This window comes from Phycisphaerales bacterium (assembly GCA_035627955.1).
Lineage (GTDB): Bacteria > Planctomycetota > Phycisphaerae > Phycisphaerales > UBA1924 > JAEYTB01.
In genome coordinates, this window is sequence record DASPKU010000007.1 from 283,864 (window position 1) to 341,534 (window position 57,671).

The window sequence follows — 57,671 nt, forward strand, 5'->3', positions numbered from 1 at the left end:
CGCGGGCGGCACATTCGCCGGCGTCGGCACCCAGTGCGCCGGCCCCAACCAGAACCAGTGCCCCCTGGGCGCCTGCTGCCTCCAGGACGGCGCCTGCGCCACCGGCTTCACCCAGCAGACCTGCTCCGCACAGGGCGGCACCTTCCGCGGCACTGGCTCCAACTGTGACCAGCCCTGCCCCGCCCCCACCGGCGCCTGCTGCATGCCCAACGGCTTCTGCTTCCAGACGCAGCAGTCCAGCTGTTCGGGCGCGGGCGGCACCTTCTACGGCGCCGGCGTGCAGTGCCACAACGGCAATGCCTGCCCAACCGGCGCCTGCTGCCTCCCCGACGGCCAGTGCGTGAACGGCGTCTCCGCCGCCTCCTGTGCCAACCAGGGCGGCAACTACCAGGGCAATGGCACCAGCTGCGGCACCACCAACTGCCCCCAGCCCAACGGCGCCTGCTGCGCCCCCAATGGCTTCTGCTTCGTCACCTCCAACGCCACCTGCGCCGGCGCGGGCGGCTCCTGGAGCGGCCCCAACACCACCTGCGTAGACAACAACGGCAACTCGCAGCCCGACGCCTGCGAGCAGACCTCCAACTGCGGCCCGCAGGACTTCAACGGCGACGGCGACTCGGGCACCGACCAGGACATCGAGGCCTTCTTCGCCTGCCTGGGCGGAACCTGCTGCGATACCTGCTACGCGGGCGGCGCCGACTTCAACGGCGACGGCGACACCGGCACCGACCAGGATATCGAAGCCTTCTTCCGCGTCCTGGGCGGCAACCCCTGCTAGACCGCCGCAAGCAGGAACCGCGACCGTCAGGGAGCGATACGGCCGCGCTCGGCGGCCGTGCTCGGCGAAGGGCCCCGGAACCACCCGCTCCCAGGGGCGTACAGGCGTTCTTCCCGGGGAACTCTCCCCTGATGTGGTACGTTGTTCAGCACGTCCGTTCACGTTCCCGTCCTGCAAGCAAGGGGTATTGAGAATGGGGTTCGATTCCGTCCGCCGTGCCTTCACGCGCCCGCTGTGGTCCCCCGTCGTGGCCCTCGCCATCGCCGGCCTGCCGCTGGCCCTGCCCACGCAGGAAGCCGCCGCCCAGGTCGCCCCCACCCCCGAGCAGGCCGGCCTGCCCTTCTTTGACTACCGCCTCGACGCCGACGAGCTCCCCACCGCCCGCGTCCTCGAATCCCTCAAGCAGGCCCGCGGCAACAACCTCGCCGCCGACGCCCGCGCCGCCGAGGTCCTCCGCCTCGAGGGCTTCATCCCCCTCCTCACCATCGACAACGACACCGTCTACGGCACCCCCAAGTACATCCGCTCCACCGCCACCTTCCTCACCGGCGAGTCAAAGCTCTCCGGCCCAGAGGTCGCCGCCAAGTTCGTCGCCGACCACCCCGCGCTCTTTGAGATCTCGCGCGACGAACTCGCCAAGGCCCGCGTCTCCCGCGACTACCGCACCCAGCACAACGGCGTCCGCCACCTCACCTTCACTCAGCAGATCAACGGCGTCGACCTCTTCCAGGCCGAGCTCCGCGCCAACGTCATGCCCGACGGCCGCCTGATCAACATCGGCTCCACCATGCTCCCGCGCCCCGCCGCGGACTTCGCGGTGAAGGCCCCCACCCTCACCGACGCCCAGGCCATCGACGCCGCCGCCCGCCACGCCGGCGTCCCCCTCACCACACCCTGCACGCCGCGCACCGACGCCCAGGGGCCCAACCAGAAGCGCCTCTGGAACAACTCCCCCGACCTACGCCCCGACGAGCCCGTCACCACCGAGCTGCTCTACTTCGCCGCCACGCGTGACGACATCCGCACGGCGTGGAAGGTGGTGATCCCGGTCAAGGGCATCGGCCACACCTACGACGTCATTGTCGATGCCAACACCGGCGAGCTGCTGTGGCGGCACGACTGGCTCTGCTTCGCGACCACCCAGCCCATCACCTTCCGCATCTACACCAGCGACTCGCCCGCCCCCGGCTCACCCGGCACGCCCACGCCCGACGGCTTCCAGTTCCCCTTCGTGGAGAGCCAGCTCGTCACCGTCACCCCCGCGATGATGCAGACCTACTCCCCCAACGGCTGGATCAACGACGGGGGGATGGAGACCATCGGCAACAACGCCGCCGCGCACCTGGACCGCGACGGCTCGCCCAACGTCGCCGACTCGCCCCGTCCCAACGGCGGCCCCGGCCGCGTCTTTGACTTCACCTACGACGTCAACCTGGAGCCCACCTCCAGTGTCACGCAGCAGCACGCGGCCGTGACGCAGCTCTTCTACTGGGCCAACTGGTACCACGACCAGCTCTACGCCCTGGGCTTTGACGAGGCTGCGGGCAACTTCCAGACCATCAACTTCAGCGGGATGGGCGTGGGCAACGACGCCGTCATCTGCGACGCCCAGGACGGCAGCGGCACCAACAACGCCAACTTCAGCAACACCCCCACCGACGGCGGCACCGGCCGCTGCCAGATGTACATCTTCACCGGCCCCACCCCCGACCGCGACGGCGACCTCGACGGCGACATCGTCTTCCACGAGCTCACCCACGGCACGTCCATCCGCCTGCACGGCGGCCTCACCGGCACCCAGCCGCAGAGCATGGGCGAGGGCTGGGGCGACTTCCTGGGCCTCTCCCTCAACTCCCACCCCACCGACGACGTCGACGCCGTCTACGCCATGGGCGCGTACGCCACCCGCCAGTTCTTCAGCGCCAGCTACGAGACCAACTACTACTACGGCATCCGCCGCTACCCCTACAGCACCAGCTTTCAGAAGAACCCGCTCACCTACATCCACATCAACAGCGTGGCCACGCTCCCCTCCGACGTCCCTCGCAACACAGGCATTCCCAACACGCCCAACCAGGTCCACAACGCCGGCGAGGTGTGGTGCAACGCCCTCGTCGAAGGCCGCGCCGCGATGATCCGCCACCACGGCTTCGCCGGCAATCAGCGCATGCTCCTCAACGTCGTTGACGGCATGAAGAACGGCGCCGCCAACCCCAACTTCCTCCAGGCACGCGACGCCGTTATCCAGTCCAACATGGTCAACCATGGCGGGGCCGACCGCTCCCGCCTGTGGCAGGCCTTCGCCCGCCGCGGCATGGGCGTCTCCGCTCAGTCGCCCAACGGCGCTTCCACCACCGGCATCGTTCAGGCGTTCGACACCCCCCAGTTCGTCACCTTCAGCTTCCCCGCCGGTGACCCGCCCACGCAGCTGCAGCCGGGCATCCCCACCACCGTCCGCATCGACATGGCGCCCACCGACCTCGAGCTCACCCCCAACACCCAGGTCATGCGCATCTCTGTCAACGCGGCCCCCTACCAGGCCCTGCCCATGACCCTCGTCTCCGGCAACACCTTCGAGGGCGTCATCCCCGGGCAGCCTTGCGGCGCCAACGTCGCCTTCTACTTCGAGACCGGCACCAGCGCCGGCGACCGCACCTACCCCACCAACGCCCCCGCCACCCGCTTCAACGCCGCGGTCTTCAGCCAGGAGAACACGCTGCTCTCCGAGGGCTTCGAGGCCGGCACCGCCGGCTGGACCAGCACCATGGTCCGCACCCCCGGCACCACCCAGCCCCTCACCGGCCAGTGGGAGCGCACCACCGCCCCGATTGCCACCGCCGCCGCGCCCGGAGCGGCCCACGCCGGAACCGCCCTGTGGGTCACGCAGAACGGGCTCGCGGGCGGGGCGGTCGGCGCCGCCGACGTCGACGCGGGCACCACCACGCTCACCAGCCCCGTGATGGACTTCTCCACCGCCGCCGACGCCATCGTCTCGTACTGGCGCTGGTTCAGCAACAACCAGGGCGTCGTCGATGACGCCATGACCGTCGAAGTCTCCAACAACGGCGGCACGAACTGGGTCGTGGCCGAGACCCTCAGCGGCAACCGCGCCGCCGGCTGGAACCAGGCCTCCTGGACGCTCGGCTCCGTCGGCCTCGCGCCCACCTCTCAGGTCCGCCTCCGCTTCATCGTCCCCGACACGGGCTCCGCGTCGGTTGTCGAGGCCGCGCTCGACGACATCCTCATCACCTCCCGCACCTGCAACAGCACCGGCGGCTGCGGCCCGCAGGACTTCAACGGCGACGGCGACAGCGGCACCGACCAGGACATCGAGGCCTTCTTCGCCTGCCTGGGCGGCTCCTGCTGCCCCGCCTGCTGGCCCGGCGGCGCCGACTTCAACGGCGACGGCGACACCGGTACCGACCAGGACATCGAAGCCTTCTTCCGCGTCCTGGGCGGCAACCCCTGCTGACTCTCGGGTGGAGCACTCGCTCCGCGAGTGCTGACGGCCGCGCCTCGCGGCCCTACCCAAATCCCTAGCCCCACCAAAGACCCGCCCCACGGCGGGTCTTTTCACTCCCCCACCATCTCCACCACCGCACGCTCGAACCGGCGCGCGAACCCGGGCCCATCCATCAGCGGCGAACGCTCCACCATACCCCGCAGCCCGCCCCGGAGCGTCCGCAGCCGCGCGCCATCCCCCGCCAGCCCCGCCGCGATGTCGACGAACTCCGCCTCGCTCCGCGCCACCAGCTCTGGCAACCCCACGTTCGTCAGCAGCGACACGCCCACCCGCGAGGCGTGCCGGTCACCCGCGAGCGTCACCACCGGCACCCCCATCCACAGCGCTTCGCACGTGGTCGTCGTGCCGTGGTAGGGGTATGTGTCGAGCGCGATGTCCACCTGCCCGTACACCGCCAGGTGCCCGGCCGTCTCCTGCACCGGGCCCAGGAACTCCACCCGCGCGCCCTCCACACCCTGCGCCTCGAACCGTCCGCGCACGTGCTCGCGCATGGCCGGCTCGTCGAACCCGTGGCTCTTGAGCAGCAGCCTCGCCCCCGGCACCCGCTTGAGCACGCCGCTCCACAGCCGCACCGTCGAGTCGCTGATCTTCTTCACCGTGTTGAACGACCCGAACGTCACCGTTCCCCTCGAGACGCACGCCCCCTCGCCCACCGCGGGCGAACCCGTCGGCGGGCTGAAGCACAGGAAGCAGGGGTCCAGCCGCACCAGTTTCTCGGTCGCCATCCACTCGCTGCCCACCGGATCGGTGAGCGAGTCCACCAGCCGGAACTGCATCCCGGCGATGCCCGTTGTGTTCGGGTACCCCAGGTACGACGCGTGCTTCACCGCGACCCGCCGGTGCACCACCGGCAGGATGCCGCCCTTGGTGTGCCCCGCCAGTTCGATCAGCAGGTCCAGCCCATCAGCACGGATGGCGGCGACCACCCCGTCCAGCGAGCTCGCCGGCACGTCGCGCCAGTGCTCGGGCAAGCCCCGCAGCACGCCGGTCATCGCGTCCCCGCTCTTCTGCGTGCTGTACGCGAACAGCTCGATCTTGGACCGGTCCACGTGCTCCAGCAGCGCCCGCGCGAAGAACGCCACGGAGTGCTCCCGCAGGTCCGGCGAAAGCACCCCCACCCGCACCCGCCGCCCGCCCCTCGCTCCCGCCGCCGGCCCGCCCGCCACTCCGCCGCTTGGCGCCGGGTAGTGCCGCGTCAGCACCTTCCCGTACCGCCGGTGCGCCTCCAGAACCTGCTCGGCGCTCAGCGTGTCCACATAGTTGGACAGGAACGCCGCCGTCCCCAGCAGCCGCAGGTCCGTGGGGAGGCGCATGATCGCGCCCTCCAGCAGCCCCACCGCCTCCGCGTTCTGCCCGGTGGCGTGCAGGGCCAGCGCAAGGTTGTACAGCAGCTCCACGTTCCCCGGGAACTTCGCCAGCGCCTCCCGCCCCCGCCGCACCGCCTCCATGAAGCGCCCGAAGTGCGTCGCGATCTCCCCCTCCAATGAGCACAGCTCGGCCCACTGCGGCGCGAGCCCCTTCGCCCCGTCCACCACCGCCAGCGCCTCCTCCACCGTCCCCTTGTACATCAGCGTGCGCGCCAGGTTCGCCCGCATGGGCGCCGAGTCCGGCCGCAGCGACACCGCCCGCCGCGCCTCCGCCACCGCCTGCTCGAACGCACCCTCTCCCAGCAGCAGGTACGCGTGCAGGCTCGCCACGTCCGCATCCTGCGCATGCCCCTGCGCCAACGCCGCGCACGCCCGCAGCGCACCCGCTCGATCCCCCGCTTGCAGCAGCGCCCTCACCGGCCCGGTCAGCACATCACTCACGGCTCTCTCTCCGCCACATCGAACACCACCGCCCGGTGCTGCCCCTCTTGAAGGTCAAGCACGTCATACTTCCGCGCCCGCAGATCCGGCCCTACGAACGCCTGGTCGATCGCCACCACCGGCCACTCCCGCGGGTACGTCGCCGAGATCCCCCGCCCCGCCTGATCAAACGCGTTCGCCATGCTCCCCACGATCTCACTGAGCGACGCCGAGCCCCGCGGCGTATTGAAGTCCCCCACGATCACGTCCGGCGAAGGGAACCCGTGCTCCAGCGACACCGGCCGGTCCATCCCGTCCCCCGCCCGCTCGAACGCCGGCCCCTCGAACTCCGCCAGCCGCTTGGCGCCCTGCCGCATCACTACCCACCGCGACAGGTTGAAGTCGCTCGGCAGGTCCAGCGCCCACACCACCGTCGTCCGCCCCAGCGCCCCGCGCGTGTCCAGCTCCACGAACACCGCCTGCCCCTCGTCCTGCACCACGTACCCCCCGCCCCGCCAGATGAACGCCCGCGCCTTCGCCCCCTGGATCCCCAGCCCCGTTCCCGCCCACCGCAACACCGGGTACCGCGACACCACCGTGAACCGCTCATACCGCACGGCGTACGTCGCCCCGCCCTCCACGCTCATCGCGCCCCGCACCGCTCCCCAGTTCACCGTCCCCGGCGCGTTCGCCACCACCAGCACCGCCGGCCCCACCGCGCCGACGTGGTCCGCCAGGTACTCCGTCTGCGAGGGGTTCCAGTACATGAACCGCACCGCCGCACCGCCCGGATTCGTTCCGACGCGCGGCAGGTACCGCTGCACGTGGTACTCCGCCACGCACACCCACGCGAGGACGCCCACCCACAACCCCCACGCCAGCCTCCGCGCCCGCGCCGCCGGTGGGCGCGACCCCAGCGAGTCCGCTCCTGCCAAGCCCCGCGCCTTCCGCGCCAGCCCCGAAGACACCAGCAGCAGCACCGCCGCACCCATCAGCACCGCCGGCGACGGCACCCAGAACAGGTACTGCGACCACTCCAGCTCATCGCTCCACCACCGCCCAAAGCACCACGCCCCCAGCACCAGCAAGGCGCCAAGAGTCATCATCCACGACAGCGTCCGCACGATCGGGTGGCCCACGCCCCGAGTTTATGGGGCTCCCCGGTGGCCCCGGTCTCCCGACCGGGGTTCTTTCTCATCACGCACCGATCCTCAAAGGTTGATCCGCCCCCACTCTGAGCGAACATTCACCACAGCATGACCACGCCCCCTCCATCACCCCTCGCCGCCAGCCGCATCCTCGTCACCGGCGGCGCCGGTTTCATGGGCCGATTCGTCAAGCAGGCCCTCCTCGCCCGCGGCGTGCCCGAGTCCCACATCTTCATCCCACGCCGCAAGGACTTTGACCTCACCGAGAAGATGGACGTCGCCCGCCTCTTCCGCGCCGCCTTCGCCCCCCACAAGGTCGACGTCGTCCTCCACCTCGCCGCGGAGGTCGGCGGCATCGGCGCCAACCGCGCCAACCCCGGGCGCTACTTCTACGCCAACATGGCCATGGCCCTGCACCTCATCGAGCAGGCCCGCATCGACGGCCTCGCTGACCGCGCCGGCAAGTTCGTGCAGGTCGGCACCATCTGCTCCTACCCCAAGTTCACGCCCGTTCCCTTCAACGAAGCAGAACTCTGGAACGGCTACCCCGAGGAGACCAACGCCCCCTACGGCGTCGCCAAGAAGGCCGCGTGGCAGATGCTCGACGCCTACCGCATGCAGTACGGCCTCCGCTCCGCCTACGTCCTCCCCGTCAACCTCTACGGCCCCCACGACAACTTCGACCTCGAGTCTTCCCACGTCATCCCCGCCCTCGTCCGCAAGTGCGTCGAGGCCCAGCGCCGCGGCGACAAGCAAATCGTCTGCTGGGGCACCGGCTCCGCCAGCCGCGAGTTCCTCTATGTGCAGGACGCGGCCGAGGGTGTTGTCCGCGCCGCCGAGGTCATGAACGACCCCACGCCCATCAACCTCGGCGCCAGCTTCGAGATCACCATCAAGGACCTCGTCGAGCTCATCGTGAAGCTCACGGGTTTCAAGGGCGACATCGTCTGGGACTCCACCAAGCCCGACGGCCAGCCCCGCCGCTGCCTCGACACTACCCGCGCCCAGCAGCTCCTCAACTGGAAGGCCCGCACCCCTTTCGACGACGGCCTCCGCGCCACCATCGAGTGGTACCGCTCCCACAGCGCGGGTGCCTGACCGCCACGAAGACCGCCCGCCCCGGGGTCCGGAAACAGCGCCGCGTCAGCAAAAGCCATGGGCAAATCCGGACCCGTCGGTACACTGCCGCCCATGCTGCTGCCCCGCCGACACTGGACGCCGCGTTACGTCGCCAACCGCTTCAACTGGGAGCTGTGGCAGCGCCGCAACCCAACGCTGCCCTGGCTCGTGCCGGGAGCCGTCGAGTTCCTGCACCAGTACCTCCGCGACTCCGACCTCATGGTCGAGTTCGGCTCCGGCCGCAGCACCGCCTGGTTCGCCCGCCACTGTGGGCACGTCATCAGCATCGAACACCACGCCGGCTGGCACGCCACCGTCTTGCAGCGCCTCAAGGACGCCGGTCACACCAACGTCGACTACCTCCTCATCGACGAGCCCGAGGACCACAGCGGCGACATCCGCATCGGCGCCCTCCGCAACAACGAGCGCTACGTCCGCGCCGCCGAGCCGGTGCTCAAGGGCCGCAAGCTCGACGTCGTGCTCATCGACGGGATGATCCGCGACCAGTGCGCCCACTGGGCCCTCGATCACCTCAAGCCCGGCGGCCTCTTCATCCTCGACAACGCCAACGTCTACCTGCCCAGCAAGTCCCGCACCCCCGGCTCCGTCGGCGCCCAGCCCCTCACGCCACTCTGGCAGCAGTGGCTCGACCGCACCGCCCACTGGCGGCGCGTCTGGTACTCCTCGGGCGTCACAGAGACCATGCTCGCCTTCGCAGCCGCCTGATTCAATCCACCCACCGGCGCGCCGACCCGTTCCAGTACACCACGTTCCGCTGCTCCTCGTGCACCTCCCCCTGGTCCCAGTACAGCGGCAGGCCGGGGTTCATCTCGTACCGCCGCAGCCCCACCGCGGGCTTGAGCTTCGCCAGGTCCAGCCCCGTGGGCGGCGGGTCCATGTAGTACACCGCCAGGTACGTGTACGCCGAGAATGGCTCGTGCTCGGGCACGCTCGCGCCCGTTTTGTCCGCCGGGCACCGCCACGCCCGTCCCGGAAGCTCGAACTCCCGCACCGGCTTCTCCGGCATCACTACCGGCAGCCGGCGGTAGCCATCCGCGTACACCCGCGCGCTCAGCTGGATCTCCCGCAGCTGCGCCAGGCACCGCAGCGACCGCGCCGTCACCCGCGACCGCCCGATCGAGGCGAGCATCAGCCCCACCAGCACGCTGATGATCAGCAGCACCACCAGCAGCTCGACAAGCGTGAAGCCCGCCCGCGATCGGCCGCCTACCCATCCCGACGTACTCGACACAACAACGGCCCCGCAGGGCCCAACGTGGCGTGGGTCACACATCCGCCAGCTCCAGTTGACCCACATGCCCGCGCTTCCGCGCGGCCGCCGCTCACCAGAACAATGACCCATCCGCCCCGCTGTCTTGCAGCAAACGTTCGCTCGCTGCCCCCAAGGGTTCCCTCATTCGATGCGCGACATCACTCCCGGTTCCGCTCACTCCCAGCCCCGCCGCTCCGCCCCGCCATGCCAATACACGACATTCCGGTCCTTCTCGTGGTTCTCGTCCCGGTCCCAGAACAGCGGCAGCTTGGGGTTGTTCTCGTACTTCCGCAGCCCGTTCCTGGGCTTCAGCAGGTGCAGCACCATCCCGCTCGCCGGCGGGTCCATGTACAGCGGCGCCAGGTACGTGAAGGACGAGTACGACACGGTGCTCATCGGTGTGTTCGCAGCCTGCCTGTCCTCCGGGCACCGCCAGCTCGTCGCTTTCAGGTCGTACACCGGGATCGACAGGTGCATCACGTTCACCGGCAGCGTGCGGTGCTCGTCCGCGTAGATCCGCGTCGTCAGCTGCAAGTTCCGCAGCTTGGCCAGGCAGCTCACCGACCGCGCCGCCAGCCGCGACTTGGCCAGCCCCGGCGAGATCAGCGAGACCAGCACGCCGATCACTGCCACGCTCACCAGCAGCTCGATCAACGTAAACCCGCGCAACGCGCGCACCGCCACCACCCTGCCCCGCCCGGGGCGCTTGAGCTCATCCATGGCTATGTGTCTCCGGGGGGGCCGTGTTCCAGCCCCGCTTCGCCGCCGCCCCCCGCGTCCGCATCTGAACGCTCAAGGGGCCTGTCGATCGGCGGCTCCCACTCTCCATGCGTCGTCGCGCCTCAAGGCTCCCAGAATCCCGGATTAGCGCTCTCGCGCCCGTCCTCGCACCTCCCCCGTCCACCCGGGCCCCACCACACTCGGGGCGCGGGGCCGTCCCCGCCTCACCAGTCCTTCCGCCTCGCGCTCCCGTTCCAGTACACCACGTTCCGCGCCTGGTCGTGCCAGCCCTCAAAGTTCCAGAACAGCGGCAGGTTGGGGTTGTTCTCGTACTTCCGCAGCGCCACGTGCGGCTTGAGCTGCACCAGCGCATACGGATAGCCCGGCGGGTCCATGTAGATCGGCGCCAGGTACGTGTACGACGAGTACGGCACATTCCCCGGAGCCGCGGCCTTGCGTACCCGGTCCGCCGGGCAGTGCCACACATTCTCCGGCATCTCCAGGTCCTTCAGCACATCGTCCTGGTCCGCGACCGGGAACGTGCGGTACTCATCCGCGTACACCCGCATCGCCACGTGCAGGTTGTGCAGCCGCGACAGGCACACGCTCGCCCGCGCCGCCTCCCGTGACCTGCTCAGCCCCGGCAGCAGGATCGCGATCAGCATCGCGATCACCGCGACCACCACCAGGATCTCGATCAGCGTAAAGCCCGGGAACGCCCTCCTGACGCCCGCCGGGCACCGGCCACGGTTCGTCTCCATGGGTGCCTCGGTGCCAGGTTGTTTGGTGCAGTTTCCGTCGCACACCCCTGGCGATGCACACAAGGCAGCCCACCCCTGAACGGCTGCTGGTGGAAGCCCTGAACTTGATCCAACCGGCTTCTCTCATGAGGTCGGGTCGACCCCGCCTGACGCCCTCAGGAGCCGGTTTCCTCCCCGAACATCCGCTCAGAATCCCCTTGACAGCCGGTCCATTTTGTGGTTGATTGATCGTTCAACCAATGGCCCAAACCCCCCAGCCATCCACCGCCAGCACGACCCCACCCACCCACGGCGAGCCCCTCCCCACCCGCACCCGCATCCTCGAGGCCGCCCGAAGGCTCTTCCACGAGCAGGGTTACGCCGCCACCGGCATCGCCACCATCCTCCGCGAGGCCGACGTCAACTCCGGCTCCCTCTACCACTACTTCCCCTCCAAGGAAGCCCTCCTCGCCGGCGTGCTCGAGCACTACGTCGAGCTCCTCCGCCCCGTCGTCATCGGCCCCGCCGAAGAGCGCGAGCAGGACGCCATCGAACGCGTCTTCAACCTCCTCGCCTGGTACCGCCACGGCCTCGAGCTCACCCGCTGCACCATGGGCTGCCCCGTCGGCAACCTCGCCCTTGAGGTCGCCGACTCCCACCCCGAGGTCCGCCCCCTCATCGACCTCAACTTCCGCAACTGGGTCTCCGCCGTGGAGTCCTGGCTCGCGGCCGCGGGCGACCGCCTTCCCGCTGCCTGCAACCGCCGCCAGCTCGCGCAGCTCGTCCTCACCGTCATGGAGGGCGGCATCATGCAGTCCCGCGCCGCCTCCACCCTCGAGCCTTACGACGCCTCGGTCGCCCAGCTCCGCACTTATTTCGACCTGCTGCAGGAAGAAGCCCGCAAGGCCGCGCCCCAAACCCACCCGCACTGACCCTCACCACAAGGAGAGCACCATGCCCCGCACCGCCCTCATCGTCCTCGCCGCCGCGCTCACCGCCTCTGCCGCCTTCGCACAGGAGAATGCCGCCCGTCCTGACCCCTCGAAGGCCGCGGCATCGATCACCGTCAACACCGCGCCCATCGTGCACGAGATCGAGCTCAACGCCCCCATCGAGAAGGTGTGGGAAGTCTTCACCACCCCCGAGGGCTGGAAGCTCTGGGGCGTCGCCAAGGCCGAGATCGACCTCCGCGTCGGCGGCCTCATCCGCACGCACTACAGCCCCAAGGGCGAGCTCGTCGACGACGGCGCCATCCACAATCAGATCATCGCGTACGAGCCCGGGCGCGTCTTCGCCTGGCGCATCGCCAAGCCGCCCAAGAACCTGCCCTACCAGAACGCGGTGAAGGACGTCTGGTCCGTCGCCACCCTCACCGACCTGGGCGATGGCCGCACGCGCCTGCGCCTGGCCATGTGCGGCTACACCGCCGACAACGAGTCGCAGAAGATGCGCGCCTTCTTCGACCAGGGCAACGCGTGGTCGCTCAAGAAGATGAAGGACAACCTCGAGAAGTCGCTTGCCACCACGCCCGCCGCGAACGCCGCCGTGCCAGCAGCGACACCAGCAAAGCAGGCCACCCCCGCCAACCCCCTCGACCCCATCATTCTCGAAACCACCGTCAAGGCCACGCCCCGCGAAGTCTGGGAGTGCTGGACAACCAGCAAGGGCATGGAGTCCTTCCTCACCAGGGCCAACATCGACCTCCGCATTGGCGGCCCCTTCGAGATCTACTTCGGCGGCGACGACGTCCCAGCCGGCCAGCGCGGCAGCGAAGGCTGCACCATCCTCAGCTACGAGCCCGAGAAAATGCTCAGCTTCACCTGGAACGCCCCGCCCAAGTTCGGCGACCTCCGCGCCCGGCACACCTGGGTCGTCCTCATCATCGAGCCCCACGGCCCGCACGGCTCCAAAGTCACCCTCAAGCACTACGGCTTCGCCGAGCAGAACGCCGCCACCTCCGGGCACGACGCCGACTGGAAGTCCCTCCGCGAGTACTTCGCCAACGCCTGGCCCACCGTCCTCACCGCCCTGCGCCAGAAGTACGAGCCAAAGTGATTCTCCCCGGGTACCCCGCCGCTCCGCGGCGGCGCCTTCATCTCACCGCACGTTAGATTCCGGCAGCCGCGCGTCGCTCGAGCCCCCGGCCCGGCACCCCGTGCTAACCACACTGCGGTAGCACCGATCTCCACGCCTCGGGTGACCGCTGATCGAGCACCGCGACCTCGATCCGCTGGTCACTCGGTACATCGCACGGTGGCACTGAGTTATCAACTTCCAGAAGTTCCCCTGTTGCGCTCATGTCCAGTATCTGCCCGACGGGCCCTGTCGAGACAATCGTCCAGAATCTCGGATACCGGGCCGGAGCGCCCTCAGATTCGCGGGGGAGCTCTACTTCGAATAAGGAGTGCGAGTTGAGGTAAACCCCGCCCCCGTGCCCATCATGAAGGATGATGGCATCGGCATCGCAGTCGATGGATTGAGCGGGTGTGATCCGGACCGCCTCGATCTCTATAACGAGGTGCTTCGACGCCGAGGCCTCCTGCGCTACGTTTTCCTCGAGCTGCTCCTTCTGCATCGCCCGGTCGACCACCCATCCGAACGCGAAGACGAGAAGCACCGCGCCAACAAGTACGCTGGCGCACGAGCCCACAGCTGAGACCGTGGTGTCGCGCCGGATGAGGTTGAATGCGACCACAACGAGCACGAAACCGACGATCGCGCACGCCAGCGTTCGCCAGATCGGCGGGGCAGTACTCCGGAACACCGCCTGCCGCGCGTCATGGGTCCATGCGCGGTCTTGCGCTGACGACCCGTACTCATCAATGCGCATGGGGGCATGCCGCTCAAGCGTATCACAACGACCGACTGAGGCCCTCGCCTCTACCGCGACGCCGCCCGCTCCATCACCTCCGCAAGAAACGCGTTCACCTCCGCCGCGTGCGTCACATTGACCAGGTGCCCGCCCCCCTCCACCACTCGGTCCGGCGTCACCCGCCCAACCGGGATCACGCGGTCGCGCGAGCCGTGCACCTCCCACACCGGCACCCCCAGCCGCTCCACATTGATCCCGGGCCACCGCGCCATCGCGCCGTAGCTCCACAGCGCAAAGCGGGCATCGACGCGCCGCGCCAGCTCCGCCACCACCCGCTTTCCCTCGGCGTTCAGCGGCCCCAGCAGCCACCGCCCGCTCTGGATCAGCGGCACCCGGATCGGCTGCAGCACCCGCGCTGGCGCGTACGGCGCCAGCCACGCCAGCCCCCGCAGCACCGGCCGGACCCCCCGCGCCGTGCGCGAGGCCGCGATCAGCACAACGCCGCGCACCTCCATCCGCGCCCGCAGGTGCTGCACCATCTCCAGAGCCACGTGCCCGCCAAAAGAGATGCCGCCGATCACCACCGGCCCTGCGCCGCCCACCGTCGCGGCCATGCGCCCCGCGTACTCCGCCAGCGTCTCGCCCCGCACGTGCGGAATCCACTCAACGACCTCAAGCTCCGGAAACGCCCCCCGCTGCGGCGCGTACATGAACCCACGCGCACCCAGCCCCGGCAGCATCACCAGCCGCACCTGATCCATCCCGAAAGTAGACCCTACCGACGCGAACTCACGCTCATGCAGAATGGCTTGCGGCCAAACCCACGATGCTGGTACCCTCCCCCCCGCCGGCGGGGTGGCGCAAGGCGCTAGGGAGTTCTCCGATGAGTCCTTTGCGGCCGCTCTGGATCGCTGTCGTCGCGCTCGTGTTCTGCCTGCTGTCGGCCCCCGCCCTCGCGCAGCCCAAGTACACCGACACCCGCGACATCCCCAACACACCCGCGTACGCCCGCGCCCAGGAGTTCGCCCTCATCGCGACCGCCGGGGACGAGGCCAGGTTCAAGGCCTTCGTCGAGAAGCAGTTCGCGCCCGACTTCCGCGAGGCCTTCCCCATGGACCGGCACCTCGCGTTCTTCCGCGCCATCATGGAGCAGACCAGCGGCGCCCTCGAGGTCTACGGCGCCCGCAGCTACGAGCCCGCCCGCCCCAGCACCGCCGCGGTGCTCATCGTCCGCAACGCCCTCGCCGAGTCCTGGCACGCCGTGGCCCTCGAGGTCGAGGACGAGGCCCCCCACCGCATCACCACCCTCAACTTCCAGCGGGCCCGCCCGCCCTCGGACCTCCCCAAGCTCGAGCAGCTCAGCCCCTCGCAGCTGGGCGAGAAGCTCGGCGCCTACGCCGACAAGCTCGCCGCCCGTGATGCCTTCAGCGGCACCGTCCTGCTCGCAAAGGACGGCAAGGTGCTCGTGGAGCGCGCCGTGGGCGTCGCCAACCGCGACTTCAACGCCCCCGTCACCATCGACACCAAGTTCAATCTCGGCTCCATGAACAAGATGTTCACCGCCGTCAGCGTGATGCAGCTGGTGGAGAAGGGCAAGCTCTCCCTCGACGACACCCTCGCCAAGCACCTCGACGACACCTGGTGCTCGCAGGAGGTGCTCGACAAGGTCCAGATCAAGCACCTGCTCACCCACACCTCGGGCCTGGGCAGCTACTTCAACGAAACCTTCGACAAGTCCTCCCGCGCCCGCTTCCGCAAGGTGGCCGACTTCAAGCCGCTCACCCGCGACGAGACCCTCCAGTTCGAGCCCGGCACGCAGTGGAAGTACAGCAACACCGGCATGCTCCTCGCCGGCGCCGTGATCGAGAAGGTGAGCGGCATGGACTACTTCGAGTACGTCCGCAAGAACATCACCGGCCCCGCCGGCATGACCGCCACTGAGTGCTACGACCTGGACAAGTCCAACCACAACCTCGCCGTGGGCTACGTGCGCACCCGCACCCCCGAGGGCAAGGTCGAGTACATCAACAACCTCTACACCCACGTCATCCGCGGCGGCCCCGCCGGCGGCGGCTACTCCACCGCCCCCGACCTGCTCCGCTTCGACCAGGCCATGCGCTCCGGCAAGCTCGTCTCCGAGGCCTCCCTCAAGCAGCTCTGGACCGCCCACCCCGAGATCGCGTCCAAGAACTACGGCTATGGCTTCTTCGTCGAGAACTCGCCCGCGGGCCGCGTCGTCGGCCACTCCGGCGGCTTCACCGGCGTCTCCGCCGACCTCACCATGTACCTCGACGAGGGCTACACCGTCATCGTCATGGCCAACCTCGGCTCCTCCGCCGAGATGATCAAGCAGCGCGCCAGAGAACTCATCGCCCAGGGCCGGTGAGGCGAGCGTTCTCTAATTAACTCAAGTGCACGAAGGCACGACCGCCACCGCGGCCGTGCCTTTTTTACATCCCCAGCTTCTCGGACAGGAACGCCGCCACCTGCCCGATCCCGATCCGCTGCTGCGAGCCCGTGTCGCGGTCGCGCACCGTCACTGTCTGGTCCTTCAGCGTGTCGCCGTCGATGGTGAAGCAGAACGGGCACCCCGCCTCGTCCATGCGGGCGTACCGCTTGCCGATCGACTGCTTCGCGTCCGTCTCGATGAACCCATTCCGCCCGAACTTCGCGTACAGCTCGTCGCTCAGCTTCTCCGCCACCTCCGGCATCCCGTCCTTATCTACCAGCGGGAACACCGCCGCCTTGATCGGCGCGATCCGCGGGTGGAACTTCATGATCTCAGGGCTCGGCCGGCTCTCGTCCTTCGTGTACGCCTCGCACAGCAGCGCGAGCACGCCGCGGTCCAGCCCCGCCGCGGGCTCGATGCAGTGCGGGATGTACTTCTCGCCCTTCTTGCCCCCGTTGGGCAGCGTCTCGCCGCGGGTGGTGTCGAAGTACTCGAGCTTCTGCCCGCTGTGCTTCTGGTGCTGCGTCAGGTCGTAGTCCCCCCGGTGCGCGATCCCCTCCAGCTCCCCGAACCCCGGCGCCGTGAACGGGAACCGGTACTCCACGTCGCTCGTCCCCACCGAGTAGTGCGACAGCTCATCCTTCTCGTGCTCGCGCAGGATCAGGTTGTCGCCCTTCAGCCCGATCGACTGCCACCACTCCATGCGGAAGTCCCGCCAGAACTTGTACCACTCGCTCGATTCGCTCGGGTGGCAGAAAAACTCCAGCTCCGCCTGCTCAAACTCGCGCGAGCGGAACGTGAAGTTCCTCGGGGTGATTTCGTTGCGAAAGCTCGTGCCGGTGTTGCCGATGCCGAATGGCACCTTGACACGAGTAGTGTCAACGACGTTCTTGAATTGGACGAAGATGCCCTGCGCGGTCTCGGGACGCAGGTAAACCTTGTTCTCCTCATCGAAGATCGCACCAGTGTACGAGATGAACATCAGATTGAACTGGCGAGGCTCTGTGAGGACGCCTTTTTTAGCGGAGTACGGGGATGGGATCTCCGCCGCTCGCGCCTTGAGCATCTCCATGGAGACTGCCCGAACTTCGAACGCTTCTTCTCCACGCCCCACATCTGCGAGCACCAGTGCAGACTGGGCACCCGCCATCATCCCTGCCACCCGGATCGATTTGATGCGGTTGTTTCGTTGCAGCCTCTTGTCAGTAAGGAGTTGCTCCAGCGCTTCTCCTTCGGTTGATGCGATGACGGTGCAGACGGGCGGCAGCCAACCTGCGAGGTCGCTGGCCACCTCTTGGAAGGCAGGCTTATGCATATGCCCTTCGATTGAGACACCCCCAAACAGCCCCTTCAAGTGATCCGCCCGGAACCGCTGCTTCGTCTCCTTGTCATCCACCATCGGATCGTTGAAACCGCCGACGTGCCCGCTCGCCTCCCACACCCTGGGATGCTGCACGATCCGCGTCTCCACCGGCACGCACCGCACCTTCTCCCCGCTGGGCCCCTTCCGCCCCCAGCACGGGTTCATGATCATGTCCTGCCACCACGCCTCGCGCAGGTTCTTCTTCATCTGCGCGCCCAGCGGCCCGTAATCCCAGAACCCGTTGATCCCCCCGTAGATCTCGCTCGCCTGGTAAATGAACCCGCGACGCTTGCAAAGCGCCATGATCGCGTCCATCGACTTGGGTGCACTCTGCTGCGTCGCGCCGTCCGACATCGGGGAACCTCCTAAGGCCCCGATGATAGGGACCACCTGCTCCCATCAGACCTAGAGGTCCTCGTCGACCTCGACGACCTACCTGTCCCACCCCCGCATCACCACGCGCTCACCGCCACCTCACCCCCACCCCCCAATCTCCACCTGATGCACACCCGCAAAGCCCTCATCGTTGGCGGCGGGTTCGCCGGCCTCGCCGCCGCACTCGCCCTCGAGAAAGCCGGCCTCGAGCCCCACGTCTTCGAGAAGAACCCAGAGCCCACCGAGCTCGCCGCCGGCGTCTCCCTCTGGGGCAACGCCATCCGCGCCCTCACCAAGCTCGGCCTCGCCCGCAAGGCCATCGACGCCGGCGACATCATCACCACCGCCACCCTGATGAACTCCCGCGGCCGCATCATCTCCACCTGCAACATCGGCGAGGCCGACCGCGCCCTCGGCTACCCCAGCATCGTCATCCACCGCCAGGACCTCCTCCGCATCCTCTGCGACGCCCTCGACCCCGCCCGCCTCACCTGCAACGCCGCCGCAACCCACGTCCGCCAGGTCCAGGGCCAATCCAGCAACACCCAGCTCGGCGGGCGCGTCATCCTCCACACCAGCGACGGCCACCACCACACCGCCCCCGTCCTCATCGGCGCCGACGGCAACCGCTCCCTCGTCCGCACCCAAACCCTCGGCGAGGAACAACTCCGCTACTCCGGCTACACCTCCTGGCGCGGCGTGCTCGAGTTCCCCACCTCCCGCTGGCCCAGCGGCCACGCCGCCGAAGTCTGGGGCCGCGGCCAGCGCTTCGGCATCACCCGCCTCGACAAGCACCGCATGTACTGGTGGGCCACCCGCAACGCCCCCGCCACCGACCCCACACACAAGCACGACGCCACCGCCCACGCGGCGCTTCTCACGTTCTTCAAGGCATGGGTCGACCCTATCCCCGACCTCATCCGCCTCACCGACCCCGCCACGATCATCCGCACCGACATTTACGACCGCAAACCCAGCAAGCGCTGGGGCGCCGGCCGCGTCACCACCATCGGCGACGCCGCGCACGCCCCCACGCCCAACCTCGGCCAGGGCGCGTGCATGGTGATCGAGGACGCCGTGGTGCTCGCCAAATGGCTGGGCGAAGCCGCCGCGGGCCGCCTCGAAGTCCCCGCCGCGCTCCGCGCCTACGAGAACGAGCGCTACGCCCGCACCACGATGGTCACCAAAGTCTCCTGGCGCCTCGGCGCGGTCGGCCAATGGACCAACCCCGTCGTCTGCGCGGTGCGCGACTTCGTCACCAGCCTCACGCCCCAGTTCATGTTCCTCCAGAACCACAAGAGCGTCGTGGGCTTCGAAGCCTGACCGCCAACGAGCCCGACGCGCAAGCGAGGGTCTTCTCCGCGCCCCTATATGTCCTCGCGGACCTAGCCGACCTACTCCCCGCTATCCTGCCCCCCGTTGGACACCTCCACCTTCACCCTCCTCATCTTCCTCGCCTCCGCCGCCGCCGGCCTCCTCGGCTCACTCACCGGCCTGGGCGGCGGCGCCATCATCGTCCCCCTCCTCGTCGTCGTCTTTGACGTTGACCTCCGCTACGCCATCGGCGCCTCCCTCATCGCCGTCATCGCCACCAGCTCCGGCGCCGCGGCCGCCTTCGTCAAAGAAGGCTTCACCAACGTCCGCCTCGCCATGCTCCTCGAGGTCGCCACCACCATCGGCGCCCTCATCGGCGCCTTCCTCGCCGCCCGCACCGCCCCCGCCACGCTCTCGATGATGCTCGGCGCGATCCTCCTCTGGACCGCGTGGAACTCCCTCCGCCCGCCCAAGCCCCACCCCATCGACACCAACCCCGACTCACTCGGCAACCGCCTCAAACTCGCCGGCACCTTCCCCACCAAGGACGGCCCGCAGCCCTACTCCGTGCACCACGTGCCCCTTGGCTTCACCCTCATGCTCGGCGCTGGCACCCTCTCCGCCATGCTCGGCATCGGCAGCGGCGTCCTCAAAGTCCTCGCCATGGACCGCCTCATGCGCGTTCCCTTCAAGGTCTCTACCACCACCAGCAACTTCATGATCGGCGTCACCGCCGCCGCGTCCTCCGGCGTCTACCTCTCCCGCGGCCAGATCGAGCCCGGCCTCGCCGGCCCCGTCGCCCTGGGCGCCCTCGCCGGCTCATTCGCCGGCGCACGCCTGCTCCACAAGCTCCAAACCAAGTGGCTGCGCATCATCTTCGCCTCCATGGTCATCCTCGCCGGCGCACAGATGATCTACAAGGGAGCCACCGGCAACCTGTGAACAACACCACGCCAACAACCCCGCCTACACCACGACGCGATCTCGAGGCCGGACTCTCGCGCCTGCTCTCCATCTGCGTCCTGCTCGCCGCCACCGTCGGCCTTATCGGCATCGCCCTCTACCTGCCCGCCCACAGGGGCACGCGCGCCGACCTCTCCACATTCACCCCCCAGCCCGACCACCTCCGCCAGCCCACGCAAATCCTCGAGCACGCCGCCACCCTCGACCCCACCGCCATCCTCCAGCTCGCCGTCGTCCTCCTCATCCTCACCCCCATCCTCCGCGTCATCTTCTCCCTCGCCATGTTCGCCACCAAACGCGACTGGCTCTACGTCACCATCACACTCGTCGTCCTCTGCGCGCTCGCGGCAGGCCTGTTCGTGAAGTAATCCGACCCCCTCCCCCGTGGGGGGAGGGCTGGGGAGGGGTTGGCGAACGACTTATGGTGCGCGCAGAACACCTCTCGCCGAAATCCCACATCCCACATCCCACATCCGCCTTCCGCCTTCCCACTTCCCACTTCCCACTTCCGACTTCCGACTTCCAACCTCACCCGCCCCCCACCACCCCCGCCCAATACCCCACCCGCTCCCGCCGCGTCAGATCAAACGTCAGCGGCGTCACTGTGATCGCCCCCCGCATCAACTCATCCACATCCGACCCCGCGTCCGTCCCGCGGAAGTCCAGCCCCCCACCCGCCGCCCAGTAGTACACATCCCCGCTCGGGCTTACCCGCCGCTCGTACTTGTCCACCAGCCCGTGCACGTTCATCGGGCACACCTTCACCGCCGGCATCGGCCCCGCCGCCGCTGACTCCCCGCGCGAGTACGACGCCGTGTCGTACTTGGACTTCTTCTTCCCCCCGGGCCACTCCTCCTCACACAGCGGCAGGTTGATGCTCAAACACTCGTGCGCCCCCGGCAGCCCCTGCCGCAGCAGCAAGTCGATCGTCCGCCGCGCCCACGCCGCGGCCACGTCCCACTTCGGCCGCCCGCTCCCCAGCCGCAGGCTCACCGCGATCGACGGCACCCCCAGAAACGCCGCCTCCAGCGCCGCGGCCACCGTCCCCGAGTAAATCACATTGATCCCGCAGTTCGCCCCCGCGTTCATCCCGCTGATCAACAGGTCCGGCCTCGACCCCTCCCCGAACTGCTCCGGCCAGATGTTCGCCACCGCCACCTTCACACAGTCCGCCGGCCGCGCATCCACCGCGACGCCATGCATGTGGTCCGCCACCTGCACCTCGCTCCGCATCAGCGGCTGATGGAACGTCACCCCGTGCCCCGTCGCCGACTGCACCGTCAGCGGCGCCACCGGGTACACCGTCCCGATCCCCGCCAGCGCGTCGTACATCGCCACAATCCCCGGCGCCCGGATCCCGTCGTCATTCGTCAGCAGCACTCGCATACGCCCACCGTAGGGCAACCGTGCCTCGCTCGATGCCCCGTCTCCGCACGCATGCCTGGATGCCCCTGCCTCGATGCCTTCTTCCCACCCGCGCTACCGGCCGCCCATCACGCCATGAGCTGTCGGACAATGTTCGACGCGCACGGTCGTCCTCGCTGCTTTTCATACCGCCGCCCCTACCCCGTATTACCTTGGTCACATGCGGACCACACTCGCCCTGACCCTCGCCGCCCTTGGCGCACCAGCCCTTGCCCAGACCACGGCGACATGGATCAACCCCGCGGGCGGCTCGTTCGGGAACCCCGCCAACTGGAGCACCAACGCCGTGCCCGGCCCCCAGGACACCGCACGCGTCGACCTCCCCGGCACCTACACCATCACGCTCGACGCCGACCGCGCGATCGACACCCTCATCATCGCAGCCGGCCAGCCCACCCTCGACCTCGACACCCGCACCCTCACCACCCGAATCCGCCAGGACGCCGGCCTCGCGCGAATCACCAACGGCACCACGCGCGGCCGCCTGGATATGAACGGCGGGAACCTGGTCATCGAACCGAGCGCCGCCTGCCGCTCGGCGCTGCTCACCCAGACCGGCGCGGGCATCTACCTGACGGGGACTTCCCAGCTCACCGTGCGCGGCCTGCTGAGCCACACCTTCCCGGGCGATTACGGCCACCTCACGGTCGACCCCGCCGCCTCCATCCGCATCGAGAACAACGCCACCGTCAACGCCTACTACGTCAACGTCTACGGCGTGATGCAGCTCCTCGGCGGCAACCTGTACTACGACACGCTCGACACCTATGGCTTCATTGTCGCCGAGGGCGGCACCATCGGCGGCACCCTCCAGGTCTCCCTCCGCCACGGCACCCGCCTGACCGTCGGCGAGCGCATCCCGCTGATCACCCGCGGCAACAGCCCCATCAGCGGCGCCTTCGACGAAGTAATCATCCCGTCAGGCAACGACATCCCCGGCTATGTCCTCCAGCTCTCCATCACCCCCGACGAGGTCGCCCTTGACGTTCTCGGCGCCCCCTGCGTGATCGACTTCAACCACGACGGCGACCACGCCACCGACCAGGACATCGAGGACTTCTTCGCCTGCCTCGGCGGCCGCTGCTGCCCCACCTGTTCATCCGCCGACTTCAACGGCGACGGCGACACCGGCACCGACCAGGACATCGAAGCCTTCTTCCGCGTCCTCGGCGGCGGCAACTGCTGAATAGGAACCGCGACCGTAAGGGAGCGATACGGCCGCACCTCGCGGCCGTGCGCCTCTCGCCCGTGCCACCGAGATGTCCTCATCTCGGTGGTCCTCCTCGGTGGCGTCAACTGCTGAATAGGAACCGCGACCGTAAGGGAGCGCTACGGCCGCGCCTCGCGGCCGTGCGCCTCTCGCACGTGCCACCGAGATGTCCTCATCTCGGTGGTCCTCCTCGGTGGCGTCAACTGCTGAAATAAGAACCGCGACCGTAAGGGAGCGATACGGCCGCGCCTCGCGGCCGTGCTCCGTGCTCCTCACCGCACTAACACCCCTCCCCCACCACCGCCCGCAAAAACCCCTCCACATCCCCCCGCGTCCCCTCCACCCCATCGCCATCCGCGTCCGTGCTGCACGCATCGCAGCACCGCCCCGCAAGGCACGCGAAGAACGCCTCCACGTCCGCCTCGTCACCGTCAACGCCGTCGCGGTTCACATCGCTCTCGCACCGGCGCGCCGCCCGCTCGATCTCACCCCACATCAGCCCCGCCAGCGCATCCGCCCCCGCCCGCGACAGGTGCAGGTCGAACGCCACCGACAGCACCCGCGCCCCCTTCTTCCACGCCCCCGGCACGCCCTCCAGCCCCGCCGCGGTCACCGCGGTCGGCCGCGCCAGGAACCACCGCGGGCCCTCCGACACCCACACCTCTCCGTCGAGCCCCCCGGTGCTGCTCAGCTGCATCACGCCGCCGCTGCCCGCCTTCGTCACCGCCGCCTCCGCCTGCCGGAAGTACCACGCGCTGCTGAACGCCCCGCCGCGGCTGCCCCCCAGCGCCGCCAGGTTCACCACCCCACACCGCGCATCACTCTGACAAATCTCCCAGAGCCGCGCCGCCCGCGTGAGCGCGAACCGGTCCGGCGGCGGCAGCGAGCACGAGTACATTCCCACCAGCAGGAACCACGGCTCGCCCGCGCCGATGTCCGCCAGTGCCGCGCGGTACCGCGCGATGATCGCCCGCACGTTCTCGCGGTACACCGCCGTCGTCGCGCCATCCTCCGCCTCTCCGGGCGCAACGTTCACCCCCAGCGCAATCACCACCACCGGCGTAACCCCAGCATCCGCGAACCCGAACACGCGCAGGTGCTCGCGCAGCCCCTCGTCGCTGTACCCCCGCCCCTCGCCTTCCACGCGCAGGTGGTCCGCCGTGGTCCACCCTCCCTGCGCGATCGAGTGCACCTGCAACCCGCGCACGCCGGGGTCATAGAAGATCACCCCCGGCGTGATCAGCGCCGACCTTTCGCCGCCTTCGGCCCTCAGGCCGACATTCACCGCATCCCGCGCACGATCAAACGGCGCCCGCAGCAGCGATCCCACCTCGAAGTCCATCCACGTCCACCCCGCACGCTGCTTGTCCACCTCGCTCAACGCCCCCTCCACGCTGAACCCGCGCCCCGAGCTCACGCGCACACCCACGCGCTCCACCGCATCGGGCCCCGCGTACACCACCGCCCGGGCCCGCAGCCGCTGGCTCGCCAGCAGCTGCTGCGACGCCCGCGTCCCGCCCGCGTGCGCCAGCGGGAACAGCCGGAAGTCGGCCCGTGCCGCGCCCGCGTCCGCACCCGCGTGCAGCCGCCACTCCACCGCGTTCTCGGTCGCGAACCCCTTCACACCACCCGGCCACTCCTCTTCCAGCGCCATGTGCAGCACCCGCTCCTCCGAGTCCGCATGGTCGTAAGCCGAGCTGCCAACCCCCCGCGTCAGCTCCAGCCCGCCAGGAACGAACCCAGGCGCCGGGCAGTACACCCCGCGCCACGCCCGCGGCCTCCACACCCGCTGCATCCCCGCCGCCAGCGGCGTATGCCCCAACCCCCCCACATCACCCATCGTGTTCACCGACAGGCTGTCGCCCACCACCACCACCCGCGTGTCGCCCTCGGTAAGCGCCCGCGCCAACCCGCGCGGCACAAACGCCGCGGGCGCAACAGGCTGGGCCATCGCAGCGCCGGTCACCAGCAACGACACCACCGCGAGTGGTCTCATGGTTGCGGCTCCAGCCCAGAACGGGTGCACCGATCATGGCCCGCGCGCACAACCCCGCATGAGGCCCGCCGAAACCCCTCGCTCACCGGGTGTAGCATTGCCCATGCCGCTGCGCCTGTACAACACGCTCACCCGGAAGCTCGAGCCCTTCACGCCCAGTGACCCCGCGCACGTCACCTTCTACTCCTGCGGCCCCACCGTCTACGACGACGCGCACATCGGCAACTTCCGCTCCTTCCTCGCCGCGGACGTGCTCCGCCGCTTCGTCGAGTCGCCGCTGTGCGAGGTGACCACGCGTGACGGCCAGACGCACAAGGGCCCGCGCCGCGTCACCCACGTCATGAACATCACCGACGTCGGCCACATGACCGACGACGCCGAGGGCGGCGAGCAGGGCGAGGACCGCATGGCCGTCGCCGGCCGCCGCATCGAAGAAGCCAAGAAGTCCGGCAAGCTCCCCGCCGGCGTAAGCATCGACCCGCGCGACCCCTACCAGATCGCCCGCTTCTACGAGGACCGCTTCAAGGAGGACGCCCGCAAGCTCGGCCTCAAGGTGGCGCTCGAAGCCCAGCGCGACGAGTCGCTCATGCCCCGCGCCACCGCCAACGTGCAGGGCATGATCGCGGTCGTCCAGCGCCTGATCACCCGCGGCTTCGCGTACGCCGTCGGCGCACCCGGCCAGCGCGTCGTCTACTTCGACGTGCAGAAGTTCAGCACCTACGGCCGCCTCTCGGGTAACACCCTCGACCAGCTCCGCGCCGGCGCGGGCGGACGCGTCTCCGACACCAACCAGGCCCAGAAACGCCACCCCGCCGACTTCCTCCTCTGGAAAGAAGACGCCAGCCACATCATGAGGTGGGACTCGCCCTGGGGCGCCGGCTACCCCGGCTGGCACATCGAGTGCACGGCCATGAGCATCGGCCGCCTCTGGGGTACCCCGCCGCTCCGCGGCGGCTCTTCTGTTGACCTCATCAACTCGCTCCAGGTCGACAATGGCCTCCCGCTCATCGACCTGCACAGCGGCGGTGAGGACAACATCTTCCCCCACCACGAGTGCGAAATCGCCCAGTCCTGCGGCGCCTTCAACCAGGACCCCGCGGCCGGCACGTTCTCCTCGCTCTGGTTCCACCCGCGCTTCCTGCTCGTCGAGGGCACCAAGATGAGCAAGAGCAAGGGCAACTTCTACACCCAGCGCGACCTCTTCGCCAAGGGCATCGAGCCCGCCGCCCTGCGCTTCGAGCTCATCAAAACGCACTACCGCAGCAACGCCAACTTCACCTTCCAGGGCCTACAGGACTCGCAGCGCACGATGGAACGCTGGCGCCGCTTCCGCACTGAGGCGGCGAAGGGCCAGGACGCGCCCTCGCCCGAGGCCGAGCGCGCATCGCAGGAGATCGGCGCGGCGCTGCACGAGGACCTCAACGTCGCCGCCGCGATCGCGGCGGTGAACACGTGGATGTCAAAGAGCGGTCCCAACCAGAGCGACCTCAACGCCCTGAACGTGATCGACGCGGTGCTGGGCGTGCTCGAGCTGGAAGCCCCCGCGGCGGTGACCAGCGACATCGGGCTGTTCGCCCCGGGTGTCGAGCCCGACCCGGCGGTGATCGCCAAGCTGGAGGAGCGCCGCGCCGCCCGCGCGGCCAAGGACTTCAAGCGCTCCGACCAGATCCGCGACGAGCTCGCGGCCATGGGCTACGCCATCAAGGACGTCGCGGGCGGCAAGGTGGAAGTGCGAAGGGCCTAGTGGCCATACACCCATATTGATGGTACAATACACCCATATGAAGACCACGGTCGAGATCTCCGATGCGCTGTTCGAGCAGCTCCGCAAGCGCGCGCAGAAGGAGGGCGCCACGATGCGTGAGCTCATCGAGGCAGCTCTCCGGGCATTCCTCACACCGCCGCCGCGTGAGCGCAAGCCCTTCCGCCTGAAAGACGGGTCCGTTGGCGGCCGTGGACTTCAGCCGGGGGTTGATCTGAGCAACTGGAGCCACATCCGCGATCTCGCCTACCAGGGCCGCGGCGGGTGATTGCGGTTGATACCAACATCTTGGTGTATGCACACCGGAAGGACTCCGCCTTCCACACGCCGGCGATGAACGTCGTCCGTTCGCTCGCGGAAGGCGTCGAGCAATGGGCGATTCCCTGGCCATGTGTACACGAGTTCCTTGCGATCGTCACCCATCCAAAGGTGTTCTCGCCGCCGTCTACGACGGACGAAGCGCTGACGCAGGTCGACCTGTGGTTCCAATCACCGACCCTCACTGTCGTTGGAGAGTCGGAGAAGCACTGGGCGACGTTGCGAGACTTGGCCTTGAAAGCTCGTCTGCAAGGGCCGATCTTCCATGACGCGCGCATCGCTGCGATCTGCAAGGACCATGGGATTCGTGAGCTGTGGTCGGCCGATCGCGACCTCTCCAGGTTCACGACACTCAACACGCGCAACCCGCTACTGCCTTAGGGGGCCGCCCACTCGGCCTTGCGCACCGCCTCAAGCTCCTGCTTGAACTTCTCGTTCTTGAGCAGCGCATCAGCAATCGCGTCGCCCAGGGCCATGCCGGCGCAGACGTCCGTCGGGTAGTGGACGCCGGCGATGACGCGGTCGAGCGCGACCAGGCGGGCGCGGTCCCGGAGCGCGTCCTTGCTGCCCGGCGCGAGCTCCCCGAGCACGCGGGACCAGACCATGCCGAGCGTGGCGTGCCCGCTCGGGTAGCCGTTGCTGTCGCTGTGCTTGAGCAGCGGCTTGACGCGCGGGTCCTGCAGCGGCGGGCGCAGGCGGTTGTAGGTCTCCTTGGCGGGAGAGATGGCGACGTGGTACGCGTCGTTGTCGATTCGCTTGAAGAGGGCCGCGGTCCTGGGGTACTTCGCGGGTGTGAAGCCCTCGCCGCGTTCGCCCATCGCCTCGCCGAAGGTAAAGGGCGTCATCTTCTCCTCGGCCTCCATCCGCTTCTTCGCGGCCTCGGTCGCCTCGGCGCGGATGGCCAGGAGCAGGTCGGCCTCCGCCTTGGTCATGGGCGAGGCGCGGTCGAAGGGGCGGGGCAGCACAGCGCTCACGTCGACGTCGCCCATCTTGAGGAAGAAGGTCTGGGGAGCGGGGGCAGCGACTGGGCCGGCGGGTTGGGTGGCGGGCTGCGTTGCAGACTGAGTGGTGGGTTGTGAGACGACGGGCTGCTCTTCGGCGACCGGGCGCGTGCAGCCGGTGAGCAGGACGGCGGCGGCGAGCAGGGTGAGTATCCGGGTGTTCATCGTCTCTCCTGAGGGCAGGCAGTGGTCGAGCGGGCACGCTCTCGTTGCACCCCTTTGCTCGTGCAAAGGGCTCGTTGCTGGGATGCGATCCTTACTTGCGGCGGCTCATGAAGTCCAGCACGTCGATCTTGCTCACGATCCCCACGATCTTGTTGTTGTCCACCACAACGCCCACCTGGTCGGTCTCGAAGATTCGGAACAGCTCCTCGATGCGGGCCTTGGGGTAAATCAACCCGCCGATGGGGTGGCTGATGGTCTTCACCGGGCTGGTGACGGTAACCGTGCCGTCCTGCAGCCCGCGGAGGACGTCCACCTCGTGCACCATGCCGGTGGGGTGGCCCGCGCCGTCCACGATCGGCACCTGCGAAATGCCGTGCTCCTTGAACATGCCGATGATCTGGCCCACCGTCTTCTCCGGCGCGGCCGTGATGATCGGCCGCTTGGCCATCGCGCCGAGGATCTCCTCGACAACACCCAGGTCACGGTCCGAGCCCAGGAACCCGTGGTCCTTCATCCATGCGTCGCTGAGGAACTTGGTGGTGTAGCGGGTGGCCGAGTCGGGCAGCAGCGTGATCACCTTCTTGCCCGGGCCGAGCTGCTGGGCGACCTTGATGGCGATGTGCACGTTGCAGCCCGACGAGCCGCCACAGAAAAGCCCCTCCTCCCGCACCAGGCGGCGGGCCATGGTGAAGGCTTCCTTGTCGTTGGTCTGGTGGAACTCGTCGACGACGCTGTAGTCCATCGCGTCGCAGAGGATGTCCTCGCCGATGCCCTCGACCTTGTACACGTGCGGCGTAGGCATCGTCTTGGTGTAGAAGTAGTGGTAGTGGACCGAGCCGATGGGATCGACGCCCACCACGCGGATGTGCGGCGCCTTCTTCTTGATGTACCGCCCGATGCCGGAGACGGTGCCGCCCGTGCCAGCGCCGGCGACCACGGCGTCGAACTTGCCGCCCGTGTCCTCCCAGATCTCCGCGCCGGTGCTCAGCTCGTGGGCCTCGATGTTGAGCTTGTTGTGGTACTGGTTGACGTAGAAGGCGCCGGGGGTCTCGCGGGCGATCCGCTTGGCGGTCTCGACGTAGTGCTGGGGAGAATCGCCGGGCACGTCGGTGGGCGTGATCACCACCTCGGCCCCAAAGGCCTTGAGCATGTTCACCTTCTCCAGCGACATCTTGTCGGGCATGGTGAACACGCAGCGGTAGCCGCGCACCGCGGCCCACATGGCAACGCCCTGCCCGGTGTTCCCCGAGGTGTTCTCCACGATCGTCGCACCGGGCTTGATCAGCCCCATCTGCTCCGACCGGTTCAGGATGTGCACCGCCATCCGGTCCTTGATGGAGCCCGTGGGGTTCATGTACTCGCACTTCACCCACACCTCCGCGGCGCCAGCGGGGACCACCTTGTTCAGCTTGACCAGGGGGGTGTGTCCGACAGCGTCCAGGATGTTGTTGTACATGGGCACGTTGCTCGCCTCCGTTGGGTGGGGGCGATTCTACGTGCGGGGGTGTACGGAGACAGGTAGGGACAAATAGGAACCACGACCGTCAGGGAGCGATACGGCCGCGCCTCGCGGCCGTGCGTTCTCACACCCACACAAATGCCCCTGAACTCACCCCCCACCCAGTACGCTATAGCTCCATGCCCGAGCCCACCCCCACGCTCCGCCCCCAGCGCATCGGGCTCGCCCTCTCCACCCCCCTCCTCGCCGCCTTCGCCGCGGCCGCCCCGCGCCTCCTCAGCCTTCTCGCCAGCGCCCCCGACGACGAGGCCAGCATCGACCGCACGATCAGCGACATCGGCGCACTCGCGCTCGCCGTCGCGGCAGCCCTCGCCCCCATCCTGATCATCACCCCCGCATCGCTCTCCCCCGAGCTCCGACGACTCCACCGCTTCGCCGCCTGGACCGTTGGCCTCGCCGCCGCCTTCTGGATCCTCCCCACACCCTTCTGGATCGGACGCCTCATCACCTACGCGGGCCTCGCCGCCCTCGCCGCGGCCTACCTCATCATCTTCGCCCGCTCCGCCTTCAACACCCTCCGCGCTCGACCCCAAAGCCCCTGGACCGCCCCCATCGCCGCGCTCGGCTGCATCCTCTCCACCGCTCTCCTCCCCCTCACCATCGCCTACACCAACCTCGCCTGGCAACGCGGCATCGACTGACGCGACGCCTGCATACTTCCCCGCCCCAAAAGGGACGCCGGAGTGTTGCCACCAGTGGAGCGCAGCGGCGCTTCGCCGCAAGCGCAACTGGTGGATCCCGAGCGCTCGGCTCACACCGCCCCGAAAGGGGCGGAGGAGTGCCCTGCAAAGCAGGAGCGCAACCAAGCGCAACCGTTGTCCCCAACCGCGCGCAAACCCCTCCGCGCCCAACCCCCCACCCACCCACCACTTGCACCCCTAAATCCACGTCTGTGCGCACAACCCCGCCCGCGCACCAACCCAATCCGCCACTTTCCCACTTTTTCTTCCACCGAGAATTACCGCCCCCAAGCCCCACCACCCCCGCGCGCAAGTCAAAACCGCGCGCACAAACGTGACCCACACCGGGTTGGTTAGAGGCCCACCATGAACTCAGACCAGGAACAGCCCGGCCCGCTCCCTGCCGACATCCGACCTCCGACATCCGACATTCCCCTCACCCCCCGCGACCAGGAGCTCCTCGAAGCATGGTTCGCCCACGACACCCGCCTCCCCGAGCTCGCCGGTGAACTCAACACCTCCGTCCTCAAGCTCGCCGACTGGGCCGACCAGCCCCACATCCGCGCCCGCCTCGACAAGGTCGAGCGCATCGCTCACCAGCGCACCTCAACACTCCAGGCCGAGGCCACCCACCAGGCCCTCTCACGCCTGGTCGCCATCACTCGATTCTGCCAGCACGACGAAACCGCCCGCCGCGCCGCCAACATGATCCTGCGCAACAGGAACCCCGACCGTCAGGGAGGGTTCGGCCCCGCCGCGGGGCCGACCGCTCCACGGAACAACCGCGTCGCAGAGTCCAGCGCCGCACATCACGCCCGCGAAGCGCGGGCGTGCCGCTCCCTCACAGCCGCGGTTCCTGCTTCAGCAGGGGCCCCCACCGAGCACGCGGAAGAAGCTCTCAATGTCCTGGTCGGTGCCGATGTCGCCGTCTGCGTTGAAGTCGGCGCCGGTGCAGGCGGGGCAGCAGGTGCCGCCCAGGCAGGCGAAGAACGCCTCGATGTCCTGGTCGGTGCCGGTGTCGCCGTCGTGGTTGAAGTCGGCGGTGCAGGACATGAGTTGCGTGCGGAGCCACTCGCCGGTGGCGGCGCTGAGGGTGGTGCCGACGGAGCCGTGCCCGAAGCCCGGGGCGACGATGTGCGTGACGCCCACGCCCGCACCGTTCAGCGCATCGCGGAGGCGGAGGCTCTGGTTGAGCGGGACGACGGTGTCAACGTCGCCGTGGACGAGGAACATGGGCGGGTCGTTGGCGTCGACCTGTGCGACGGGGCTGCTGCTCGCGGCCCGCGAGGCGAGCGCAGGGAAGGGCTCACTGGGGTTGCTCAGGTTGGCGCGCAGCCACCCGAGGCCCTCACCCGCGCCGCTTACGCCCAGCAGCTTGGACTCGGGGGACGTCGGGTCGTCGTGGTTGAAGGAGCAGCCCACACTCTGCAGGGCGCAGTCGGGCTGCATGTTGAGGAGGTCGGCGGGCGGGTAAAACGCGGCCCCCGCGAGCACCGCGCTGGAGAACGCGCCGTTGCCGCCGGTGCTGCCCTCGAACGACGCGTCGCCGCTGGTGGTGGAGACGAGCGACGCGAGGTGGCCGCCGGCGGAGGAGCCCCACACACCGATGCGCTCGGGGTCGATGCCGTAGAGCCCGGCGTTGGCGCGGAGGTAGCGGATCGCGCCCTTGCAGTCGTGGAGCTGCGCGGGGAACACGCCCTCGTTGCTGAGGCGGTACTCGATGCTGGCGATGGTGACGCCGCGCTCGCGGAGGGCGAGTGCGAACGAGGGGGTCTGGTTGTGGCTGCCGGACTGCCATCCGCCGCCGTGGATCCAGACGATGACGGGGTGCGGGCCGCTCTGCGTGGTGGCGCCGTGGATGTCCATGTGGAGGTTGATGGTGCCGCCCCCGGTGACGGGGACGGTGGCATACACGACGTCGTCCCACGATGTCGGCGCGGGGGGCTCGCCCGCGTCGGCGGTGAGCATGTGACGCCAGACCTCGCGGTAGCGCGCCGTGCCGTCGGTGTTGCGCGGCGTGACGCTGTCCATCACGGGGCTGTTGTGGTACTGGCCGGCGACGGCGGGGGCGATGGACGTCGAGAGCTGCTGCGAGCCCGCGTAGGGCGGCGTGGTCGTGGCGATGTCGGTCACGGGGCCGGGGGCGCCCAGGGCGGTCCAGAAGGCGACCTTCTGCGAGAGCGCGTCCTGCGTGTGGCAGAGGCCGAAGTACTGCGCGGAGGGTGTGGCGTGCTGGGCCCACCACGCGGCCGGGTTGCCCGGGCCTCCGTCAGCCGCGGGTGCCGAAGTGCAGCAGCGGGCGAGCTCATGGTCCTTGGCGATGACGCCGGCGTTGCCGCCGCCCTGGCTGTGGCCCCACACGACGATGTCGCTCCAGCGGATGGCGTTGTTCTCGAGGTAGTCCCCCCAGCCCTCGCCGGGGTGCAGCGTGTCGAGGTGCAGCAGGAGCTTGATCAGGCGGTTCTCGAGGGAGTCGGGGCGGTTGACGGTGATGAACGGCGAGTGGTTGACGCCGATGATGAGCTCGCGGCGCACCTTGAGCGCGCAGTCGGGGTCGGTGGAGCCGTTGCAGAAGTTGAAGGGCGACCAGTCGTTGGGGTACGTGAGGCCGACCGCGTGGAACCCTTCCTCGGCGGCCAGTTTCAGGAGCTCGCGGGCGCCCGAGCCGGTGCCGCCCTGACCGTGGAGGAACAGGACGAGCCGCTGCCGGTGCGCGATATTGGGGTCGAACGCGGCGGCATGGTTACCGGTCCAGCCGGTGATCGCGGGCTCCGTGGCGACGGGCGCGATGAGCTCCTGACGGACCTGTGCGTGCGCGCCGGATGCGAGCGCGAGGATTGCAGCGGTGGTCAGGCGCATGTGCGGAGCTCCCATGTGTCCCCCGATTCGTCGCAGGTGAACGCGGGTGGGGGTGGGTGTATTGCTCAGCAGTTGCCGCCGCCCAGGACTCGGAAGAAGGACTCGATGTCCTGGTCGGTGCCGGTGTCGCCGTCGGCGTTGAAGTCGGCGCCGCCGGTGTAGCAGCCGGGGCAGCAGTTGCCCCCCAGGCACGCGAAGAAGGCCTCGATGTCCTGATCGGTGCCGATGTCGCCGTCGTTGTTGAAGTCGGCGGTGCCGCAGGTGGAGCCCTGGATGGAGAAGGTGAAGGAGGCGGGGCCGCCCGCGACGCCGTTGCCGCTGGGGAGGGCGGGCTGGTTGACGAGCATGGTGCCGGGGATGTCGCCGTCGAGCGTGAGGCCGGTCAGGTTACTGGTGACGCCGCTCACGCTGACGGTGTAGTCGCCGGGAGTAAGCGGCTGGGTGGGCGTGAAGGTGGCGGTGAAGGTGCCGGCGGTGTAGGTCTGCGAGCCGGGGATGGTGCCGCCGGGACCGGTGAGCGTGATGGCGCCGGGCGCGACGGTGACGGCCTCGCTGAAGGTGACCTGAACGCTGGTGGGCGCGGCGATGAGGGTGGCGCTTGGCGCGGGGGAGGTCGTCAGCACAACGGGGGGGCCGTTCTGATGGGACTCGGCGGTCTTGGCGGTGTTGAGGACCCAGTCGAGCGGGTCGAGCGCGGCGTCGGTGTACGCGCCGTTGATGGGGATGACGAAGTTCTGCGTGCGGGCGTTGTTGTTGAGCTTGACGGTCTGCGAGCCGGTGGAGGTTTCGACGCGAAGGTCGAGGGGCATGGCGAAGTAACCAGCGGGCGCGCCGGCGCCGGGCCACGCGGCGTTCTGCGTCTGGCGGAGGCTGACGCGGGCGTAGTTCTGGCCGGCGACGGTGAAGGGCTGCACGCCGTAGGCGTACGCGGGCGCGCCGATGCCGTAGACCCACTGGCGGAAGAACCAGGTGAGGTCCTGGCCGGCGACGCTGTTGGCCACCGCGATGAAGTCGTCGGTGGTGGCGGCGGTGCCCTCGTGGGCGAGGCGGTGGCCCTGCATGATGTCGTAGAAGGTCTCGTCGCCGACCAGGCCGCGGAGCATGTGGACGACCCAACCGCCCTTGCGGTAGGTGTAGGTGCTGCTGAAGATGCGGTTCACGTCGGCGACGTTGGTGACATAGACGCTGTCGCCGACGTTGGCGGGCTTGCGGGCGTTCATGGCGGCGCGGTAGGCGGGCGCGCCGGAGCTGCCGGGCTTGCGCTCTTCCCACAGCGCCTCGCTGTAGGTGGCGAAGCCCTCGTTGAGCCAGATGTCGGACCAGGTGCGGCAGGTGACGGCGTCGCCCCACCACTGGTGGGCGAGCTCGTGGGCGGTGACGCCCTCGTTGAAGGTGCCCTGGCCGGAGTTGGTCTGGTGCTCCATGCCGCCGGAGAAGTTGAACTCGTAGATGCCGTACTTCTCGTTGACGAAGGGGTACTCGCCGTAGAAGGGGCGGAAGGCGGCGAGCATGGGGACCACGCGCTCCCACGCGGCGCGGTTGGTGGGCGTGTCGCTGCTGGGGTAGATGTTGAACTCGACGGGCATGCTGCCGGTGCCGCCGTTGGAAAGGGGGTAGCTGTAGTTGAGGGTCCAGGTGTTGTAGACGGTGGTGGCGAAGGCGACCAGGTACGTCGCGGTCGGGTAGTTGGAGACCCAGCGGTACTTGCGCTTGCCCGCGGCGGGCGTGGTGACGGAGGCGAGCACGCCGTTGGCCACGGAGCGGTAGGCCTCGGGCGCGGTGATGGAGAAGTCGATGGTCGCCTTGTCGGTGTTGTCGCCGGCGAGGAAGACGTCGCCATCCTTGCACGGCCACCAGGTCGCGGCGAAGTAGGGCTCGCTGAGGGTGGCGACCATCACGGGCTGACCGGCGGTGCCGTTCTGGGTGGTGAACTCGATGGAGCCCATGCCGCGGGAGATGGCCGTGCCGCTGTAGGCGATGCGGACGGTGAAGACCTCGTTGGCGTTGTAGGGGCGGTCGAGGGTGATGGTGCGGCGGTAGCTGTTGGCGGCGGGGGTGGTGGCGGTGGCGGGGGTGGCGCTGTTGAGGAGGATGGAGCTGACGGTGTACTGGCTGCGGAGGACGAAGGTGAACTGGGTGAGGCCGTTGACCAGGCTCTTCACGGTGATGAGGTTGGAGCCGGTGATGGTCTCGTTGGTTGGGTTGACCTCGATGTCGAGGACGTAGGAGAGGACGTCGGTGTCGCCCAGGGCCTCGCGGGGGGAGTAGGCGTGGGACCAGGGCTCGGAGAGGAGGCCGGCGTCGGCGCGGAGGCGGGCCATGTGTGCCTTGCCGCAGCCGTCATGGCAGGCGTCGCCGCAGTCGTCCGTGGTTGGGGTTTGCGCGAGCGTTGTGGAAGCGAGGGCGCAGAGCAGCGCCGCGGCGAGACCCTTCATGACCACACCCCTTTCCTGCAAGCAGGCGCGTCGGCTTTCGCCGGCGGGCCTGTGGAATCGCTCGAACTAGCAGGCGTTTCCGCCCAGGACGCGGAAGAAGGCCTCGATGTCCTGGTCGGTGCCGAAGTCGCCGTCGCCGTTGAAGTCACTCCCCTGGCAGAAGCAGGCGTCGCAGCAGTTGCCGCCGAGGCAGGCGAAGAACGCCTCGATGTCCTGGTCGGTGCCGGAATCGCCGTCGCCGTTGTAGTCCTGGGGGCCGCAGGCGTTGCCGGGGCAGGAGGGGCCGCCGAAGGTGCCGTCCGGGTTCACGTTCTGCACCTGAATGTCGGCAGCGCCGCCCGAGGCGCCATTGCTCCAGCCCAGCACCACCGAGCCGTTGGCGAGCTTGGTCGAGCTGAGACGGCTCTTGCTGACAACGGTGGAGGAAGGCAGGTTGCTCCAGGCGACAGCGCCGTCCTCGGCGTTCACCCGGGCGGCGAAGACGACGTGGGTCGGGGCGGTGCTGCGGGCGTCGAACCCGGCAACGATGGCGCCGCCGTCGATCGCCTGACACTGGACGAAGGAGGACTGGTTGGCGTTCGCCGGGATGACCGTGGTGCCGAGGTCGGACCACAGGCGTGCGCCGGAAGCGTTGAAGGCGTTGACGATGGTGCTGTAGTTGCCCTGAGGGCTGGCGTTGCTCTCGGGGGACGCGAGGTAATAGGTCTGAGTGGAGGCGTCGTAGGCGGCCTCGGCGCCGATGCGGATGCGGGTGCCGGGGCCGAGGACGTTGGAGACGCCGTTGATGGGGAACTGGTACGAGCCGTCGGCGTGGAGGTGCTGGATGTAGGCGTTGCGGGGGCCGCCGTTCTCGTACCAGCCGATGACGACGCCGCCCTGGCCGTCGGGGATCATGGTGGGGAAGTAGCCGTTCTGGATGGAGCCGCCGAGGGTGGCGTTGTAGGTGCCGGTGGTGGTGGAGGTGGACCACGCGGAGCCGGGGGTGGGCTGGTACACGACGACGCCGGTGACGGGGCCGAGTGGCGCGGCGACGGTGGTGGGTGTCCAGAGCGGGGCGCCGGTGCTGTCGTACTTCATCGCGAGCAGGTGCTTGCTGCTGGTGGTGGCGCTGGTGCTGGTGCCGCGGATCCAGAGCACGATGAAGGAGCCGTTGTCCGAAGCCTGAATATCGGACAGCGCCGTGTAGCGGGTTGGCTCAATGACATTGATCCCGTTGCCGGACCACTGCGGCTGGCCGGTGGCGTCGAGCCTCTGCATCGTCCAGCTGCTGGGGCTGGTGCCCGCGGTCCATCCGACCGCGTACCCGCCGTCGGTGAGGAGCGTGAGTTGAGGCGGGCCCTTGAAGGTGCTGTCGGTGGTGATGGTGCGCGCCCACACGATGCTGCCGTCGGGCGCGACCTTCTTGACGGTGACCTGCTGGGGGGTGCCCGAGACGCCGCCATCGTCGTTGAACGCGAGGGTTGCGTTGCCCTGGGCGTCCACCACCACGTCGTAGTCCTGCGTCGAGGACACAGCGCGGTCGGCGATGAGCACGCCGTTGTGGGCCCACTGCTCGTTGCCCGCGGCGTCCAGACGCTGGAGATAGACGTCGTAGCCGCCGGTGGAGTTGTCGAACCAGCTCACGTAAAGGCCGCCGTCGGGCGCGGCGCGGACCTTGGGCTGGACCTGATCGCCGGTGCGGTCGGCGATGGTCAGGTTGTTGGCGGGGTCGGACGAGAACTGCGCGAGGGCGCAGGGGCCCGCGAGGCCGGACAGGGCGACGACGCAGGCCACGGGCAGGATCGATGTCTTCACGGGGTCTCTCCTCCTTTGGGCCGCCGACCACCCGCGGCAGCACAGGCTATCCGGAGGGAACCCCGGTGGGATGCACGAACCTTGGTGTTTCCGCGCTGTCTCCCTTGCGAATCTCAGCAGGTGCCGCCGCCCAGGACGCGGAAGAAGGCCTCGATGTCCTGATCGGTTCCGGTGTCGCCGTCGCCGTTGAAGTCGGCGCCCTGGCAGAAGCAGCTCTCGCAGCAGTTGCCGCCCAGGCAGGAGAAGAAGGCCTCGATGTCCTGGTCGGTGCCGCTGTCGCCGTCGCCGTTGAAGTCCTGCGGGCCGCACTCGTCGCCGGGGCAGCCGCCGCCCGGGGGGACGACGTCGACGACGACGGTGTCGGTGGAGATGCCGGAGTTGTTATCGAAGACGGTGAGGGTGATCGTGTGCGAGCCCTGGGTGAGGTTGACGTTGCTGGTGGGGCTGCTGGTCTGGGCGAGGGTGGTGAAGCCCTCCTGCCAGCGGTAGATGGTGAGGGAGCCGTCGCTGTCGGAGCTGGCGGAGGCGTTGAGCGTGACGGCCTCGGAGCCGCTGTTGTCGGTGTCCACGACGGTCTGGTCGGGGCCGGCGTTGGCGGTGGGCAGGGCGTTGCGGCGGCCGGTGTCGCCATCGGTGGAGGTGAAGCGGAAGTTGGGGTCGTCGGGCTGGATGACCTTGAGGAAGTAGTAGTACGTGGTGCCGGGGTTGGCGGTGGTGTCTTCGAAGGAGGTGGTGCCCGCGGGGAGCGAGGGGCTGACGTTGGTGCCGCCGAAGGTGGCGTTGCTGGTGTTGCGGTAGACCTGGTAGGCGGTGGCGTCGGGGATGGAGCTCCACGTCACGCGGACCTTGTCGCTGAAGGTGCCGTCGGTGGCGCTGGGCGTGAGGTTGGTGGAGCGGACCGAGATGTTGAGCTTGTAGAGCTGCACGGTGGCGAGGGGCCCCGCCTGGGAGACGCGCACGTAGGTGGTGCCGTTGGCCACCATCAGCCCGGAGATGGACTCAACGAGGCCGGCGGCGGACTCGTTGTTGGTGCGGAGCACGGTGGTGCCGTTGGACTTGAAGACGGTGAGCAGCAGGTCGGTGGCGGCGAGGGCGTTCTCGTTGGCGCCGGCGGAGCAGGACCCGTTGGCGTTCTGCTGGCCGTCGAGGTAGGTGGTGCCGTGGGGGGTCAGGGTGATGTCGACGAGGCGCGGGTCCTCGACGGTGAACTTGAACCAGTCGACCTCGCCGAAGGCGTCGAGGCTGAGGGTGGCGGCATTGGTGACGGTTGGGGCGGGGACGTTGCCGAGGATGAGGTTCTGGCCGGGGACGAGGGCGCCGAGGTCGGTGGCGCCGGCGGCGTTGTTGTTGGGCTCAAGGGCGTCGCCGTAGCTCTCGTGGCCGGCGCGGATTTCGTCGAGCTGGGGGCCGTCAAAGTTGGTGGCGAGCAGGGGCTCCATGAGCTTGGTGGAGTTCATGGGGCAAACGTGGGCGAGGCCCAGGCCGTGCCCGTGCTCGTGCATGATGACGTTGCGGAGGAAGAGGTAGGTGCCGCCCGGGGAGTTCCAGTTCTCGGCGGAGTCCATGACCATGTCGCCGTTGTCGGGGAAGGAGTTGTACGCCAGGACGTTGCTGTTGTTGTCGATGGGGTGCATGGCGATGCGGACCATGCCCCGGTTGGTACCGCTGCCGGTGCCCCATGCGGCGCCGTCGTCCCAGTCGTTGGCGCCCATACGCACGCGGGTGTAGGTGAGGCCGGTGAGGGCCTCCCAGCGGGCGAAGGAGTTCTCGAACTGCGTGACCCAGGTGGTGCGTCCGCCCAGGCCGGAGAAGAGCTGGTCCATGCGCTGGAAGAGGATGTTGGGCGAAGTCGCCTCGCTGGGGATCTGGCCGTTGGCCGGGATGCTCAGGCCGTCGGGCGCGAAGCTCCAGGTGATCTGGAGGCGGTCGCCGGGGTTGCCGACGGACCAGCGTGTACCGATCTGGTAGCGGCTCTGATAGCCGTCAGCCATGGCGGCGTTCACCGCGGCCATGACCTCGGGGCTGGTGCCGTCGGCGAAGCACGCGGCGATGGGGCCGCGGTCGTCGGGATCGCCGCTCTCGAGAATGCCAAGGACCTTGTTGACGACCATGGGGCCGCGGATCTGGGAATGGGTGCGGCCGTCCTGGAAGGAGACGTCGAAGGCGTTGAAGTCGACGGGGGCGTGCTCAAGAGGGCCGGCGAGGGCGGGAGTGGCGATGCCGGCGAGTGCCAACAGAATGAAGGGCGCGAAACCGCGCGTGTAGCTCGTGGTCATCGAGAACGTCTCCGTAATGCGAAGCAGGCGGCGGAAACCGCCGCGGAACCCTGAACACCCCTTCCGACCCTTGCGGGCGAACGACCGCACGGACCGGGAACCCGAATCGGGCAGGGACCAGAATACCGACTTCACGGCCCCTGACGACCCCAACAAAGCCAACATGCCACCGATTCGGCCGTTCGTCCCCCCCTGTTTCGCCGCCCCCGGGAAAAGACCGATTTATCGGGCGAAGACCCCAATGCCTGTCAAGGGTGGTTCATGCGCGCGGGCGGGCGTGGCGGCGGCTTGCCCATGTTCACGCCCGTCTTCACTCGGGCTGCTGTTGAGGCGCAGGGGCGGGCGCGGGGGTTTCCGTGGGTGTGGGCTGCGGCGGTGTGGTGGGCGCGGGAGCGGGCGGGGTTGGCGACGTCGGGGCGGGTGGGAGCGGCGCCGTTTCGGGGGTGGGCGCGGGCGGCGGCTCGATGGGCTTGAGGACGTCCTCGAGCTTGGTGGTGAGGTTGGTGACCTTGTAGTCGGGCAGGATGTAGACCCAAGCGGCGTGGCGCTGGTTGATCTGCGCGGCCTTGGTCTTCGCGGCTTCGATGGCGGCCTTCGCGGCGTCGTCCGCGGGCGGCTGGGCGGGGTCTTCGTGCGCCGCCTTGATGGACCACCAGCGCTTGCCGTCCTTTGTGACGGCGGAGGCGGTGATGATGAGGCCGTCGAAGGTGCGGGCCTGGGCGGTGAGCTCGGGGCTGCTCATGTCGATGGTCGAGGCTGGGGCGACGTCGTCGATGGTGACGCCGGTGAGGGCCTGGGCCACGCGCATGGGCGCGTACTCGTCCTTAAGGGCGCGGCCCTCGGGCAGGTTGTCGAGCTTGAAGGCGGGGTCGGCGGGGAGGGCCTTGGAGACGGAGACGATCTGGTCGGCGGGCGGTGTCTCTGGCGTTGCGTGTGCGGCCTTGTGGGTGATGGTTGCGCTGCGGACGCGTTGGAGGTCGAGGTCGAAGGCGGAGCGCGTGACCCACGACATGGGCTCGGGGGTGATGACGAGGTTGCCGGCGGCGAGGTAGCTCTGGGGCTCGCCGCTGCGGCGGACGAAGTAGCGCGGGCGGGCAAGGGCAGGGTCCTCGCCGCTGGGGGCGCTGGAAGCGTTGCCGATGATGACGCTGCCGAGGGGCTGACCCTGCGCGTTGCTGAGCTCGATGAGGGCGCCCGCGGCGCCGGGCTTGTCTACCTCGCCGACTCCGATGCGGTCGTAGAGCTCGGGCTTGGCGGTCTTGGTCTCGACGATGCGGGCGTCGAGCACCTCCCCGATGAGCTTGCGGACGCGCTCGCTTTCGGCGGGGTAGGCGTGCTTGCTGGCGACGACCCACTGGGGCTTGCCGTCCTGTTCCTTGGACTCGAGGACGGTCTCGACGGCGCCGCGCTTGAGGCGGACCTTGGCGATTTTGCCGAGCTGCTCGCGGGCCTTGGGGAGGAGGAGCTCGCCGTTGGCGGCGGCGGCCGCGCTTGAGGAGCCGGCGCGGTCGCCTGAGCGGGAGACAACCACGGCCGCGCCCGCTGCGAGGAGAAGAGCAGCCACAACCAATCCGCCGACAGTCTTGTTGTTCATCGCTTCACCGTGTCACTGAATGTACAAACCGCCGTGCATTGACTCCGCGCTTCAGCGTCTCCGCGAGAGGCTCATGCCTTGCGGCGCCTGCGGGCGGCCCTGAACCCGGCGAGGCCCAGTGCGCCCACGGTCACGAGGGCGGGGATGAGGGCGATGTTGATGAGACGGAGCTTCATGCCGAGGGTTTCGATGTCCTGGCTGAGGCCGTGCTCGACGCGCCGGAGCTGCTTGCGGGTACTGGCGTGCTCGACGCGGAGGTCGTCGAGGACTTTTTGCTGCTCGGGGGTGAGGACGAGGTTGTTGTCGTCGCTGCCGCGCTTGGCCTGGAGCTCCTCGAGCTTGCGGACGGTGTCCTGGAGCTTGAGGTTGAGGGCCTTCTGCTCGGCGGCGTACTTCTCCTCGGCCTCGCGCTGCATTTTCTGGACGAGGTCGAAGGGGCGCTGCTCGCTGGGCTTGGCGCGGACGCCGATGAGGTCGCTGCTGCCGCTCATGTTCTCGAGGGCGTTGATGACGAAGTCGGCGTTGTCGGCGAGCTTGGTGCCGAGGTTCTGGCCGAAGAAGTTCTGCACGCGGATCCACTGGTTGTCGCTGAGCAGGTCGGCATCGGCGACAAGGATGACGTTGAGCGGGCCCTTCTGCACGCCGGCGGGGACGGCGGGGGTCTCGCCCGCGGCGGGCAGCCCATTCGGGAAGGCGGTCTCGACCTCGCCGCTGAGGCGGGCGGCGACGACGAGGGGCTGCGTGCCGGCCTGGTAGTGTTCGAGCATGGCCTTGGGGTCGGGGCCGGTGGGCATGGCGAGCTCCATCACCGGCATTTCCCAGGCGCCGGCGGTGGTGGAGGCGAGGGGGGCGATGGTGGCCTTGGGCTTGCTCGCGGGCGCCTGGCCTTCGGCGGGCGCGGCGTCGGCCTTGGCGCGGATAAAGCCGCTGCTGGCGAAGTTGACGGTGTTCAGCTGGCCGGTGACGGGGTCGTCCTTGGTGAGCTGCTCGCGGGTGAGGCCGATCCAAGGGACGTAGGTGACGCGCTCGGGGCGCTGCTGGTTGCCGTACATGACGATTTTGGCGAGGGACTTGTCGGCGGCGATCTGGCCGCGGACGACCTCGACGCCCCAGGTGTCGAGCAGTTTGGTGAACTCGCTGAAGCGGGCGGTGGGGTCCTGGCCGGCGCTCTCGTCGCTCTCGCAGAAGGGGTCGACGAAGGCGACGAGGCGGCCGCCCTTGAGGACGTACTGGTCGATGGCGAAGAGGGTCTGGTCGTCGAGGTTCTTGGGGTGGGCGACCATGAGCACGTTGATGTCGGCGGGGATTTCCTTCTGGGTGCCGGAGAGCTGGCGGAGCTCGAAGGTGCCGCGGATCTGCTCGGCGATTTGCCAGCTGGGGGTGCGGACGGGTTGGCGGGTGCGCTGGTCGAAAGTGAAGCCGCCGGACATCTGGAGGGGGGTGATGAGGCCGACGACTTTCTTCTTGGGGTTGTTGAGGGCGTAGAGCATCCGCGAGACGTCGTACTCGAGGAAGCGCTCTTTGCTGGGGTCGGGGCTGAGGAAGGGGATCACCTCGCGGCCATCGGTGGTGTTGGTGCCTACGAGGCCCAGGTACAGGCTCTTGCCGGGGCCGACGGGGACGCCGGTGACGCCCGCGGCGATGGCTTCGTCCTCGGCCTCGCTGTTGGGCTCGGGGTCGACGACGCTGAGCTTGATGTTGCCGCCGCTGATGCGGACGTACTCCTCGAGCAGTTCGCGGACGCGCCGGGCGTAGGTCTGCACCTGCGGGGTGCCCTGGGCGAGCTTGCTGCTGTAGTAGAACGTGAGGGTGACGGGCTCTTCGATGCCCGCGGCGATGTTGCGCGAGCCCTGGGTGAGGGTGAACACCTTGCCCTGGGTGAGGTCCAGGCGGGTGTTGCGGAGGCCGGCTGTGGCCAGCATGTTCACCGCGAAGAAGAGCACGATGAGGGCGATGATGCCGCCGATCAATCCAGCGCGTCGCATGCGTCGTTACTCCGCCTTCTTGGCCTCGAGGACGAGGCTGGTGCCGGCGAGGCACACGGCCATGAGTGAACCGAAGAACACCAGGTCGCGGATGTCGACAACGCCCTTGGAGAGGCCGTCGAACCGCGTGAGGAAGCTGAAGCTGGCGACCGCGTCGACGATCGCTGCGGGCGCCCAGCCGCGGAGGAACTCGATGACGGGGGTGAAGCCGGCGAGCAGCAGGGCGAAGCAGGCGACCACCGTGAGGATGAACGCGACGACCTGGCTCTTGGTGGCGGCGCTGAGGAGCGAGCCGACCGCGAGGAAGCCGCCGGCCATGAGGACGCTGCCGAGGTAGGCGGTGGCGATGGCGCCGTTGTCGGGCTCGCCGAGGTAGTTGACGGTGACCCACATCGGGAAGGTGAGCAGCAGGGCGATCGCGGCGAACACCCACGCGGCGAGGAACTTGCCCACGACCGCGCCCGTGAGGGAGATGGGGAGCGTGAGCAGGAGCTCGATGGTCCCGGCGCGGCGTTCCTCGGCCCACATGCGCATCGAGACGGCGGGGATCAGGAAGAGGAAGAGCCAGGGCATGAAGCCGAAGAAGCTGCGGAGGTCGGCCTGGCCGTGGTCCCAGAAGCCGCCCATGCCGCGGTCCCAGGCGAAGACGCCGGCGAGGACAAGGAAGACGACGATGAACACGTACGCGACGGGGGTGACGAAGTACCCCGACAGTTCGCGTTTGAAGACGGCGGTTGCGCCTCTCATGCCCCCACCTCCTGAAGCTTGCGTTCGTTGCGGCGGCCGGTCATTTCGCGGAAGACATCCTCGAGCCTGCCGCTCGGGTGCCGCTTGCAGAGCTCGGCGGGCGTCGAGTCGGCGACGACCTTGCCTCCGGCGATGATGATCGCCCGCGTGCACACGGCCTCCACCTCTTCGAGAATGTGCGTCGAGAGCACGATGGCCTTGCCGCCCGCTCCCGCCATCTCGCGGATGAGGTTGCGGACCTCGTGCTTCTGGTTGGGGTCCAGGCCGTCGGTGGGCTCGTCGAGGATCAGCACGCGCGGATCATGCAGGATCGCCTGGGCGAGGCCGACGCGGCGCTTGAAACCCTTGGAGAGCGTCTCGATGGGCTGGCGGAGGACGCCCTCGAGGTTGGCGCGCTTCACGGCCTTGGCGACGGCGTCGCGTCTGGCCTGGGCGCGGAGGCCGCGGGCGGCGGCGCAGAACTCCAGGAAGGCCTGGGCGGTCATATCGGGGTAGCCGGGGGCGCCTTCGGGGAGGTAGCCGATCTGCTCCTTGGCCTTGAGGGGCTCCCTGGCGACGTCGTGCCCGGCGACGATCGCTGTCCCGGAGGTGGGGGCGAGGAAGCCGGTGACCATCTTCATGGTCGTGCTCTTGCCGGCGCCGTTAGGTCCGAGAAACCCGAGCACTTCGCCCGGGCCGACGGTGAAGCTGATGTTGTCCACGGCGAGGATGCCGCCGGGGAAGCGTCTGGTCAGTCCGCGGAGCTCAATGAGGTTGGCCATGACTCCTCTTCTTCTCTGCTGACCGCCGCGCCCCCCTGGGGAGGGAGCGCGGCGGGGTCGCTCACGCTAACAGGCCCGGGCGCGGGTCCGCAAAGTGCGGCGGCGCCGCGGGATAGAACACATAGGCCGCGCCACCCGACCGTGTCCAGCCCCCTTTGTGAGTGCGGGGACTCTCCGTTGGTGGCGTTGGGCCCGCCTGTTTTTCACCTTCGGGGCGGGTCTGTTCGGCGTTCCCCACGTCCATGGGGCGCGCGTTCGCAACGTCCAGGCGGCGGCCGTGCAGGGATGCAGGGCCCCCCGCAGCCAAGGAAGGAAGCCTGCATGGAGTCCACGGGTACGTCGTTTACCTCCCCCACTGCGACCGGCTCGGCAACGGGCGGGAGCGCGGTGGCCACGCTGCAGAACTCGGAGGGCACGGTGTTCAGCTTCTCCCGCGTGGGGGACGCGGCGGTGGTGACGCTGGCGTGCCCGGCGGTGCGGGAGTGGCAGGCGTCGGTGCTGCACTCCTACCTGGCGGACGTGGTGGACCGCAACCGCGGGCGGGCCGTGATCGTGGATGTCGCGGGCATCCAGCAGTTCTCGTGCGCGTGGCTGAACACCCTGATCAGGCTGACCGAACGGGCGGCCCAGATGGGCGGCTCACTCATGGTGGTGGGCTTCTCGCGCGACACGCGCCGGCTCATGAAGTCCACCGGCGTGTTCCGGCGGCTGAACGTGATGGGCTCGACGGCGGAGGCTCTGAGCGCGGCGGGGGCGGCGGAGGTGCCCGGGTGGAAGCTGGCGGTGGCGCGGATGCTGCAGATCCCGCTGGCGGCGGGGGGGAGGGCGGGGCGGCGGGCGGCGTGAGGGGGTGGGGTGGGCTTGCCCAATAGACGAAGCCGGAGCAGTCGCCCCGGCCTCGCGGTCAACATTGAACATGGAACATTGACTCACTTCACAAACCACATCCACGTGCTGCCCTCTTTGCGGGAGGAGAACCCGTACTGCGACTTGAAGTTGGGCTTCTGCACCACGAGCCAGGAGACGCCCGCCCTGAGCGCCATGTCGCGCACGGCGGCCGTGGGCACCGGCCCCGCGGCCATCGCTGCCTTCAGCTGCTGGGCGAAGGCGTCCATGGCCTGCTGCTTCTCGCCCGCCCTGTCACCCGCCTTGCCCATCCGGGGCTCGCCCTTGAGCAGCTCGTCGGCCTGACCCTCGACGACCTCGACCCACTCGACCTTGCCGCCCTCGACCTTGTAGCGGTAGCCGGTGCGGTCGCTGGCGAGGTTGCTCTTGACCGTGAGCAGCAGCCGCAGCTCGGGGTCGTCCTTGTCGCGGCTGACCAGCAGCACCACGCGGGCCGCGGCGGTGAACGCGAGCGAGCCCATGGCGGCGTGCAGGGCCTTGGCCGCCTCGCTCTTGCGCATGTGGGTGACGAGCACCACCGCCACATCGTGGTCCGCGGCCAGGTCGCTGAGCGGCTTGAGCATCGCCCGCACCTGGGCGTTGTTGTAGCTGTCGGTGCCGCCCACGTAGGCCGACACCGGATCGACCACCAGCAGCCCCACCGGCTCGCCCGCCGTCAGCAGCTGGGCCAAGTCGCGCGAGTGCTCGCCGATGATGAAGTCGCTGACGCGGTCCTCGTCGCCGTCCTCGATGATGGCGTCGATGATGTCGATCTTGGACAGGTCGGCGCCCATGGTCTCCAGGCGCGGGCGGATGGTGTCGGCGGGGTCGTCCTCGGCGGACAGGAGAAGGCTCCGCAGCGGCTCGCCGTGCGGTTCATCGGTGAGCGGGCGGGTGGCATCACCTTACTGATGTGACGATACGTGCCACTACCTTTCGGCTCTGCGAAAGGTAGTGGCTTCGCGCGGGGGTGCGCGTACTTACATTGAGGGGCGGCGTGCGAGTGATCCTCCTCCGCTCCTTCGGAGCGGGTCTGGGAGTGGGGAAGGGGTTGATGGGTCCGCTCTCCACCAGTTGCGCTCGTCGCGAAGTGCGACTCGCTCCACTGGTGGCAACACTCCGGGGCTCCTTCGGAGCCCCAAGCGCAGCAGTCAGCTGGAGAAAGTGAGGCGTCAGGGCGTTGATGGGTCCCGCAGTCCAGTTGCGCTCGTCGCGGGGCGCGACTCGCTCCACCTGGTGGCAACACTCCGGGGCTCCTTCGGAGGCCCAAGAGCAGCGGTCAACTGGAGAAAGCGAGGCGCCAGGGCGTTGATGGGTCCTGCAGTCCAGTTGCGCTCGTCGCGAGGCGCGACTCGCTCCACTGGTGGCAACACTTCGGGGCTCCTTCGGAGGCCCAAGAGCAGCAGTCAACTGGAGAAAGTGAGGCGCCAGGGCGTTGATGGGTCCCGCAGTCCAGTTGCGCTCGTCGCGAGGCGCGACTCGCTCCACTGGTGGCAACACTCCGGGGCTCCTTTGGAGCCAGGCGCATTCGATCTCTTCGACGCGAGGGCGCGCCGGGTTGAGCGTACCGCGCTTCACACATCGGCACCGTGCGTTCGAGTACCTTTTGAGGATGATGACTCCTCGCGTCTGCGCGATACTGGCCAGCATCCTCATTTTCTGCGTGCTCGCGGTGGGGGGCTGCTCATCGGGCCCGCGGGGAATGGGCCAGCCCGAGGCAGCTCCGCAGCAGGCTCCGCCGACGCTCTCGGTGCAAGCGCCGGAGCCTTACACGGTCTCGCCCGAGTGGCGCAGGGGGGACCGGATGGATTACCTCGTGGCGCTCACCCCCGACAACGGATCGCTCGACGGCGAAGTCGTTGAAGTCCAGTTGACGGTCACGGTGATCAAGGCAACGCCGGACCTTGTGGTGCTCGAGTTCGACACGGAGCCGCCGCCTCATCTCACGCTGCCGCGGAACTCCACCGCGGCTCTCAACTTCGAGTTTGACCCTCAGGTGCGGTTTGGGACCGGCATCGTGGGTCACGAGCTGCACAACTTCGAAGAAGGGCGCGCGTGGCTGGACCGGTATGCGAAGGCGCACATGCGCGAGATGCGGCTCAAGGGGGCGCCGAGAGAGACAATCGAGAGACTTAAGAGTGTGTACGAGGGTTTCGGGGAGGACCGGCGGCTGCTCCTGACGTCGGTGTTCAAGCACCCATCGCTGTTCATGGCGGTCCTCGGCAAGCAGGGGTTCATCGGAGCCGAGATGACCGACAATCAGCCCGGCCCAAACCCGTTCGGCGAAGGATTCATTAGTTCGAGCCGAACGCTGAGTGTTGAGCGGGTGGGTGACCGCCACCTGCGTTTCCACGAAGTGGTCAGGCCGGACACGCGCGAGCTGATGGAGTCGTTCGTGGCGATGGTGGATCGGACCGGCGGCAAACCCTTCCCGGAGAGGTTCGTCGATGAAGCCGTGGCTGCGGGCGCGGCGAACACCCTGGAGATCGAGTTCATCCTCGAAGAGCGTTCGGGATGGCCGGAGATCATCGAGTCGCGCAACATCTTCCATGACGGGACGTCGACGAAGGTGACCGAGCAGCGGCTGAGGCGTTTCCAGGGGTGCGTTGCGCGGTGAGTGGCGGCCGCAGCCGGACTGTCAGCAGCTTGTTGCGTGTCAGCGGTTCTCCTCCGCTCCTTCGGAGCGGGATGAAGGAGCGGGTTGAGGGGTCCCGCTCTCCACCAGTTGCGCTCGTCGTGGAGCGCGACTCGCTTCACTGGTGGCAACACTCCGGGGCTCCGTTGGAGCCGAGCACGACTGGTTCGCGTCACAGGGTGACCTGCGCGGAGCCACTACCTTCCGCAGAGCCAGAAGCTCGTGGCACGTTTCTCAACTGTCGTGCTTCTCGGCGGCGCCGGTGAGGCGTTCTCGCCAGGTTTGGGCCGCGGCGGCGCGAGAGTAGGGGTCGCCGCACTCGGGGCAGCGGCCTGCGTCGGGGCCGGTGGGGAGCGGGTAGCCGCAGCGGACGCAGACGCAGTAGTCGTGCCGCTCGAGGTGGGCGGTCCAGCGGTGCTCGCCGACCTTCCACCAGACGAGGGCGAGGATGACGACCGACGCGGCCCCCACGAAGAGCCACCAGGGCTCGATCGGCAGCCCGCTCATCGGCAGGCAGAAGCCGCCGCCGATGAGGAGGAAGGTGGCAAAGAAGGTGACCTTGCCGGTGGCGTGGGTCCAGGAGGATGGGCTGGGCGGGGACATGGGCGGGGTGATGCTACCGGGGCGTGGAGTGAGCGCGGGTGTGCTGGGTTGGGGGTGCGCGCAAAGTGTCCTCCTCCGCTCCTTCGGAGCGGGTCTGGGAAGCGGGAGGGGGTCGAGGGTGCCGCTCTCCACCAGTTGCGCTCGTCGCGAAGCGCGACTCGCTCCACTGGTGGCAACACTCCTGGGCTCCTTCGGAGCCAAGACAGCCGAGTCGTTCAGCTCACGCTGCCGACCAGACCTGCGTTGGTCGGGAAGCGTTTGAGGGCGGCGAGGAGTTGTTCGACCTGCTGGGGCGGGGGCATGGAGAGGAGGCGGCGGCGGAGGGCGGTCATGGTTTTGACCTCCTGCTCGGTGAGGAGCAGGTGCTCCTTGCGGGTTCCGCTCTCGGCGAGGTTGATGGCGGGGAACATGCGGCGCTCGGCGATCTTGCGGTCAAGGATGAGCTCCATGTTGCCGCTGCCCTTGAACTCCTCGAAGATGACCTGATCGGCCTGGCTGCCGGTGTCCACCAGGCAGCTGGCGATGATGGTGAGGCTGCCGGCCTCCTCGGTGTTGCGGGCGGAGCCGAAGAGCTGGCGGGGGACCTCCAGGGCCTTGCTGTCGAGGCCGCCCGAGAGGGTGCGGCCGCTGCTGGCGTGCTTGCGGCTCTGGTTGAAGGCGCGCCCGACGCGGGTGAGGGAGTCCATCAGCACCACCACGTGGGCACCGGCCTCGACCATCTTCTTGCAGCGGTCGATGGTGTCGATGGCGACCTGGATGTGGCGCTCGACGGGGTGGTCGTTGCTGGAGGCGATGACGCGGCAGCGTTGCTTGGGCGGGACCACCGGGCCGCCGCCGGCGTTGGCCTCGGCGAGGAGCTTGGGGCCCTCGCCGTGGGCGAGCATCTCGTCGGCGAGGGCGGCGCCGCCGGTGGCCGCGGCGGAGACGAAGGTGCGGCGGAAGTCGGTGACCTCTTCGGGGCGCTCGTCGACGAGCAGCACCACGACCTCGACATCGGGGTGGTTGCGGAGGAGGGCGGTGGCGATGTCCTTGAGGAGGGTGGTCTTGCCGGCCTTGGGGGGCGAGACGATGAGGCCGCGCTGGCCGCGGCCGATGGGGCAGAAGAGGTCGATCAACCGGCAGGAGGCTGGGCAGCCGGGGTACTCAAGGGTGAGTCGAGGGGCTGGGTCGACGCTGGTGAGGTCCTCGAAGCGGCGGCAGTTGGGGGGGAACTCGATGGGGCGGCCGTCAACGTCGAGGAAGCGTGGGCCGGGCCGGTTGGCTGGGGGCTGGCCGTTCTGGTAGGCGCCGTTCTGGTGCTGCTGGCCCTGGTGGCCGCCCTGGCCTCGACCTTGATCCTGATGTTGACCCGGGCCCTGTCCTTGGGGGCCGCCGGCAAAGCCTTGCTGGGGTCGGGGTTGGGTGGCGGTGCCGCCGCCCTGCTGCCCGCCCTGGAAACCGCCGCCACGCCCACGACCCCCGCGTCCACGCCGGCGCCGCCGGCGTGATCCGCCCCCTTGCATATCCATACCGCCACTCCCCCGCGCCTCGTGCGCGGCTCCGGACTCCGAGCATTCCGCTCTGCCCCCGCTCAAGCACCTGATGGCGCCCGGGTTACGACCCAAGGTTGCGGAGGACCAGCACCAACCACCACGGCCCCGCGTTTGGATGCGGGGGAAACACACGCCGCGGCTGTTGGCCTTGCACGGGGACGGACCGCCGCACCCCGTTCAATGGAACCTTCTACTTCCCAGCAGGGCCGCTGCGCGTCAGCAGAGCCCGCCCTGCGCGATGAACTTTCCTTCGTTTTCCAGCCCTGCGCTCATCCGACTGGCTGGAACTGTTGGTCGCCGGCCTTCGAGCCAAGCGGCCCGGGGCGGCTTGCCCCGAGGTCTCTGAGGGATCGACCAGACCCCCACACGATACACAATCAGAGCCAAAGTTGCACGTCCAGTCAAGGCCCCCTGGCGCAGGCGTTAGAATCCCGGCCCAAACCCGCACGCGGGCTGGGCGGTCGAGGGGTCGGCCAGCTCAGGCGACGTGAGTATCCGCAAACAACCGTGCCCAAGAAGCGATCAAACAAGACTCCGGCATCAGCGACGCCCCCGGCGCCGCCGCCTGCGCCCGCGCGCGTGCCCGGGCAGCCGGCGATGCAGGTGTACAAGGGGCTGCCGGTGTCGCCGGGGATCGTGATTGGGCGGATCCTGGTCATCGATGATGAGACGCACCACGTGACGCGGCGCGAGGTGCCGACTTCGGCCGTGGGGCATGAGCTGCAGCGGCTGGACCTGGCGATCGCGGCGTCGATCGCGGACATCAAGCGCGTGCACGAGCGGGCGCAGAAGGAGATGGGCGAGGAGACGGCGGGGATCTTCCGGTTCCACATGGGGATGCTGCAGGACCCGAGCCTGGTGCGGCAGATCCGGTCGATGATCGAGAAGGACCTGGTGAGCGCGGAGTACGCGACGGACCAGACGTTCGCGTCGCTGGCGGACCGATTCAGGCACGCGGGCGATTCGGTGTTCGCGACCAAGGTCAACGACATCCACGACCTCGCCCACCGGATGCTGATGCACCTGGCGGGGGAGCAGAAGAAGCGGGCGGGGAGCCCGGACGAGAACACGGTGATCGTGGCGCGGGACCTGACGCCCTCGCAGACGGCGGGGTTTGACCGCTCCAAGATCCTGGGCTTCGCCACCGACCTGGGCGGCATGACCAGCCACACGGCCATTATCGCCAAGGCGCTGGAGATCCCCGCGGTGGTGGGCTGCCAGAACCTGCTGCGGCACGCGTACGACGGCCAGACGATCATCGTGGATGGGGACAAGGGCAGCGTGCTGCTCAACCCCGACGACACGACGCTCGCGGACTACCGGCGGTATATCGAGCAGCGGCGGCTGTTCCGGGTGGCGCTGTCGGAGGTGACGGACCTCCCGGCGGTGACCGAGGACGGCGTGGCGGTGCACGTGCTGGGGAATATCGAGCTGCCCGACGAGGTCACCAAGGTTTTCAAGAGCGGCGGCGAGGGGATCGGGCTGTACCGCACCGAGTACCTGTACCTGACGACCAACGCGGAGCCCAGCGAGAACGACCACTTCAAGGCGTATAAGCGGTGCGTGGAGCTGGCGCGGGGGCGGGACCTGACCATCCGCACGGTGGACCTGGGGGCGGACAAGTACACGCAGAGCCGCGAGGAGGTTCCGGAGCGGAACCCGTTCCTGGGGAACCGGTCGATCCGCTACTGCCTGCGGAGCGTGCCGATGTTCAAGCGGCAGATCCGGGCGATCCTGCGGGCGTCGGCGCTGGGGCCGCTGAAGATGATGTTTCCGCTGATCACGTCGATCGGGGAGCTGCGGCAGGCGAAGTTCATCGTCAACGACGTGATGGAGGACCTGGAGGAGGAGGGGCTGAAGTTCGACCGCGACATCGAGATCGGGATGATGGTGGAGGTGCCCAGCGCGGCCATCCAGGCCGAGAGCTTCGCGCGGGAGGTGGACTTTTTCTCGATCGGCACCAACGACCTGGTGCAGTACACGCTGGCGGTGGACCGGATCAACGAGCGGGTGGCGCACCTGTACCGGCCGACGCACCCGGCGGTGATCAAGCTGATCCGGGATGTGTCGCGGGCGGCGCGGCGGCACGAGACGCCGGTGTCGTGCTGCGGCGAGGCGGCGGGGGACCTTGAGTATGCGATGTTGCTGATCGGGCTGGGGCTGCGGTCGCTGTCGGTCACGAGCTCGGTGATCCCGCAGCTGAAGCGGTTCATCCGGAGCGTGACCGTGCAGCAATGCGAGCGGGTGGCGCGCCAGGCGCTCACGCTGGACTCGGATGTGCAGGTGTCGGCGCTGCTGCGGGACCGGGCGCGGCAGATCGTGCCGGAGGCGTTTGATGGCCGCTCGGCGGAGTGACGGGCGGGGGTCGGTTTAGTCCTGGCGCGGCTCGCGGGCGGGGTCGGCGGCGGGCTCTGGCTTGGGGAGCTTTTCTTCGAGTTTCCGCTGTTCTTCTCTGAGGGCCTCGGCGCGGCGGTCGGCTTCGATCCTGGCTTCGAGGTCTCTGCGGACCTCTTCATTGATCTCACGCTCGGTTTCATCGACGCGCGCCTGTAGCGCGGGCTGCATGGGGGGCATCCACTCGCCCCATTCGGAGTGTTGGCGGAACTCGCGGCTGACGACCTGCAACACGGCGTGGCCTATGGAGGAGCCACTGGTCCGGTAGAAGTTAGAGAAGGCCGTCTGAACCACTCGCGGGTTGGACTGCTCCCGCATCAAGAGACGGTTCATCTCGTACTGCATGTCGATATCGCCGAAGCCGAACCTTTGCTTCTCGCGCGACATCGCGGCCGCGATTTCCTGGGCAGACTGACGGCGTTCGGGTACGAGCAGATAGCGGTCGCGGAGGTAGAGGCCCAGCTGGGGCCGTTCGGCTGCGACGATTTCCGTTGCATGGCGCGACAGCTCGCGGCGTGCGTCTTCGGGAAGACCGGGTGCGACCGCATCAACGATCTCAGGGACGGCGGACTCAAGATGGTCCCAGCGCTTCGCGAGTGCGTCGCGGTCGGCCTTCGTGAGCGCGGGCGCCTTTACGAAGCCGGTCATCCAATATTCGAAAACATCGAGCGCCACGGCGAAACGCTCGGGGGTCTTGGTTGTGTAGCTCGTCAAACAGGGATACTGCCGGAAGGAGGCTCGGAAGAAGGTCCGCTTGTCCTCTCCCACCGATGGGGTGCTTGAGAGAACCGACTTCGCACGGGCCACCACGGCATCACGCTGTTTGTCGGTGAGGGCGCGGTTTTCTTTGAGCACCTCGCCAAGGGACTTGATGATGACGTCGTCGGCGTGCGCGGCGGCCGTGCAGATGCAGATGCCCGCGACCACTGCCCAAGGTGCCGGACGGAACATGCAGAGCCCTCCAGTGGAGGCGACTTCACGCCCTAAGAGAGTGTAATGGCTCCAGGTGCAGACTTGTGCGGTGTTTATCAGCGTGGGCTGCTGCTGGTGGGCGGGCCCCCGGGGGGGCTCTTGTGCAGGCTGGGCGGCGATTGCCTAAACTAGGGCCGCGGGCGGATGGCCGAGAGGCCTGACGCTTGATTCCGATGTCCAGGTCTCCGCGTTGTTGCGGGACCGGGCTCGACAGATCGTTCCTGAGGCTTTTGACGGTCGTTCCGCCGAATAGCTGAGGGAAGACAAACCAGCGGTGCGGCGCACGGGTCCCTTCGATCCGCGTCGCGCCGGGCAGACTTGGTGGGGTGCCCGACATTCGGTGTCGGGTTGTTCCGCCAGACGACTGGGTCGATCGCGGCCGCCGCTTCGTGAAGCGAACGCCAGCTGATCCACCCGGTCGGGCGAGGCTCTTGCAGCCCCGTCGGGCGTTCAGGCCGCGGCTCATTGACGAGCCCGCCATGAGCCGCGACGGTGAGGCGGCACAGGGCGCGGGCCTCCCTCGCAGGGAATCACGGCCCGACCGAGCGTTCTCCGGCGCGATCCTTAGAGACTTGCCGCTCCACCGCCCTCACTCGGCGCCGCGTTCTGCCGCGCCACCCGCCGCCGCCCCAGCACAGAAGGGCGGGCCGCGGTCGAAAGGGCCTCATGTCCCCCAGTTCCAACTCTGATTCCACCCCGCACGCGCAGATGCTGATCAACTACGTCCCCGGCGAAGAGTGCCGCGTGGCGATCGTGGAGGACGGCAAGCTCGAAGAGCTGCACGTCGAGAAGTTCGCGTCGGCGTCGCGCGTGGGCAACATTTACGTCGGCAAGGTCGTGAACGTCGAACCGGCGATCCAGGCGGCGTTCGTGGACTTTGGGTGCGGGGAGAACGGCTTCCTGCACGTGACCGACCTGCACCCGCGGTACTTCCCGGGCGAGGACGACGACACCACCGAGCGGGTGGGCTTCAAGACTCCGCGGCGGGAGCGGCCGCCGATCCAGGCGGCGCTGCGGCGTGGCGATGAGGTGATCGTGCAGGTGCTGAAGGAGGGCGTGGGCACGAAGGGGCCGACGGTCACCAGCTACCTGTCGATCCCCGGGCGGTTCCTGGTGATGATGCCGCAGATGGACAAGGTCGGCGTCTCCCGCAAGGTGGAGGACGAGGACCTGCGGCGGCAGATGCGGGAGATCCTGGATCAGCTCGACCTGCCGGAGGGCTTCGGGTTCATCCTGCGGACAGCGGGGTTGTCGCGGACCAAGGCGGAGCTCAAGCGCGACCTGGCGTACCTGCAGCGGCTGTGGAAGGACATGGACCGGCGGCTGAAGGCCGGCGGCAAGCCGCGGCTGCTGTACTCCGAGAGCGACCTGCTGGTGCGCTCGCTGCGGGACATGCTGAGCAGCGAGATCGCCGAGGTGATCATCGATAACGAGCTGGCGCTGCGGCGGGCGTCGCGGTTCATGAAGATCGTGGCGCCGCGCGGCACGACCAAGCTGCTGCACTTCCCCGACAAGACTCCGATGTTCCACGCGTTCGGGATCGAGCGGCAGATCGCGCTGATCCATGCCCGCGAAGTGCCGCTGCCCAGCGGCGGGCGGCTGGTGATCGACCAGACCGAGGCGCTGGTGGCGATCGACGTGAACAGCGGCAAGAGCCGCGACTCGCGCGACGCGGAGACCAACGCGTACCAGACGAACCTGGAGGCGGTGGACGAGATCTGCCGGCAGCTGCGCCTGCGGGACATGGGCGGGATCGTGATCAACGACCTGATCGACATGCGCGACTCGCGGCACCGCAAGGACATCGAGGGGCGGTTCAAGGAGCGGCTGAAGCGCGACCGGGCGAAGACGACGGTGCTGCAGATCTCCGAGTTCGGCATCCTGGAGATGACGCGCCAGCGGATGCGGCCCAGCCACGAGTCGGTGCACTTCACCGACTGCCCGACGTGCCGCGGGCGGGGCATGCTGCAGCGGCCGGACTCGGTCGCGGCGGATGCGCTGCGCGACATGGCGGCGATCCTGGACTGGGAGAAGGTCAACAAGTGCGAGATGGTGGTGGCGCCGCGGGTGGCGAGCGAGCTGCTGAGCACCAAGCGGCAGCTGCTGGGGCGCACCGAACGCACCTATGGCAAGCACGTGGACGTGCGGGTGAGCGAGACGGTGCCGGTGGACCGTGTGACGTTCTACGCGTACGACCAGCAGGGCGCGGACATCGATACGACGAGCCTGCCCAACCCGAAGAAGCCCAGGAACCTGGTGCAGTGGGAGGAGCCCGCGGCGGAGGACTGGGCGGTGAGCCCGGAGGAGGAGGCCGCGGCGCTGCCGCCCGAGCCGGAGCCTGAGGTGGCGGAGGAGGACCTGGCGCACCCGATCGAGTTTGACGAGGCGGATGACGGTGCGGGCGGGCTGGCGCGAGGAGGGTCGGCAGACTCCGAGGGCGGCGAGGGCGAGGGTGGGCGGAAGCGCCGCCGGCGCCGTCGCGGCGGGCGTGGTCGCACTCGTGAGGACGGGCGCGAGGAGGGTGCTCCGCGTGATCAGCGTCCACAGCGCGAGCAGCGGCCGCCGGCGCGGGGCGAGCAGCGGATAGGGGAGCAGCGCACGGGCGAGGCGCGGCCGGCGGAGCGTCGTGAGGGGCGGGATCAGCGTCAGGGCGAGCGGCGTGACGACCGTCAGCGTCAGCCGCAGCGCGGCGGCTACCAGAACCAGGGGCGGGGTGCGCCGCCGGTGCGTGACGAGGGGGATCTGGCCGCGTCGCAGGCGGTGGACCCGGAGTGGGGCGATGCTCCCGTCGTGAATCCCAACCCGCACGTGGAGAGCTCGCCGGAGCTCGTGGATGATGCGCGGGACCAGGGCACGCCGATCCCGCCGGAGGGCGCCGACGAAGGCGACTTCGAGGAGGGCGGCGGGCCGCAGGGCGGGCCGGGTGAGGGCGGCGAGGGTGGTCGGCGTCGCCGGCGCCGTCGGCGTCGGGGCGGGCGCGGGCGGAACCGTGAGAATGGGGAGTTCGCGCAGCAGAACGGGCATGCTCCCGCGGAAACGCAGGGCGAGGCGGGTGATCAGGATGGTGCGCGGGACCCGGATGAGGTGCGTGCGCCGATGAATGAGGCGGAGGCCGCGGCGGCCGCGGACTTTGAGGCCGAGGGCGGGCGGTTCACGCCCGAAGTGGGAGAGCCCGCGCCGGCGCCGGATGCCCGGGAGGGCGAGGGCGGCGATGAGTTTGAGGATGAGGCGGGCGGGCCGCCGCAGGGCTCTTCCGAGCAGCGCGAGGGCGAGAACGGCGAGGGCGGCGGGCGTCGCCGCCGACGTCGGCGTCGCGGGCGTGGTGGGCGCGGCGGGGGTGGCAACGGGCAGGGCGGCCAGCCTCAGCCGCCGCAGGGCGGGCAGCAGCCGGCGCGCGAGGGGCGGCCGCAGGGCGGCCCACCGCGTGAACAGCGCGACGGGCGCGATGGGCGCGGCGATGGGCGGGACAACCGCGAGCGGCGCGACCAGCGGCCTCGGGAGGACCGCCCGCGTGATGACCGCCCGCGTGACGATCGGCCACGCGATGACCGGCCGCGTCAGCCGCAGCCGCCTCGGGAGCAGCGTCCGGCGCCTGCGCCGCCGCCGCCCGCGGCCCCGGCACCCAAGCCGCGGACGTTGTACGGGGCGATTCGGCGCAAGCTGGGCGCGAGTGAGCTGAACCGCAAGGCGAAGCCGGAGTAGTACTCACAGGCAAAGGGCAAAGGGGCAAATCGCAAAGGGCAAATATTGGGCCGACTT

44 protein-coding genes (1 of these 44 running past the window's edge) are annotated in these 57,671 nt (G+C 68.8%); 19 read left to right on the top strand and 25 right to left on the bottom strand.

What is annotated here, in order from left to right:
* Together VD997_07360 and VD997_07365 are read left to right on the top strand one after the other, a co-directional pair.
* Window positions 1-778 carry the end of a hypothetical protein gene (locus VD997_07360; protein HYE61799.1) on the top strand. 1,112 nt of this gene lie to the left of the window's left edge, so 778 of the gene's 1,890 nt are visible here — the last part of the coding sequence; its start codon lies off the left edge, out of view; it ends in the stop codon at window positions 776-778.
* Window positions 779-971: 193 nt separating this feature from the next.
* Window positions 972-4,250 carry a M36 family metallopeptidase gene (locus VD997_07365; GenBank protein ID HYE61800.1) on the top strand — a complete coding sequence of 1,093 codons (3,279 nt, stop codon included), beginning with the start codon at window positions 972-974 and terminating at the stop codon, window positions 4,248-4,250.
* 101 nt (window positions 4,251-4,351) lie between these two features.
* On the opposite strand, the gene VD997_07370 is transcribed toward VD997_07365, so the two are convergent.
* Together VD997_07370 and VD997_07375 are read right to left on the bottom strand one after the other, a co-directional pair.
* Window positions 4,352-6,109 carry a tetratricopeptide repeat protein gene (locus VD997_07370; GenBank protein ID HYE61801.1) on the bottom strand — a complete coding sequence of 586 codons (1,758 nt, stop codon included), beginning with the start codon at window positions 6,107-6,109 and terminating at the stop codon, window positions 4,352-4,354.
* Entirely contained in the window at window positions 6,106-7,227 is a 1,122-nt protein-coding gene (locus VD997_07375; protein HYE61802.1) for a hypothetical protein, read from the bottom strand. The genes VD997_07370 and VD997_07375 overlap by 4 nt, the downstream gene beginning before the upstream one ends.
* Window positions 7,228-7,344: 117 nt before the next feature.
* Here VD997_07375 and VD997_07380 point away from each other — a divergent pair, with 117 nt between their 5' ends.
* Complete coding sequence (locus tag VD997_07380) at window positions 7,345-8,334, top strand: GDP-L-fucose synthase (protein ID HYE61803.1); 990 nt, start codon at window positions 7,345-7,347, stop codon at window positions 8,332-8,334.
* A 93-nt stretch (window positions 8,335-8,427) separates the two neighbouring features.
* Window positions 8,428-9,081 carry a hypothetical protein gene (locus VD997_07385; protein HYE61804.1) on the top strand — a complete coding sequence of 218 codons (654 nt, stop codon included), beginning with the start codon at window positions 8,428-8,430 and terminating at the stop codon, window positions 9,079-9,081.
* A 1-nt stretch (window position 9,082) separates the two neighbouring features.
* Here the strand turns inward: VD997_07385 and VD997_07390 are convergent, their stop codons facing one another.
* The 3 genes from VD997_07390 to VD997_07400 form a co-directional block, all read right to left on the bottom strand.
* Window positions 9,083-9,607 (bottom strand): prepilin-type N-terminal cleavage/methylation domain-containing protein, encoded by a 525-nt coding sequence (locus tag VD997_07390; protein ID HYE61805.1) that lies wholly within the window; start codon window positions 9,605-9,607, stop codon window positions 9,083-9,085.
* Window positions 9,608-9,802: 195 nt separating this feature from the next.
* Window positions 9,803-10,348 (bottom strand): type II secretion system protein, encoded by a 546-nt coding sequence (locus VD997_07395; protein ID HYE61806.1) that lies wholly within the window; start codon window positions 10,346-10,348, stop codon window positions 9,803-9,805.
* A gap of 224 nt (window positions 10,349-10,572) precedes the next feature.
* Window positions 10,573-11,109 (bottom strand): type II secretion system protein, encoded by a 537-nt coding sequence (locus VD997_07400; GenBank protein ID HYE61807.1) that lies wholly within the window; start codon window positions 11,107-11,109, stop codon window positions 10,573-10,575.
* Between the two features lie 239 nt (window positions 11,110-11,348).
* Here VD997_07400 and VD997_07405 point away from each other — a divergent pair, with 239 nt between their 5' ends.
* Both VD997_07405 and VD997_07410 read left to right on the top strand, forming a co-directional pair.
* The gene (locus VD997_07405) at window positions 11,349-12,020 is read left to right on the top strand and encodes a TetR/AcrR family transcriptional regulator (GenBank protein ID HYE61808.1); all 672 of its coding nucleotides are present in this window, start codon (window positions 11,349-11,351) and stop codon (window positions 12,018-12,020) included.
* A 22-nt stretch (window positions 12,021-12,042) separates the two neighbouring features.
* Window positions 12,043-13,143 (top strand): SRPBCC domain-containing protein, encoded by a 1,101-nt coding sequence (locus tag VD997_07410; GenBank protein HYE61809.1) that lies wholly within the window; start codon window positions 12,043-12,045, stop codon window positions 13,141-13,143.
* Window positions 13,144-13,246: 103 nt separating this feature from the next.
* Here VD997_07410 and VD997_07415 read toward each other — a convergent pair whose 3' ends face one another.
* The gene (locus VD997_07415) at window positions 13,247-13,792 is read right to left on the bottom strand and encodes a hypothetical protein (protein HYE61810.1); all 546 of its coding nucleotides are present in this window, start codon (window positions 13,790-13,792) and stop codon (window positions 13,247-13,249) included.
* Window positions 13,793-13,968: 176 nt separating this feature from the next.
* Window positions 13,969-14,661 (bottom strand): alpha/beta hydrolase, encoded by a 693-nt coding sequence (locus VD997_07420; protein HYE61811.1) that lies wholly within the window; start codon window positions 14,659-14,661, stop codon window positions 13,969-13,971.
* Window positions 14,662-14,783: 122 nt separating this feature from the next.
* Between VD997_07420 and VD997_07425 the strand changes: the two genes are divergently transcribed.
* Complete coding sequence (locus VD997_07425; protein ID HYE61812.1) at window positions 14,784-16,286, top strand: serine hydrolase domain-containing protein; 1,503 nt, start codon at window positions 14,784-14,786, stop codon at window positions 16,284-16,286.
* A gap of 64 nt (window positions 16,287-16,350) precedes the next feature.
* Here the strand turns inward: VD997_07425 and VD997_07430 are convergent, their stop codons facing one another.
* Entirely contained in the window at window positions 16,351-18,066 is a 1,716-nt protein-coding gene (locus tag VD997_07430; protein HYE61813.1) for a glycine--tRNA ligase, read from the bottom strand.
* Window positions 18,067-18,213: 147 nt separating this feature from the next.
* Between VD997_07430 and VD997_07435 the strand changes: the two genes are divergently transcribed.
* The 3 genes from VD997_07435 (at window position 18,214) to VD997_07445 (ending at window position 20,732) form a co-directional block, all read left to right on the top strand.
* Window positions 18,214-19,410: an FAD-dependent monooxygenase gene (locus VD997_07435; GenBank protein HYE61814.1), complete on the top strand. Its 1,197-nt coding sequence runs from the start codon at window positions 18,214-18,216 to the stop codon at window positions 19,408-19,410.
* Between the two features lie 96 nt (window positions 19,411-19,506).
* The gene (locus VD997_07440; protein ID HYE61815.1) at window positions 19,507-20,343 is read left to right on the top strand and encodes a sulfite exporter TauE/SafE family protein; all 837 of its coding nucleotides are present in this window, start codon (window positions 19,507-19,509) and stop codon (window positions 20,341-20,343) included.
* Window positions 20,340-20,732, top strand: a complete 393-nt coding sequence (locus VD997_07445) for a DUF1634 domain-containing protein (protein ID HYE61816.1) — start codon at window positions 20,340-20,342, stop codon at window positions 20,730-20,732. The genes VD997_07440 and VD997_07445 overlap by 4 nt, the downstream gene beginning before the upstream one ends.
* Before the next feature lie 160 nt (window positions 20,733-20,892).
* On the opposite strand, the gene surE is transcribed toward VD997_07445, so the two are convergent.
* Complete coding sequence (surE, locus tag VD997_07450; GenBank protein HYE61817.1) at window positions 20,893-21,750, bottom strand: 5'/3'-nucleotidase SurE; 858 nt, start codon at window positions 21,748-21,750, stop codon at window positions 20,893-20,895.
* Between the two features lie 199 nt (window positions 21,751-21,949).
* Between surE and VD997_07455 the strand changes: the two genes are divergently transcribed.
* Entirely contained in the window at window positions 21,950-22,975 is a 1,026-nt protein-coding gene (locus VD997_07455; protein HYE61818.1) for a hypothetical protein, read from the top strand.
* Between the two features lie 304 nt (window positions 22,976-23,279).
* On the opposite strand, the gene VD997_07460 is transcribed toward VD997_07455, so the two are convergent.
* Window positions 23,280-24,995 (bottom strand): hypothetical protein, encoded by a 1,716-nt coding sequence (locus VD997_07460; GenBank protein HYE61819.1) that lies wholly within the window; start codon window positions 24,993-24,995, stop codon window positions 23,280-23,282.
* 103 nt (window positions 24,996-25,098) lie between these two features.
* On the opposite strand from VD997_07460, the gene VD997_07465 reads away from it, so the two are divergent.
* The 3 genes from VD997_07465 to VD997_07475 are packed head-to-tail and all read left to right on the top strand — an operon-like array spanning window position 25,099 to window position 27,456.
* Window positions 25,099-26,739 carry a hypothetical protein gene (locus VD997_07465; GenBank protein HYE61820.1) on the top strand — a complete coding sequence of 547 codons (1,641 nt, stop codon included), beginning with the start codon at window positions 25,099-25,101 and terminating at the stop codon, window positions 26,737-26,739.
* A 37-nt stretch (window positions 26,740-26,776) separates the two neighbouring features.
* Window positions 26,777-27,025 (top strand): ribbon-helix-helix protein, CopG family, encoded by a 249-nt coding sequence (locus tag VD997_07470; GenBank protein ID HYE61821.1) that lies wholly within the window; start codon window positions 26,777-26,779, stop codon window positions 27,023-27,025.
* The gene (locus VD997_07475; protein ID HYE61822.1) at window positions 27,022-27,456 is read left to right on the top strand and encodes a TA system VapC family ribonuclease toxin; all 435 of its coding nucleotides are present in this window, start codon (window positions 27,022-27,024) and stop codon (window positions 27,454-27,456) included. The genes VD997_07470 and VD997_07475 overlap by 4 nt, the downstream gene beginning before the upstream one ends.
* Here VD997_07475 and VD997_07480 read toward each other — a convergent pair.
* A complete protein-coding gene (locus tag VD997_07480) occupies window positions 27,453-28,241 on the bottom strand; it encodes a phosphatase PAP2 family protein (GenBank protein ID HYE61823.1) in 789 nt (262 codons plus the stop codon). The two genes, VD997_07475 and VD997_07480, sit on opposite strands and share 4 nt — an antisense overlap.
* Before the next feature lie 91 nt (window positions 28,242-28,332).
* Window positions 28,333-29,697 carry a pyridoxal-phosphate dependent enzyme gene (locus VD997_07485; GenBank protein ID HYE61824.1) on the bottom strand — a complete coding sequence of 455 codons (1,365 nt, stop codon included), beginning with the start codon at window positions 29,695-29,697 and terminating at the stop codon, window positions 28,333-28,335.
* A 182-nt stretch (window positions 29,698-29,879) separates the two neighbouring features.
* Here VD997_07485 and VD997_07490 point away from each other — a divergent pair, with 182 nt between their 5' ends.
* A complete protein-coding gene (locus tag VD997_07490; GenBank protein HYE61825.1) occupies window positions 29,880-30,401 on the top strand; it encodes a hypothetical protein in 522 nt (173 codons plus the stop codon).
* Window positions 30,402-30,812: 411 nt separating this feature from the next.
* Here VD997_07490 and VD997_07495 read toward each other — a convergent pair whose 3' ends face one another.
* The 9 genes from VD997_07495 to VD997_07535 form a co-directional block, all read right to left on the bottom strand.
* Window positions 30,813-31,037: a hypothetical protein gene (locus VD997_07495; protein HYE61826.1), complete on the bottom strand. Its 225-nt coding sequence runs from the start codon at window positions 31,035-31,037 to the stop codon at window positions 30,813-30,815.
* A gap of 264 nt (window positions 31,038-31,301) precedes the next feature.
* On the bottom strand, window positions 31,302-33,299 hold the full coding sequence (locus VD997_07500) for an alpha/beta hydrolase (protein HYE61827.1): 1,998 nt from the start codon (window positions 33,297-33,299) through the stop codon (window positions 31,302-31,304).
* Between the two features lie 65 nt (window positions 33,300-33,364).
* Window positions 33,365-35,734 carry a M1 family aminopeptidase gene (locus VD997_07505; protein HYE61828.1) on the bottom strand — a complete coding sequence of 790 codons (2,370 nt, stop codon included), beginning with the start codon at window positions 35,732-35,734 and terminating at the stop codon, window positions 33,365-33,367.
* Window positions 35,735-35,800: 66 nt separating this feature from the next.
* On the bottom strand, window positions 35,801-37,528 hold the full coding sequence (locus tag VD997_07510; protein HYE61829.1) for a hypothetical protein: 1,728 nt from the start codon (window positions 37,526-37,528) through the stop codon (window positions 35,801-35,803).
* A gap of 113 nt (window positions 37,529-37,641) precedes the next feature.
* Window positions 37,642-39,804 carry a matrixin family metalloprotease gene (locus tag VD997_07515; protein ID HYE61830.1) on the bottom strand — a complete coding sequence of 721 codons (2,163 nt, stop codon included), beginning with the start codon at window positions 39,802-39,804 and terminating at the stop codon, window positions 37,642-37,644.
* A 310-nt stretch (window positions 39,805-40,114) separates the two neighbouring features.
* Complete coding sequence (locus VD997_07520; GenBank protein ID HYE61831.1) at window positions 40,115-41,398, bottom strand: DUF4340 domain-containing protein; 1,284 nt, start codon at window positions 41,396-41,398, stop codon at window positions 40,115-40,117.
* A 71-nt stretch (window positions 41,399-41,469) separates the two neighbouring features.
* On the bottom strand, window positions 41,470-43,383 hold the full coding sequence (locus VD997_07525; GenBank protein ID HYE61832.1) for a Gldg family protein: 1,914 nt from the start codon (window positions 43,381-43,383) through the stop codon (window positions 41,470-41,472).
* A gap of 6 nt (window positions 43,384-43,389) precedes the next feature.
* Window positions 43,390-44,130, bottom strand: a complete 741-nt coding sequence (locus tag VD997_07530) for an ABC transporter permease (protein ID HYE61833.1) — start codon at window positions 44,128-44,130, stop codon at window positions 43,390-43,392.
* A complete protein-coding gene (locus tag VD997_07535; GenBank protein HYE61834.1) occupies window positions 44,127-44,891 on the bottom strand; it encodes an ABC transporter ATP-binding protein in 765 nt (254 codons plus the stop codon). The genes VD997_07530 and VD997_07535 overlap by 4 nt, the downstream gene beginning before the upstream one ends.
* Window positions 44,892-45,212: 321 nt before the next feature.
* Between VD997_07535 and VD997_07540 the strand changes: the two genes are divergently transcribed.
* Window positions 45,213-45,737, top strand: a complete 525-nt coding sequence (locus VD997_07540) for an STAS domain-containing protein (GenBank protein HYE61835.1) — start codon at window positions 45,213-45,215, stop codon at window positions 45,735-45,737.
* Window positions 45,738-45,820: 83 nt separating this feature from the next.
* Here the strand turns inward: VD997_07540 and VD997_07545 are convergent, their stop codons facing one another.
* Window positions 45,821-46,636: an AAA family ATPase gene (locus VD997_07545; GenBank protein ID HYE61836.1), complete on the bottom strand. Its 816-nt coding sequence runs from the start codon at window positions 46,634-46,636 to the stop codon at window positions 45,821-45,823.
* A gap of 752 nt (window positions 46,637-47,388) precedes the next feature.
* On the opposite strand from VD997_07545, the gene VD997_07550 reads away from it, so the two are divergent.
* On the top strand, window positions 47,389-48,393 hold the full coding sequence (locus tag VD997_07550) for a hypothetical protein (GenBank protein HYE61837.1): 1,005 nt from the start codon (window positions 47,389-47,391) through the stop codon (window positions 48,391-48,393).
* Between the two features lie 252 nt (window positions 48,394-48,645).
* Here the strand turns inward: VD997_07550 and VD997_07555 are convergent, their stop codons facing one another.
* Entirely contained in the window at window positions 48,646-49,014 is a 369-nt protein-coding gene (locus tag VD997_07555) for a hypothetical protein (GenBank protein HYE61838.1), read from the bottom strand.
* Between the two features lie 215 nt (window positions 49,015-49,229).
* Entirely contained in the window at window positions 49,230-50,522 is a 1,293-nt protein-coding gene (locus tag VD997_07560) for a hypothetical protein (GenBank protein HYE61839.1), read from the bottom strand.
* Window positions 50,523-51,125: 603 nt separating this feature from the next.
* On the opposite strand from VD997_07560, the gene ptsP reads away from it, so the two are divergent.
* Entirely contained in the window at window positions 51,126-52,901 is a 1,776-nt protein-coding gene (ptsP, locus tag VD997_07565) for a phosphoenolpyruvate--protein phosphotransferase (GenBank protein ID HYE61840.1), read from the top strand.
* A 15-nt stretch (window positions 52,902-52,916) separates the two neighbouring features.
* Here ptsP and VD997_07570 read toward each other — a convergent pair whose 3' ends face one another.
* Window positions 52,917-53,891 (bottom strand): hypothetical protein, encoded by a 975-nt coding sequence (locus VD997_07570; protein HYE61841.1) that lies wholly within the window; start codon window positions 53,889-53,891, stop codon window positions 52,917-52,919.
* A gap of 687 nt (window positions 53,892-54,578) precedes the next feature.
* Here VD997_07570 and VD997_07575 point away from each other — a divergent pair.
* Window positions 54,579-57,614, top strand: coding sequence for an Rne/Rng family ribonuclease (locus VD997_07575; GenBank protein ID HYE61842.1), 3,036 nt, complete (start codon window positions 54,579-54,581; stop codon window positions 57,612-57,614).
* The last annotated feature ends 57 nt before the right edge of the window (window positions 57,615-57,671 follow it).

Bases quoted from the DNA above. Each gene is read 5' to 3' on its own strand.
- VD997_07365 (HYE61800.1), top strand. From the start codon at position 972: ATGGGGTTCGATTCCGTCCGCCGTGCCTTCACGCGCCCGCTGTGGTCC.
- VD997_07380 (HYE61803.1), top strand. From the start codon at position 7,345: ATGACCACGCCCCCTCCATCACCCCTCGCCGCCAGCCGCATCCTCGTC.
- VD997_07385 (HYE61804.1), top strand. From the start codon at position 8,428: ATGCTGCTGCCCCGCCGACACTGGACGCCGCGTTACGTCGCCAACCGC.
- VD997_07395 (HYE61806.1), bottom strand. From the start codon at position 10,348: ATGGATGAGCTCAAGCGCCCCGGGCGGGGCAGGGTGGTGGCGGTGCGC.
- VD997_07400 (HYE61807.1), bottom strand. From the start codon at position 11,109: ATGGAGACGAACCGTGGCCGGTGCCCGGCGGGCGTCAGGAGGGCGTTC.
- VD997_07405 (HYE61808.1), top strand. From the start codon at position 11,349: ATGGCCCAAACCCCCCAGCCATCCACCGCCAGCACGACCCCACCCACC.
- VD997_07410 (HYE61809.1), top strand. From the start codon at position 12,043: ATGCCCCGCACCGCCCTCATCGTCCTCGCCGCCGCGCTCACCGCCTCT.
- VD997_07420 (HYE61811.1), bottom strand. From the start codon at position 14,661: ATGGATCAGGTGCGGCTGGTGATGCTGCCGGGGCTGGGTGCGCGTGGG.
- VD997_07425 (HYE61812.1), top strand. From the start codon at position 14,784: ATGAGTCCTTTGCGGCCGCTCTGGATCGCTGTCGTCGCGCTCGTGTTC.
- VD997_07430 (HYE61813.1), bottom strand. From the start codon at position 18,066: ATGTCGGACGGCGCGACGCAGCAGAGTGCACCCAAGTCGATGGACGCG.
- VD997_07435 (HYE61814.1), top strand. From the start codon at position 18,214: ATGCACACCCGCAAAGCCCTCATCGTTGGCGGCGGGTTCGCCGGCCTC.
- surE (HYE61817.1), bottom strand. From the start codon at position 21,750: ATGCGAGTGCTGCTGACGAATGACGACGGGATCCGGGCGCCGGGGATT.
- VD997_07455 (HYE61818.1), top strand. From the start codon at position 21,950: ATGCGGACCACACTCGCCCTGACCCTCGCCGCCCTTGGCGCACCAGCC.
- VD997_07460 (HYE61819.1), bottom strand. From the start codon at position 24,995: ATGAGACCACTCGCGGTGGTGTCGTTGCTGGTGACCGGCGCTGCGATG.
- VD997_07465 (HYE61820.1), top strand. From the start codon at position 25,099: ATGCCGCTGCGCCTGTACAACACGCTCACCCGGAAGCTCGAGCCCTTC.
- VD997_07470 (HYE61821.1), top strand. From the start codon at position 26,777: ATGAAGACCACGGTCGAGATCTCCGATGCGCTGTTCGAGCAGCTCCGC.
- VD997_07480 (HYE61823.1), bottom strand. From the start codon at position 28,241: ATGAACACCCGGATACTCACCCTGCTCGCCGCCGCCGTCCTGCTCACC.
- VD997_07485 (HYE61824.1), bottom strand. From the start codon at position 29,697: ATGTACAACAACATCCTGGACGCTGTCGGACACACCCCCCTGGTCAAG.
- VD997_07490 (HYE61825.1), top strand. From the start codon at position 29,880: ATGCCCGAGCCCACCCCCACGCTCCGCCCCCAGCGCATCGGGCTCGCC.
- VD997_07500 (HYE61827.1), bottom strand. From the start codon at position 33,299: ATGCGCCTGACCACCGCTGCAATCCTCGCGCTCGCATCCGGCGCGCAC.
- VD997_07505 (HYE61828.1), bottom strand. From the start codon at position 35,734: ATGAAGGGTCTCGCCGCGGCGCTGCTCTGCGCCCTCGCTTCCACAACG.
- VD997_07515 (HYE61830.1), bottom strand. From the start codon at position 39,804: ATGACCACGAGCTACACGCGCGGTTTCGCGCCCTTCATTCTGTTGGCA.
- VD997_07520 (HYE61831.1), bottom strand. From the start codon at position 41,398: ATGAACAACAAGACTGTCGGCGGATTGGTTGTGGCTGCTCTTCTCCTC.
- VD997_07525 (HYE61832.1), bottom strand. From the start codon at position 43,383: ATGCGACGCGCTGGATTGATCGGCGGCATCATCGCCCTCATCGTGCTC.
- VD997_07530 (HYE61833.1), bottom strand. From the start codon at position 44,130: ATGAGAGGCGCAACCGCCGTCTTCAAACGCGAACTGTCGGGGTACTTC.
- VD997_07535 (HYE61834.1), bottom strand. From the start codon at position 44,891: ATGGCCAACCTCATTGAGCTCCGCGGACTGACCAGACGCTTCCCCGGC.
- VD997_07540 (HYE61835.1), top strand. From the start codon at position 45,213: ATGGAGTCCACGGGTACGTCGTTTACCTCCCCCACTGCGACCGGCTCG.
- VD997_07550 (HYE61837.1), top strand. From the start codon at position 47,389: ATGATGACTCCTCGCGTCTGCGCGATACTGGCCAGCATCCTCATTTTC.
- VD997_07555 (HYE61838.1), bottom strand. From the start codon at position 49,014: ATGTCCCCGCCCAGCCCATCCTCCTGGACCCACGCCACCGGCAAGGTC.
- VD997_07560 (HYE61839.1), bottom strand. From the start codon at position 50,522: ATGGATATGCAAGGGGGCGGATCACGCCGGCGGCGCCGGCGTGGACGC.
- VD997_07570 (HYE61841.1), bottom strand. From the start codon at position 53,891: ATGTTCCGTCCGGCACCTTGGGCAGTGGTCGCGGGCATCTGCATCTGC.
- VD997_07575 (HYE61842.1), top strand. From the start codon at position 54,579: ATGTCCCCCAGTTCCAACTCTGATTCCACCCCGCACGCGCAGATGCTG.